32 protein-coding genes and 1 pseudogene (2 of these 33 cut by a window edge) are annotated in these 57,671 nt (G+C 49.7%); 10 read left to right on the forward strand and 23 right to left on the reverse strand.

Going from position 1 to position 57,671, the window contains the following annotated elements:
- The 3 genes from nhaC to NYE68_RS12760 form a co-directional block, all read right to left on the reverse strand.
- Window positions 1-659: the 5' portion of a Na+/H+ antiporter NhaC gene (gene nhaC / locus NYE68_RS12750; protein WP_007409401.1), read on the reverse strand. 748 nt of this gene lie to the left of the window's left edge; 659 of the gene's 1,407 nt are visible here — the first part of the coding sequence; the start codon lies at window positions 657-659; the stop codon falls past the left edge of the window.
- A 141-nt stretch (window positions 660-800) separates the two neighbouring features.
- Window positions 801-2,228 (reverse strand): aspartate ammonia-lyase, encoded by a 1,428-nt coding sequence (aspA, locus tag NYE68_RS12755; RefSeq protein ID WP_003153322.1) that lies wholly within the window; start codon window positions 2,226-2,228, stop codon window positions 801-803.
- Window positions 2,229-2,265: 37 nt separating this feature from the next.
- Window positions 2,266-3,255 (reverse strand): type I asparaginase, encoded by a 990-nt coding sequence (locus NYE68_RS12760; protein WP_003153321.1) that lies wholly within the window; start codon window positions 3,253-3,255, stop codon window positions 2,266-2,268.
- Between the two features lie 176 nt (window positions 3,256-3,431).
- Here NYE68_RS12760 and NYE68_RS12765 point away from each other — a divergent pair, with 176 nt between their 5' ends.
- Window positions 3,432-3,785, forward strand: coding sequence for a helix-turn-helix transcriptional regulator (locus tag NYE68_RS12765; RefSeq protein ID WP_007409399.1), 354 nt, complete (start codon window positions 3,432-3,434; stop codon window positions 3,783-3,785).
- Between the two features lie 10 nt (window positions 3,786-3,795).
- Here NYE68_RS12765 and NYE68_RS12770 read toward each other — a convergent pair whose 3' ends face one another.
- Window positions 3,796-4,959: a TIGR00375 family protein gene (locus NYE68_RS12770; RefSeq protein ID WP_324636744.1), complete on the reverse strand. Its 1,164-nt coding sequence runs from the start codon at window positions 4,957-4,959 to the stop codon at window positions 3,796-3,798.
- Window positions 4,959-5,513 (reverse strand): NUDIX hydrolase, encoded by a 555-nt coding sequence (locus tag NYE68_RS12775; protein ID WP_003153317.1) that lies wholly within the window; start codon window positions 5,511-5,513, stop codon window positions 4,959-4,961. Before NYE68_RS12775 ends, NYE68_RS12770 begins: the two co-directional genes overlap by 1 nt.
- Window positions 5,514-5,591: 78 nt before the next feature.
- Here NYE68_RS12775 and mciZ point away from each other — a divergent pair, with 78 nt between their 5' ends.
- Both mciZ and NYE68_RS12785 read left to right on the forward strand, forming a co-directional pair.
- Window positions 5,592-5,714 (forward strand): Z-ring formation inhibitor MciZ, encoded by a 123-nt coding sequence (gene mciZ / locus NYE68_RS12780; protein WP_003153315.1) that lies wholly within the window; start codon window positions 5,592-5,594, stop codon window positions 5,712-5,714.
- A gap of 62 nt (window positions 5,715-5,776) precedes the next feature.
- Window positions 5,777-6,697, forward strand: a complete 921-nt coding sequence (locus NYE68_RS12785; RefSeq protein WP_144664570.1) for an aldo/keto reductase — start codon at window positions 5,777-5,779, stop codon at window positions 6,695-6,697.
- A gap of 32 nt (window positions 6,698-6,729) precedes the next feature.
- On the opposite strand, the gene NYE68_RS12790 is transcribed toward NYE68_RS12785, so the two are convergent.
- Entirely contained in the window at window positions 6,730-6,954 is a 225-nt protein-coding gene (locus NYE68_RS12790; protein ID WP_007409396.1) for a YqkE family protein, read from the reverse strand.
- 122 nt (window positions 6,955-7,076) lie between these two features.
- Here NYE68_RS12790 and NYE68_RS12795 point away from each other — a divergent pair, with 122 nt between their 5' ends.
- Window positions 7,077-7,991: an alpha/beta hydrolase gene (locus tag NYE68_RS12795; protein WP_229041301.1), complete on the forward strand. Its 915-nt coding sequence runs from the start codon at window positions 7,077-7,079 to the stop codon at window positions 7,989-7,991.
- A gap of 39 nt (window positions 7,992-8,030) precedes the next feature.
- Here the strand turns inward: NYE68_RS12795 and NYE68_RS12800 are convergent, their stop codons facing one another.
- From NYE68_RS12800 to NYE68_RS12820, 5 genes and pseudogenes are all read right to left on the reverse strand, one after another.
- Window positions 8,031-8,270: a DUF2552 family protein gene (locus NYE68_RS12800; RefSeq protein WP_003153307.1), complete on the reverse strand. Its 240-nt coding sequence runs from the start codon at window positions 8,268-8,270 to the stop codon at window positions 8,031-8,033.
- Entirely contained in the window at window positions 8,245-8,607 is a 363-nt protein-coding gene (locus NYE68_RS12805) for an iron-sulfur cluster biosynthesis family protein (RefSeq protein ID WP_014305346.1), read from the reverse strand. Before NYE68_RS12805 ends, NYE68_RS12800 begins: the two co-directional genes overlap by 26 nt.
- Before the next feature lie 74 nt (window positions 8,608-8,681).
- A pseudogene (locus tag NYE68_RS12810) lies at window positions 8,682-9,647 on the reverse strand (GNAT family N-acetyltransferase); the annotation flags it as partial.
- Window positions 9,644-9,988 (reverse strand): antibiotic biosynthesis monooxygenase, encoded by a 345-nt coding sequence (locus NYE68_RS12815; RefSeq protein WP_015240143.1) that lies wholly within the window; start codon window positions 9,986-9,988, stop codon window positions 9,644-9,646. The pseudogene NYE68_RS12810 and the gene NYE68_RS12815, both read right to left, overlap by 4 nt.
- A gap of 12 nt (window positions 9,989-10,000) precedes the next feature.
- Window positions 10,001-10,471, reverse strand: coding sequence for a GNAT family N-acetyltransferase (locus NYE68_RS12820; RefSeq protein ID WP_324636742.1), 471 nt, complete (start codon window positions 10,469-10,471; stop codon window positions 10,001-10,003).
- Window positions 10,472-10,686: 215 nt separating this feature from the next.
- Between NYE68_RS12820 and NYE68_RS12825 the strand changes: the two genes are divergently transcribed.
- The 5 genes from NYE68_RS12825 to NYE68_RS12845 all read left to right on the forward strand — a co-directional run bounded on the left by NYE68_RS12825 (window position 10,687) and on the right by NYE68_RS12845 (window position 13,975).
- On the forward strand, window positions 10,687-11,913 hold the full coding sequence (locus tag NYE68_RS12825) for a DNA polymerase IV (RefSeq protein ID WP_015417758.1): 1,227 nt from the start codon (window positions 10,687-10,689) through the stop codon (window positions 11,911-11,913).
- A 15-nt stretch (window positions 11,914-11,928) separates the two neighbouring features.
- Window positions 11,929-12,273: a YolD-like family protein gene (locus NYE68_RS12830; protein WP_017418082.1), complete on the forward strand. Its 345-nt coding sequence runs from the start codon at window positions 11,929-11,931 to the stop codon at window positions 12,271-12,273.
- A 92-nt stretch (window positions 12,274-12,365) separates the two neighbouring features.
- On the forward strand, window positions 12,366-12,572 hold the full coding sequence (locus NYE68_RS12835; protein WP_003153294.1) for a YqzH family protein: 207 nt from the start codon (window positions 12,366-12,368) through the stop codon (window positions 12,570-12,572).
- A 73-nt stretch (window positions 12,573-12,645) separates the two neighbouring features.
- Window positions 12,646-13,728, forward strand: coding sequence for an AI-2E family transporter (locus NYE68_RS12840; RefSeq protein WP_015417760.1), 1,083 nt, complete (start codon window positions 12,646-12,648; stop codon window positions 13,726-13,728).
- Window positions 13,729-13,807: 79 nt separating this feature from the next.
- Entirely contained in the window at window positions 13,808-13,975 is a 168-nt protein-coding gene (locus tag NYE68_RS12845) for a DUF4083 family protein (RefSeq protein ID WP_007409388.1), read from the forward strand.
- Window position 13,976: 1 nt separating this feature from the next.
- Here NYE68_RS12845 and NYE68_RS12850 read toward each other — a convergent pair whose 3' ends face one another.
- From NYE68_RS12850 to NYE68_RS12870, 5 genes are all read right to left on the reverse strand, one after another.
- Window positions 13,977-14,366 carry a VOC family protein gene (locus NYE68_RS12850; RefSeq protein WP_324636961.1) on the reverse strand — a complete coding sequence of 130 codons (390 nt, stop codon included), beginning with the start codon at window positions 14,364-14,366 and terminating at the stop codon, window positions 13,977-13,979.
- Window positions 14,367-14,390: 24 nt separating this feature from the next.
- The gene (coaA, locus tag NYE68_RS12855) at window positions 14,391-15,350 is read right to left on the reverse strand and encodes a type I pantothenate kinase (RefSeq protein WP_003153290.1); all 960 of its coding nucleotides are present in this window, start codon (window positions 15,348-15,350) and stop codon (window positions 14,391-14,393) included.
- A 75-nt stretch (window positions 15,351-15,425) separates the two neighbouring features.
- A complete protein-coding gene (gene dsdA / locus NYE68_RS12860) occupies window positions 15,426-16,775 on the reverse strand; it encodes a D-serine ammonia-lyase (protein WP_064107540.1) in 1,350 nt (449 codons plus the stop codon).
- A gap of 16 nt (window positions 16,776-16,791) precedes the next feature.
- A complete protein-coding gene (locus tag NYE68_RS12865) occupies window positions 16,792-17,568 on the reverse strand; it encodes an SDR family oxidoreductase (protein ID WP_039063282.1) in 777 nt (258 codons plus the stop codon).
- 5 nt (window positions 17,569-17,573) lie between these two features.
- Window positions 17,574-18,533, reverse strand: coding sequence for an MBL fold metallo-hydrolase (locus tag NYE68_RS12870; RefSeq protein WP_113766708.1), 960 nt, complete (start codon window positions 18,531-18,533; stop codon window positions 17,574-17,576).
- Between the two features lie 396 nt (window positions 18,534-18,929).
- Here NYE68_RS12870 and proC point away from each other — a divergent pair, with 396 nt between their 5' ends.
- Window positions 18,930-19,769, forward strand: coding sequence for a pyrroline-5-carboxylate reductase (gene proC, locus NYE68_RS12875; RefSeq protein ID WP_007409383.1), 840 nt, complete (start codon window positions 18,930-18,932; stop codon window positions 19,767-19,769).
- A 36-nt stretch (window positions 19,770-19,805) separates the two neighbouring features.
- On the opposite strand, the gene NYE68_RS12880 is transcribed toward proC, so the two are convergent.
- The 7 genes from NYE68_RS12880 to NYE68_RS12910 form a co-directional block, all read right to left on the reverse strand.
- The gene (locus tag NYE68_RS12880) at window positions 19,806-20,552 is read right to left on the reverse strand and encodes a polyketide synthase (RefSeq protein WP_064115492.1); all 747 of its coding nucleotides are present in this window, start codon (window positions 20,550-20,552) and stop codon (window positions 19,806-19,808) included.
- Window positions 20,553-20,611: 59 nt separating this feature from the next.
- Complete coding sequence (locus tag NYE68_RS12885) at window positions 20,612-21,859, reverse strand: hydroxymethylglutaryl-CoA synthase family protein (RefSeq protein WP_007409381.1); 1,248 nt, start codon at window positions 21,857-21,859, stop codon at window positions 20,612-20,614.
- 57 nt (window positions 21,860-21,916) lie between these two features.
- Window positions 21,917-23,071, reverse strand: coding sequence for a cytochrome P450 (locus NYE68_RS12890; RefSeq protein ID WP_015417767.1), 1,155 nt, complete (start codon window positions 23,069-23,071; stop codon window positions 21,917-21,919).
- Window positions 23,072-23,152: 81 nt separating this feature from the next.
- Window positions 23,153-29,368, reverse strand: a complete 6,216-nt coding sequence (locus NYE68_RS12895) for a beta-ketoacyl synthase N-terminal-like domain-containing protein (protein ID WP_324636741.1) — start codon at window positions 29,366-29,368, stop codon at window positions 23,153-23,155.
- On the reverse strand, window positions 29,365-35,517 hold the full coding sequence (locus NYE68_RS12900) for a type I polyketide synthase (protein ID WP_324636740.1): 6,153 nt from the start codon (window positions 35,515-35,517) through the stop codon (window positions 29,365-29,367). Before NYE68_RS12900 ends, NYE68_RS12895 begins: the two co-directional genes overlap by 4 nt.
- Before the next feature lie 22 nt (window positions 35,518-35,539).
- Window positions 35,540-43,258 (reverse strand): SDR family NAD(P)-dependent oxidoreductase, encoded by a 7,719-nt coding sequence (locus NYE68_RS12905; RefSeq protein ID WP_324636738.1) that lies wholly within the window; start codon window positions 43,256-43,258, stop codon window positions 35,540-35,542.
- A 4-nt stretch (window positions 43,259-43,262) separates the two neighbouring features.
- A protein-coding gene (locus NYE68_RS12910) for an SDR family NAD(P)-dependent oxidoreductase (protein WP_342493919.1) crosses the window boundary here: on the reverse strand, window positions 43,263-57,671 show its 3' portion. The gene runs 1,206 nt beyond the window's last position; 14,409 of the gene's 15,615 nt are visible here — the last part of the coding sequence; its start codon lies off the right edge, out of view; the stop codon is at window positions 43,263-43,265.

Raw genomic sequence — 57,671 nt, forward strand, 5'->3', positions numbered from 1 at the left:
AGATCAATATTTTTTCCGCCGTATATAAATCCCGTTACGGTAAACAGAATGGCCGTAATAATATAGGACGGAATTGACAGATACATCATCGCTCTGACGTGTGACAGCACATCCACCTTAGAAAGCGTGGAGGCAAGCACCGTACTGTCAGACAGCGGTGAAAGCTTGTCTCCGAAGTAAGCGCCGGACAAAACGGCTCCCGCTACGATCGGAAGCGGTATACCCATTCCCTCTCCGATGGCAATCATGGCGATCCCCGCGGTTCCCACGGTTCCCCACGACGTTCCGGTCGCAACGGACATAACGGAACAAATCACCAGTGTAGCCAGAAGGAAAATATGAGGATTAATAAACTCTAAACCATAATAAATTAACGTCGGCACAACGCCGCCGGCAATCCATGTCCCGATGAGCGCACCGACCGAAACGAGAATCAATACCGCTTCAAGACCGTTTGATATGCCGGTGACAATCGAAGCCTGCAAGTCTTTATATGAATATCCCAGCCTGACTCCGAGAATAATAGCGAAAAACCAGGATATTAATAGAGCTAGCTGGATCGGCAGGTCTAAAAACACTGTGAACGATAAGACAAGTGCTAAAAACCCGAATAATAAGATAATAATTTCCAATAAATTTGGCAATCTGGCCTCTTTCACAAGAAAATCCCCCTAGAAGAAAAAAGCTAAAACGCTTTCATCAAATGATATAACAAATTATACTATACTGCCTCATCCCTTTGTATGGCAACCGCCTATTCACTAAAAAACGTGAAAAGGCGGCTGTTGTTGCTTTAAAATTTATTTTTCTAATAGATCTTTTCCGGCAATTCCCGGTTTTGTCATTTCATATGGATTCAAAATGATATCCAATTCTTCTTCTGTCAGTACATCATTTTGAAGGCAAAGATCTCTTACAGATTGCCCCGTCATGATTGCTTCACGGGCAATTCGCGCAGCCGCTTCATACCCGAGGTGCGGATTGACCGCTGTAATGACGCCGACGCTTTTTTCCACGTATTGCTTCAGACGTTTTTCGTTGGCTTCAATTCCCGCCAGACAATGATCGGTAAATGAACGGAACCCGTTATTCATGATGCTGATGGATTGAAGCAGGTTAAATACGAGTACCGGCTCCATTACGTTAAGCTCCAGCTGGCCCGCTTCTGAAGCGAGGCAGATCGTATTGTCATTCCCGATGACCTGGAAGGCGATTTGGTTGATCAGCTCTGCCATTACAGGGTTGACTTTCCCAGGCATAATGGATGATCCCGGCTGACGGGCGGGCAATGAAATTTCCGCAAGTCCCGCGCGCGGACCTGAAGCCATTAAGCGCAGATCGTTGGCGATTTTCGACATGTTCATCATGCATACTTTCAACGCGGCTGAAACTTCCGTATACGCATCAGTGTTTTGTGTGGCGTCAACCAAATGGCCGGCGCCGACAAGCGGCAGTCCGCTGATGTCAGCCAGGTGCTTCACAACCTGTTCTATGTAGCGCGGATCGGCGTTAAGTCCCGTACCTACGGCCGTTGCCCCCATGTTTACTTCATACAGATGCTGGCGGGATTGTTTAATTCGCTTTATGTCACGCTCAAGCACGCGGCTGTATGCTTCAAATTCCTGTCCGAGACGGATCGGCACAGCGTCCTGAAGGTGTGTGCGCCCCATTTTAATGACAGAATCAAATTGTTTCGCTTTATCTTTAAAGACACTGAGCATATGCGCCATCGTATCAAGGAGCTTATCCAAAAGTTTCAAGGTTGAAATATGGATTGCCGTCGGAAACACGTCGTTCGTCGATTGTGACATGTTGACGTGTGTGTTCGGGCTGAGGTGAATGTATTCACCTTTTTTATGGCCCATGATTTCTAGGGCCCTGTTGCCGATTACTTCGTTGGCATTCATGTTCATGGACGTTCCGGCTCCCCCTTGGATCGGATCGACGATAAATTGGTCATGCCATTTTCCCTCAAGAATTTCATCTGCGGCCTGTACAATCGCATTTCCGATTCCTTCATACAGCCGTTTTACATCCATGTTGGCAAGCGCCGCCGCTTTTTTGACGATGGCGAGCGCATTAATCATTTCTTCGTGGATGCGGTAGCCGGTAATCGGAAAGTTTTCTTTCGCGCGCAGCGTTTGTATTCCGTAATACACATCAGCTTCAATTTGTTTTTCTCCGAGGAAATCTTTTTCCTGACGATATTCTTTTTGCGCGTTTGTCATGCTAAAACCCTACTTTCTCTTTGTGGTAGTCATGTTTTTACAGTACAACGTCGTCTGCGATCGGTGTCTCCATAATGTTTTTGACTTCAGCCAAGTTGTGAGACTGGCCGAGCGCCCACATTAATTTCGGCACGATGGCTTCCGTGTTCATATTTCTGGAGCGGATAATGAGATCTTGATTGACTCTTCGGCCGACTTCATAGACGCTCATGTCCTCTCCTTCTTCAAGACATTGTGTCGTAATGACGACGACAATGCCGCTTTCAATCATTTCATTGACTTTGGCGAGAATGTCTCTTCCTTCAAACGGCACGCCGCCGCTGCCGTAGCTTTCAATGACGATTCCTTTGTACATGCCCTTTAATGCGTCAAACATTTCCGGTTTCAGCCCCGGGTGTAGCTTGAGCAGGCACACGTCCGTGCAAAGTGAAGTATTGACCGTAAAAGCATCGTCTTTTGGCATGTGCACTTGTTTGTTGTATTCAATTCCGTTTTCGGTAATAAACGCGATATACGGATAGTTAATGCTCTCAAATGCATCATAGCTTTTCGTTCTTAATTTAATGGCGCGTGTGCCTTGAATGACTCTGCCGTCAAATACGACGTATACGCCGCCCACCCCTTCACATGCGAAGCGGATCGCGTCCGTGATATTTTTTTTGGCATCGGTTTTTTGAAATGTAATCGGGATTTGCGAACCCGTAATGACGATCGGTTTATCAGCATGCTGAAGCATATAAGACAGTGCCGCTGATGTATAGGCCATTGTGTCTGTTCCGTGCGTAATGACGAACCCGTCATATGCGTCATATTTTTCTTTGACAGCATTTGCGATTTCGGCCCAGTATTCAGGCTGCATATTTGTGCTGTCGATGTTCATTAACGAATGGGTTTCCATCGTGTAATCGTTATCAAGTTTTGATACGTAGGTTAACAATTCGTCTGCTTTCACCCCGGGTGCAAGCCCGTTTTCTCCTTCGACTGAGGCGATTGTTCCTCCGGTTGTTAACAGCAATAATTTTTTCATACCCTGCACCTCTTCATCCATTTCTCAAGATGTGTTAAGCATTCGCTTTTCGCATACTTTTAATCAAATTATAGACAGACGAATGAAATTAATCAAGTGATTATTATTCAATTCGCGTACACTTTTGCATATCGATATGATATAATTTGCTCAAGTGAAAAGGAGCGGTTTTGAATATGAATTTAGATCGTTTAACTGAACTGAGAAAAAAGAAAAATTGGTCTCTTCAATATACGGCTGACCGTCTCGGCATCGCCAAAAGCACGTACGCCGGGTATGAATCAGGATACCGGCGTCCGTCATTCGAGGCGCTGGGCACGCTTGCCGATCTGTTTGACACGACGTGCGACGATTTACTGGGGCGCACTGAAAAAAAGGCGGAGCCGTTTGCCCAGACCATCGAATTAACAAACGCCGCACAAGGCCGCGGCACACTGACCGTTGACGGACAGCCGCTGAATCAGGATGAAATCATCGAATTGATTGCGTTTGTCCGCACGAAAAAGAAGGTGCAGGAGGAGCTCCGCTAAAAACCGGCTTTTACGGCTTGATTCTGCCGTACGTCCCTCCGCCCCCGGCCTCAAGGACGAGCTGCCCGGTGCGCGCTTTATGAATGACAGCCGCTATTTTAGGCTGGACGACACGCGCCAATTCCTCTTCTTGCGCCTGATGAAGAATCGCCATCTCCGTCCCGAAAGCCCGCTTCAGTTTTTCTAACGTTTTCGGCCCGACCCCGGGAATGAACTGCAGCGGGATTTGATGAATATACGGCGGCCGCGGCACGCGGCTTTTTTTCGGGCCGCTCAGTTCCTCCAGCCGTTCACTGACCCCTTTTGTCATTGTTTTCCCCCCGCACTCCGGACATGCGGTAGCTCCTTTTTCAACCGGGCTGCCGCAGCGGTCGCAAGCCGTCCGGTAATACTTCCCGAGCTTCGGGTTCAGCCCGTAATTCGCCGTGATTTTTCTTCCGTCCTTCCCTTTTAAAGCCAGCGAAAATTCCGTGAAATTCGCTTCTTTAAGAAGCATTTCATTATATTCTCTGCCGATTTTTCCTAAGGAATGCGCATCAGAATTTGTTAAAAATGTATACGGATCAAGTTCTGTTACCCGCGAAGCCATGTCGGTGTCACAGCTTAACCCGAGTTCCGCCGCGTCAATGAGCGACGGGTCGAAAACTTCTGTCAAAGAAGATATGACCCCTTTTCCGTACAGGCTTTTATGCGGGGTGAACATATGGGCGGGAATAAACAGGCCGCCCAATTCCTTTGTTTTCCTTTGAAGATTCAAACCGGTTTCATAAATGCGCTGGGAACTGAGATGGATATTTTTAAGCCTTTTTGCAAGCCACTCAGAAAACATCTTCATTTCGGCAAGAGACGGCATAAAGACGAGAACGTGAATCGGCCCGCGGCATGTGTGATCATAGATTTCAAGCTCACTGCCCAACAGAAGCGTCGTATTCCGATACCGGATGCCGCCTTCTTTCAGCTCACGGTATCTGCCTTCATCAATTCCGCGCTCGATTTCTTCTATGACTTCCGGGGAATGGCAGTCGATAATGCCCAATAGTTCAATTCCCTTCCCCTCACTGACTTCTTCTAAAATCCGGTGCAGCGTCAACGTTTTGGCCCCGGTGATTTTGACCGGTTTTCCCGTATAGGTGCGGCCGATATGAATATGCAGATCCGCATAGATGGTTTTCATCATTTTTCCTTCAGCGCTTCTTTCAGCTGGAGATACTGAATCGCGTACGCCGTTTTTGCGTCATACACCCTGCGGGATTCAATCAGCTTCACGGCCTCTTCAAGCGTGACCTGCATGACTTCGACAAATTCATCCTCATCCAGCTCTCGTTTTTCTTCCAGCGGCGAAAGCCCTTCCGCAAGAAAGAGATGCACGATTTCATCAGCAAACCCGGGTGATGTATAAAAAGCGGTGATTTTCGTCAAGGTTTCCGCCGTATATCCCGTTTCTTCCTCGAGCTCTCTTAACGCCGTATGTTCCGGCTCTTCCCCCTTTTCAAGCTTCCCGGCCGGAATTTCAACGATTGTCCGTTCCAGCGGCTTTCTGAACTGGTTCACCAAAATGATTTTTCCTTCCTCGGTCACCGCAAGTACGGCCACCGCTCCCGGATGTTTGACGATTTCCCGCTTGCTTGTTTTTCCGTTCGGAAGCTCTACGTCCTCTAAGTAAAGATCTATGACTTTCCCGTCATACAGCTTTTTTTTCGCAAGTGTTTTTTCTTCTAAATGTTTCATCATGTCATCTCCCGTTCTGTCTCTCTATTATGCCTCATATATTTTATCATACATGCATGAGAGGGAGGTGCTTTTCGATTGAAGGTGTACCGGAAGGATAAGAGTATCGTATTGGTCGGAAAGGCGTGGGAAGTGCGGGCTAAACTGAAAGAATACGGACGGACATTCCGCTATGTCGGAGATTGGATCACCGGGCCTTAACAGTTGAAAACTTCGCGCCTTTATATTACGGTCAGTAAAAGACTATAAAAAGGAGCGAAACGATGAGAAAACGCACACTGGGACATTCTGATTTAGAAATAAGCGAAATCGGGCTCGGCTGTATGTCGCTGGGCACGGATAAAGCTAAAGCGCTGTCTATTTTGGATGAAGCGATCGAGCTTGGAATCAATTATTTAGATACCGCTGATCTTTATGATTTCGGCAGAAATGAGGAAATTGTCGGGGAGGCCGTCAAAAACCGCAGGCACGACATCATTTTAGCCACGAAAGCCGGAAACCGCTGGAATGATGATAAAGACGGCTGGCATTGGGACGCTTCCAAGGGCTACATAAAAGAAGCGGTCAAAAACAGCCTGCGCCGGCTGAAAACGGACTATATCGACCTTTATCAGCTGCATGGCGGCACGATGGAAGACCATATTGACGAAACGATCGAAGCATTTGAGGACTTAAAACAGGAAGGTGTCATCCGGTATTACGGCATTTCCTCGATTCGTCCGAATGTTATTAAAGAATATGTGAAAAAATCAAATATCACCAGCGTTATGATGCAATACAGCCTGCTGGACCGGCGTCCCGAGGAGTGGCTTCCCCTTTTAGAGGAGAACGGAATCAGCGTAGTCGCAAGAGGGCCTGTCGCTAAAGGGCTTCTTACGGAAAAACCGCTTGATCAAGCGGCCGCAAGCGTAAAAGAGAACGGCTATTTAACATATTCTTTTGCAGAACTGGCAGAAACCAAAAAAGCGATCAGCGCTGCCGCACCTGACTTGAGCATGACGGAGCTTTCTCTTCAATACTTACTGTCACAGCAGGCCGTCGCTTCTGTCATCACCGGAGCCAGCTCACTTGAGCAGCTGAGAGAAAACTGTTCGGCTGCAGAGGCCCGGCGTTTAAGCAGCCAGGAAATCAAAGCCCTGCAATACCATACAAAACGGGACGTATACGAAGCCCATCGTTCTTAAATCATAAAACCGGCACCTTTTCAGATGCCGGTTTATTTATATTTGTGCCAATCGAGACTGCTTTCATTCAGCAGCTCTTCAAAGCTTTTATGTTTTTCTTTTTCTTTTCGTTTTCTGATTTGTTCCGCCTTTTGCTGCGCCTGTTTTTTCTCGTCTTCTTCCTTCAGCTCACTTTTCATTTGCAAAAGCCTGGCCTTCAGATCTTCCTCCAGATCGTCTTTTAAGCTGTGTTTTTCTTTAGGCAGCTGCTTTTTCATCATTACGCCCCCCGTATCTGAATATGGTGAAGCAAGTGTACCACGGAGCGCCGGAGGCCGGCAACGTTCACGGTCCTGAAAAGCCGGAGGAAGGATTTTTCATATGAAAGGAGGGTGCCTGTGTGAAAAAATGGCTGGCGGTGTTCGGTTCGGCTTGCGCAGTCTTTTTGGCTGCCGGATTCGCTTTTACGAATCTGATTATGTTTATGAAGAAAAAGACGGATGAAGATATCATGAAAAAAGAAACGGCGGACGGGCATGATAGATTTGATTCCTTTCAGGCCATGGAAAAAGAAGAGGCTGTCATCCTGTCACGCCACGGGTATGAGATCAAAGGCTTTTACGTCGCCCCGCATCATACGGCAAACACCATGATTATTTGTCACGGCGTTACCGTAAATTCGTTCAATTCATTGAAATACATGGATTTATTTTTAGATTTAGGATGGAATGTGCTCGTATATGACCACCGCGGGCACGGAAAAAGCGGCGGCAGAACGACGAGCTACGGCTATTTTGAAAAAGATGATTTGGAAGAAGCCGTGAATTGGGTGAGACACAAAACCGGAGACGGCGGTCAAATCGGCATCCACGGGGAATCGATGGGAGCGGTGACGGCCTTATTATACGCGGGCGGGCATCAGGATGAAAACGGCGCTGATTTTTATATTGCGGACTGTCCGTTCGCAAGCTTTCGCGATCAGCTCGCCTACAGGGTGAAGCGGGAGTTCCGGCTGCCTCCGTGGCCGCTTCTGCCTTTGGCTGATTTCTTTTTGCGGATGAGAGAAGGATACCGTATCCGTGATGTATCGCCTCTATCGGTTATCAGCCGAATCCGGCAGCCCGTGCTGTTTATTCACAGTAAGGAAGATGATTATATACCTCCCGCTTGTTCCGAATTGCTGCACCGCAAAAAACGCGGCCCTAAGATGCTCTATCTGGCCGAATCGGGCGGGCATGCCATGTCGTACACCAAAAATCCGGAGAGCTACCGTAAAGCCGTTCAAACCTTTTTAGATACCATGACGCAAACGTAAAAAAGCGAAAGAACGTATGCTGGTTCTTTCGCTTTCACGTCATAAAACGTCGGTAATCCCGTCCATATTTTCTCCGATCCAGTCAATGGCGAGGTCGATTGTCGTAAACTCCTGCGCTTTGAAGGTCATCTCATCCTGAAGCAGCCAGACATCCTTCTGAACGGATTCAGCGCCTCCGATGGACCAGTGCAGCAGACTGTACGGGTGGTTGTTGTTCAGAAAGGATACCCACGTTTTATGCTGTGCCGTCTGTTTAATGGCTTTCAGCTTTTGATTCACTTTCCGTTTCTCCCTGCTTTACTAATATGCTCATTCTCGGGCTCAGCATCTCTGCCGGGCTTTTTAAGACGAGCGTTTTTGCCTTTTCATTGTAATCGATTGTCATTTCCTCGTCAAAAAACACTTTTTGTGAGGTCTGGATGTAAAGCGGAAGTCCGTTGGTTTCAATGGCTTCGCATTGTCCCGTTAATTCGTCCGCCAGCCAGATGGTCGGCACGCCGCTCACCGCGCACCCGCAGCCTTCTGCGTCATAGCGGAGCTGCGCTTTTTTCCCCGGGTTGGCGTCCATTGCCTGCTGAAGTGTGTGTTTCGCCGCATCCGTCACATGTATTTGCATAGATGATCCTCCGTTTTTCATTTTCGCCATTGTAGCATACCGAGCCGCTGTATGCATTGTTTCTGCTTTCTTTACAGCAGCCCGCTCTCCCAGACCTTTGCCTCTTGTTCAGCCGCCTTGATCCAATCATTTTTTCCTTCACTATATTTTTCCATATCGTATGGGTACGTCTTAGCGAGGTGCCGTTTCAGTTCCATGTATTGAGCCGCTTTTTCAGGCTTTGCGGTGAGGAAATCCCGGAACAGCAGATGACGCTTCACGTCCGGATGGCCTGTTTCGTATATGTGAACGTGGTGTGTGCGCTTGCTGCCGCCTTTTTGAAAGAAACGCCGGCCCTCTAGCCCGTTTTCCCCTTTCGCCTCATAGCCGAGTGCTTCCAGCTGCGGACTGAATCGGTCAGCGTCCGAAATATCTTTAACCTCCGCCAGTATATCAATGACGGGTTTGGCGGCCATCCCCGGGATAGAGGTGCTGCCGATGTGTCTGACAGAATGAAGTGCTGGGCCGAAGATTCGGATCAAGTCCGCCTTCTCTCTTTCAAACATTTCTTTCCATTCCGGCTTGTACGGAACAACTTCCGCTTTCCTCTTCGGATAAAGATGAAAAAACGAGAGGGCCAGCCCTTCCGGCGTCTCTATCTGTCCGGCTTCTGTGAACCCGGTTTTTAAATAGAGAGAGACTGCCGGAACGTTTTGGCTGGCGGTAGCCGCCTCTATTTTTTGGGCGTCCCGGTTCTCGTCTATCACAAATTGAATAAGCGCCCGTCCGATTCCTTTTCGAAAGCCGGACGGGTGCACCGTCAGCCTGCATATGACAAGGTCATATCCCTTTTTTTCATACGAAATGACGCCTGCAAGCTGATCTTTTTCCTTGAAACCGGCAAACGTCTCCCGTGACCGCTGTATATCATCGGGTGTTTCATGCAAGGCGGGGATGCCGAAAAAGCCGATCAGCTCTGCTTCTTTTTGATAAGAGCAGCGCTGAACCGCCGCAATTTCCCGCGCGGTCTGTTCTTGTGTATGCTGTAAAAATGTAATCAATCTTCCGCCCCTTTTGACGCAAACATCCGCTGTGACTCCGTCTTCGTAATGCGGACCGCGTATGCTTCATACCAGGCGGTTTTTCCTTTTTGTTTTGCCGCCTGGTGGTCCGTATGATCTTTCCACCTTTTAATCGCCTCCAGGCTGTCCCAGTAGGAAACCGTGATGCCGCAGCCGTTTTCCTCCCGAACGCTTTCCGCGCCTAAAAAGCCCGGCTGTCCGCCTGCCAAATTCATCATGCGCTCTGCCGTATGTTCATATTCCTCATCATATTTTCCCTTTATTGATGAAAAAATGACCGCATAATAGGGCGGTTTGGGCGTGTCAGCTAAAAAACCCATATTCATCCCCCTCTACATATATTTCACAAACAGAATCCGGTCTTCTCCCGGACCGTCATAATTCGCAAAAACAGGGATTCCGTTTACGGTTTTGGTTCCTTTTTCAGCTTCAAAGCCTAATTTTCTATGATAAGCGATTGATACTTTATTGACAGGCGCCGTCACGCAATTGACTTTTGTGCAGCCCCTTTTCTTCACCGTCTCCATAAATCGGTCGTAGAGCTGTTTTCCAATTTGCATTTTTCTGAAATCCGGATGCACACCGGAAAAATGAATGTAGGCTGTCTCAGGGTCTGATTGCGACTGAAAACCGATTAAAAAACCGGTCATTCCCTCCGGCCCGTACGTGATAAAGCTTGTGTCCTGAAAATGTTCAAAAAACAAGCGCGGCAGTTTGTCTTTCATCTGCCTGCCGCCCCACCATTCATTCAAAACAGACGTAACCATTTCATAGTCTTCAGAGGTAATTGTTCGAATATCCATTATCGATTGACTCTCCTTTTCGTCCGGCAAAATGAATGTCAGCTCTTCTCATTGGAATATAAAAAATTATATGTGGGTTGTTTGCAATTGTAAATGATTTCTTTTCAAGCAAACAAATCAGCACGTCTTCCAGCCGGGGAATGATTTACCAGTATAAACGTGGTCATTGTTCGGGTACAATGAAAAACAGAACAAACGTTCCCGGAGGTTTTTTTATGGCTGATATTCTTCTTGTAGATATGCAATCGTTTTATGCGTCTGTGGAAAAAGCGGAAGCGCCTCATCTCAAAAGCCGGCCCGTGATTGTCTCGGGAGATCCCGAAAGACGCAGCGGCGTCGTGCTTGCGGCTTGTCCGCTCGCCAAACGATACGGCGTAAAAAATGCCGAACGGCTGTGGGAAGCGCAGGCCAAATGTCCCGATGCCGTTATTGTCCGTCCGCGGATGCAGCGGTATATTGATGTATCCGTCATGATTACCGAACTGTTTGAACGGTATACCGATCTTGTAGAACCCTACTCCATCGATGAGCAGTTTCTCGACGTGACCGGAAGCAGGCGGCTGTTCGGTGATCCTTTTACAATTGCCAAAAGCATTCAGCAAGCGATTATGCGTGAATTCGGAATTTATGCCCGTGTCGGCATCGGGCCGAATAAGGCGCTCGCGAAAATGGCTTGCGACCATTTTGCCAAAAAAAACGCATCCGGCATCCACAGATTGGATATGTCAAATATCAGGCAGGATCTGTGGCCGCTGCCGGTCGGAAAATTATTCGGCATCGGAAAACGGATGGAGCATCATTTAAGACGGATGGGCATCAGCACAATCGGCGGGCTTGCCGGACACCCCGCCGAATTGCTGAAAAAACGCTGGGGCATTAACGGCGAATTGCTTCAGCGGACAGCCCGCGGCATCGATCCCTCTCCGGTCACCGTCAACACGCACAGCCGGCAAAAAGCGATCGGCCATAACATGACCCTCCCGAGAGACTACAGCCGCTTTGAGGATATCAAAGTCGTGCTGCTGGAGTTAAGCGAAGAAGTGGCCCGCCGCGCCCGTTTCAAACAATACATCGGCCATACGGTTTCGGTCAGCATCAGAGGCGCTGATTTTGAATTCCCTTCAGGTTTTCACAGACAGAGAAAGCTGGTGTCTCCGACTAATTTCGGAATGGATATTTTTAAAACGGCGGTCAAGCTCTTCAAAGAGCATTGGAACGGTGAGCCCGTCCGCAGCGCCGGCGTCTCCCTTTCCCAGCTGGAGCCTTGTGATTATGTTCAGCTGAGCCTGTTCGATGCCCAGGAAAAAAAGATCAGTCTCGGCAAAGTATTGGATGATATTCATGAGCGGTACGGCCCTGCGTCGCTCCTCCATGCCGCTTCACTGACAGAGGCCGGCCAAGCCTTTCACCGGGCTGAAAAAATCGGCGGGCATTACAAATAATTTGAGGTGATATACATGAATCCGAACAAATTAACACCCGGGTATAATGTCATGTGGGAATCAAGCCGGATGATGCTGCCCGAACATCGGGAGCAGCTGCTTGCGAAAAAACGAAAAGAACGGGAATTCCGGCCTCCGGAACTGAGCGAAGAGCAACTGAACGACATGAACCGCATCATTGCGGCGTCGATTGAAGAAGACAGGGCCATTTCGGTCACCTACGCTTCCGCACACGGCCCCCGCCGCTTTTGGGGCTGGGTAAAACAAGTGATGCATGACGAAAAGCGTTTAAAAATCATAAACGATGAAGATGCGTTAACGCTGCCGTTTCATCGTATTCTCTCGGCTGAACTGGAATAAAATCGTCCTGACAGAAAATATGATAGAAGAGTGGGAGGATCACATGATATTTAGTAGAATAAAGATGAATGACAAGAATAGGAGAATATATGATGGATCAATTTATAGAAAAAATGCTGGGACAAGCCCTCCGCCAGTATGGACGGAATGTGTCGACAGATCCGCTGAGCCCCTATGAAAAACAGAGTTTAAAAAAAGCTTTAGAAGAAAGAAGGAATGAAGAACCCGATGAGGATCTCCATGCCCATGTAGAAGATATTATCTACGATTACGTCACCAATCAAGGGCAGTTTTCCTGACACGGACGTTTATGCACCGGGCGATAAGGGAAATGTCCGAGAGTAAACCCTTAAAGATTGCGTGGTGCAGGATATGCCTGTCGGGCCTTATTTCAGGATCGGCTATGCCGTTCTTCTGTTATTTCTCATCATTTATCTCGGAACATTAATAGACTTTTTGTTCCAGCCTGTTGTGATTACGGTTAAAACCTTGTTTCCGCCCATTGTATTATCGGGCGTCCTTTACTATTTGTGCCGCCCGCTCGTCAGAGTGCTGCATGCGAAATTAAAGCTGCCCGAAGGAATCGCGATTTTAGCGATTTATGCGGGAACAGCCGGCCTTTTTGTCCTCTTCCTTTATACGGCGGGCCCTGCCGTTCAAAAACAGTTTACAGCCTTCACAGATCATATTCCGGAGCTTTCCGCAAAAGCTGAAAATTGGATCGGGCATCTCCAGGACAGCAAATGGTTTTCCCGGCTTCAGCATGGGGATTCCTTTAAAAAATTAGCAGACAAAGCCGCAAATTATTCCGGTTCAATCGCTGATTCTCTCAGCAGCCTGGCCGGTACGGCTGCCAATGCCGCCATCACCGCAGCCATTATTCCGTTTGCGCTGTATTACATGTTAAAAGAAGGAAACAAAGCCCCTCGGCGACTGCTGCGGCTTCTTCCGGAAAAACATCAAAAAGAAGGAAAACAAATCCTTCGGGATATGGATGAAGCTCTCAGTTCATACATACAAGGACAGCTGCTCGTCAGTTTCTGTGTCGGCGTTCTCGTCACGATCGGCTATTTTATAATCGGGCTCGATTATCCGCTCGTTCTGGGCGCGTTCGCCATGGTGACAAACCTGATTCCGTTTATCGGGCCTTGGATCGGCACATTTCCCGGAGTCATTGTCGGATTGTTCGATTCACCGACCGAGGCGGTGCTGGTGATTACGGTCGTCGTCATTGTCCAGCAGCTTGAAAGCCAGCTGATTTCCCCGCAAATTATGGGTCGGAAGCTGGACATTCACCCGCTGACCATTATTTTTCTTCTGCTTGCCGCCGGCAAATTCTCAGGAATTGCCGGGATGCTGCTGGCCATTCCGGGATATGCGGCCGCAAAAGTGGTCATAAGCCACATGCAGAAACTATTCATTCTCAGAAAAAAAACAAAGCTAGGAGAGAAATGATTCATCCCCCATGTCTTCACATCGGTCAAATGAAAAAACGGCGGGCTGAAGAAGCCCGCCGTACACGGAGGTAAAAAAGATGAACATCGGTGATGTCATTTTTCAATTGATTTCATTTATTGCAGCCGCATTTTTCCTGTTTGCCGTGATATACGTATTCAGAAGCTTGAACAAGCGCCGCATACAATTGGACAGAATCGAAAAGAAACTCGACGCGCTGCGCGAAGAAAAAAACGAAAAGTTATAGTTCATTCAGAAGCAGGAGCAACGAGCTCCACTTTTATCCGATCCGGGTCCTCCGTGTATACGGCGTAATGCGTGCTTCCGCCTGCATATGGATGGCGGTCCCTGTAAAGCACGGGGCATCCTCTGGCAAGCAGCTTTTCTGTCATCTCGTCAACCTGCTCTCTTGATGCAGCATGAAAAGCCAGATGGTTCAGCCCGACCCGGCATCTGTGGTACTCCGGTGTTAAAAAACGCTCCTCTGACTGTACAAGCACAACATAAAATCCTGCGTTTTTCCAGCTGATGCCGGAGTCCCAATTTTGAAATTCCCTATAACCGAGCTCACCTAAAAACCATCCCCAAAACCGGGCGGAGGCTTTCAAGTCAGATACATACAACTCAATATGGTGTATCATAATATTCGCTTCCTCCTCACATCACACCCGCCTTACCAGCACCTCTTCAACTTTATGGCCGTCACCTTTTCTCAAAATCAAATCCGATCTGAATTTTGTCGGCAGAATATTTTCATACAGATTCGGACGGTTGACGCTCTCCCAAATGGAGGCGGCCATGGTATCCGCTTCTGCATCAGACAAATCCTTAAATTTATGAAAATAAGAAGCCGGATCCTGAAAAGCGGTTTCTCTTAAGAGGCGGAAACGCTCCAAATACCACGTGAAAATCCGGCTTTCTTCGGCATCCACATAGATCGAAAAATCAAAGAAATCCGATACAAAAATCCGCGGATCTTCCCTGTCGTCCTCTAAGGTCGGCGACTGCAGGACATTGATTCCTTCGATAATAACGATATCCGCACCTTCGACAACCTCGACGGCGCCCTCTTCCCTGTCATACGTAAGATGGGAATATACGGGCGCCTCCACTCTCTCTTTCCCCGACTTTATATCGTTCAGAAACTCAAGCAGCGCTTTCACGTCGTAGCTTTCCGGGAATCCCTTTCTGGACAGAAGGTTTTTCCTTTTTAATTCCGCCGTCGGATACAAAAAACCGTCGGTTGTCACCAGGCTCACCTTCGGCCTGTCTGGCAGACGGGAAAGAAGCTTTTGCAAAATTCTCGCCGTCGTGCTTTTGCCGACGGCGACACTGCCCGCGATTCCGATGATAAACGGGATTTTCGCTGAATGCGGATGCTTCAGAAACACATTGACATGCTGATTCCGTCTTGCGGCAGACGTGACATGAAGATGGAGCAGGCGCACAAGCGGAATGTAAATCGTTTCTACTTCTTCCACCGACAGGTAGTCATTCAGCCCCTCTACGGCCTTGGCTTCTTCCTCTGAAACGGCAATGGAAAGATGGCCGCCGAATCCGGCCCACGACTCGCGGCTGTGCTGCGTATACAATGTATGTAAGTTCAATTCTTTACTTTTCACAATTCACACCAATCTCTCTGTATGGCTTTCCGATAAAAAAACAAACGCTTACAAAGATTGTAACGGAAAACCGCTTCACTGTCTGCCCATTTTTTTCAAAAATGAGGAACCGATCCGGCTGTACTCTTCCATTTCCTCCTCCGGAACCATGCTTCCGCCGGTGCTCCACACAAGGTGCACGGCATTTTCCATCTCAAGCCCCCGCTCTTTTATATAACGGTTTCCGGCTTCGGTCTGAACGACCTTGACGGCTCCGGCCAGTCCGGCGAGTGCAGAGGGTTCAAGGCTCTTATTCTCGGCCGCCCTTAATTGATAAAGCAGCGAAAAAAGCGTGCCGTCATCGGCGGTATAACAGCCGCTGATTATAGGCTCCATCAGAGGGCCGGCCAGTCCGGACGGCCTTCCCACCGCGAGTCCGTCGGCGGCCGTTTGATTATCAAGACCGATATCCTGCACGCTGATTCCGTCATGCAAGCCGGAAAACAGTCCTAACAGCATACACGGTGAATGCGTCGGCTCACCGAAAAAAATATGGACATGCTCGCCATAGATCAGCTTTAGCGCAAGCGCGACGCCGCCCGGGCCTCCTCCGACCCCGCACGGCAAATAAACGAAAAGCGGTTCATCTGCATCAGGCTTTATGTTCATTTGGTCGAGCTGCTTTTTCACACGGCTTCCCGCAACGGCATACCCCAAAAACAGATCCCGGGAATGCTCATCATCAATAAAATAACAATAAGGGTCCTGCTTCGCCTGCATGCGCCCCTCTTTGACAGCCAGACTGTAGTCTGCTTCATATTCGATGACGCGAACCCCCTTTTCCCGGAGCAGCTCCTTTTTCCACTGCTTTGCGTCACTGGACATATGAACGGTCACACAAAAGCCGAGCTTCGCGCCGATTATGCCGATACTCAGACCTAAATTGCCCGTAGAGCCGACGGCTATAGAGTATTTTGAGAAAAAAGCGGTAAACCGTTCTTCAGTCAATATGCTGTAATCGTCGTCTGCTGAGAGCATTCCCGCTTTTACCGCGAGATCTTCGGCATGCTTCAGCACTTCGTAAATCCCGCCGCGCGCTTTAATGGAACCGGAAATCGGAAGTTCGTCGTCGCATTTCAAAAGCAGACGCCCGGGGAAAGCCTGAGCGGCGCTGTGTTCCAGATGCTTCTTCATTTCATTAATCAAGACAAGCGGAGATTCAATGAGGCCTCCCTCCGCTTTCGTCTCCGGAAAAGCCGACGCGATATAAGGCGCAAACCGGCGCAGCCTTTCTTCCGCTTCGGCAATCTCCTTTTTCCATTCAGCGCCATGCTTTACTGGATCATCGGTTTTATGCGGATTGATCCAAAATACTTCACGCGCCTCCGCCATTTGCCTGACTAGAGGCTCTGCCATCAATGCCTTGTGTATATCCCGGTCGGACATTCCTTTTTCCCCCTTGTTACTTTTTCTTTAATGCGCGGCCTGCCAGTTTCTCTGTAAACGATGGGAAAAGCTGATACAGCTTCGTCCCGAGGCTCATCCATCGCGGAAGATTCATTTCCCGTTTATCCGTCAGAATCACGGATGTAATACGCTCTGCCACATGGTCGGCATCAAGCATCCATCTGCCGACGCTTTTCACATAACCGCCCTCTTTATCTGCAATTGTAAAGAAGTCTGTTTTGATCGGACCGGGATTAACCGTTGTCACGGCTACACCCGTACCGGCCAGCTCAAGCCGCAGTGCGTTGGAATATCCTAACACGGCGTGCTTCGTTGCGGAATAAAGGCTTGATTTCGGCGTCGCCAATTTGCCGGCCTGTGAGGCGATATTGATAATATGGCCGCTTTTCGCATGAAGCATCACAGGAAGACAGGCCTTCGTACAGGCGATTAATCCGAAGACGTTGACTTCAAACATTGCCTTCATATCATCCAAAGATGAATCAGCGGCCGTTTCAAAAATGCCGAAGCCGGCGTTGTTGATTAATACGTCAACATGACCGATCAAACGCCTTACGTTTTCAGCCTCTTCTGCATGCCGGACGTCAAAGGGAACGACATCACACTGTCCGCCGCGCGCGGTAATCGTCTTTTTCACTTCCTGCAAGCGGTCCTCCCGCCTGGCGGATAAAAAAACATGAGCCCCTTCTGCCGCGCAGGAATATGCAAGCCGTTCTCCGAGTCCGCCGGATGCTCCGGTGATCCAAATCCGCTTATCCGTTAATCTGCCCATTTCCTTCACCCCTTCACAGCTTTAAACTTCAGAGTGTTCCCCGACTGAAAGGATACAGCCTTCCCTTCGGCGGCCAGCACGTCAAGATGGCCGATCGTTTCTGACATCGTTAAAAACAATTCATTTTCATACACAGCCGGAAACAGCCGCCGGCATACCTGGAAAGCCGTCAGCGTTTCCTCTGACAACAGGCGCAGCACATATTCCGACCGATTTCTCTGTTTTTCAAGCCGCCTGTCAAAAGCAGGTTTTACGTCTGTCAGCAGATCGCCGTGTCCCGGATATAAAAAGGACGGGTTTACGTCATACAGCCGCTTCATTGAGTTCAAGTAGTCGAGCATCGGGGCCGCGCGCACGCCCCCCTTTTCCGGAGCTTCCAGAATCGGATTGGTGGAGCTGTTGGATAAAAGCAGATCGCCGCTGAACATTTCACCGCTTTTTTCATGGTAGAGCGCAATGTGAGAAGCGGCATGACCCGGGATTTCGAGCACCGTCCAGCCGTTAAGCCCGTCAATTTTTCCGCCTTCTTCCACTGTTTTCGTTAACGGACGGTTTGCAGAAAATAAGTATGACAGCTTAACTGTTTTATGTATGTCTTCAGGCGTCAGGGGAACGTCCATTTCAGTCATAAGCGACAGAAAAAAGTCCTCCTGCCGGGCGATATACGACTGATCCTGAGTAATGTACCTGTCATTCAGCGGATGCCCTATTACTTCCGCATCGTCGGAAAAAAGGTGCAGCAGACCTGAATGATCTGCGTGATGATGAGTGAGCACCACCTGTTCTATATCCGCCGCAGAAACCCCGTGTTCCTTAAGCTGCAATGAGAGCGATTCAGCCGCTTCCTTTGTATTCGGGCCGCAATCAATAAGGGTTAAAGCCTCATCTTTTACTAAATAAACGATAACGTCGCCGACTGCAAACGGAGTCGGCACACGTATCGGAATGATCTTTCTCGCTGCCATGTTTACGCTCCTTCGTTCTTTTCATTCCTGAATAATCATATTTTAGCGTTTTCTTTTCACTGTGTCATTATTGCCGCATATCGGAAAAAAAGATTGACATCCCGCTCTTGCGCATAGCATAATGAACAACAAACTAGAAAACACGGAACGCGATGACGAGGAACTAGTATATAAACAACGGCAGCAGAGAGCAATGTCCCCGGCTGAAAGACATTGCGGCCCTCTTGTTTACAGAACCTGCCCTCAGAGCGGTTAGGAAAACCTAAACGTATCCCCTCGTTACGGGATTTGAGCTGAGCACGGCTGATTCGTGCTAATGTAAGGTGGTACCGCGAAACCTTTTCGTCCTTTTTGACGGGAAGGTTTTTTTGTGTTTTGAGAAGAAGGAGGATTTATATGAAGAAAATCGGTTTTATCGGGGCCGGATCAATGGCGGAAGCAATGGTGAACGGACTGCTGCAAAGCGGAATGACAGCCCCCGGACATATATATATGACAAACCGGTCAAATGACAGCCGGCTTGAAGAGCTCCAAAAAACGTACGGAGTAAAACCGTGCCGGGATAAAGAAGAGTTTTTCAGCAATACCGACATTCTCGTTCTCGCCTTTAAACCGAAAGATGCGGCAGAAAGCATTGAGAACATTCGCGAATACGTGAAAGATCAGCTTGTGATTTCTGTCATCGCAGGGCTGACGATTCACACGATTCAGCAATATTTCGGCAGAAAGCTCACCATCATCCGGGCGATGCCGAATACATCCGCGGCCATTCAGCAATCGGCGACCGGTTTTTCCGCAAGCTCCGAGGCGAGTGAAGCTGAAATCCGGACGGCAAAAGAGCTTCTGGAAACAATCGGAGAAGCGACGCGCTTTGAAGAAAAACACCTTGACGCCGTCACAGCCATTGCCGGAAGCGGTCCCGCCTATGTGTACCGGTATGTCGAAGCAATGGAAAAGGCCGCCCTTCAAGCCGGCCTGCCGGAAGAAACGGCAAAAGAGCTGATTTTACAAACCATGGCCGGGGCGACGGAAATGCTCAGAACAAGCAGCAAACGGCCTGAACGCCTGCGCAAGGAAATCACAAGCCCGGGCGGCACGACTGAAGCAGGCCTTCGCGCATTAGAAGAGCGCCGCTTTGAAGAAGCCATCATGCACTGCATCGCAGAAACCGCAGCCCGGAGCGCCGAAATTAAAGAACAATTCGCAGGCTCCGTTCTGCAAAAGACGGACCAGTGATAAAGCATGGGGCTTCCCATGCTTTTTTCATTCTGTTTAACTGCCGTATAAGCGGCTGATTCTCTCTTTTACTTCAGGAAGATGGAATGTGGCTTCGTGCATGTTCACCTCTTCCTCAACCGCTTTTGTCAGCTCTCTTTTGATCCGTGCGGTCACATTGGTTTTCAGCGCAACCAGTGAGGCTCTCGGTTTATCCGCCAGCAGCCGGGCTAATTCGCGGCCTCTTTGAAGGACGTCTTTTTTCGGCAGCACTTCAAACGGAACTCCCCGTTTTTCCAGAGCGGCGCCGCTGAAATTCGCGGCCGTAAACAGCATTTCTTCCCCGAGGACAATTCCCAGTTTTTCAGGCACAATATACGTCGCGCCCATTCCCGGTGTAAATCCGTACTTCATATAATTACAAGAATAAAAACTCTCTCTGCTTAAAATCACGAAATCCGAGCTCAGACCGATCGTAAAGCCGGCTCCGATCGCATGCCCCTGCATGGCAGAAATCACGGGGATCCTGCAATCCAATAAAAGACTGTGAAGCTTTAAATCTGTAAATTGGAGCTTTCCTCTCTGAATGGTCAAAAGCCCCTCCTGAGTTCCTCCCGTGCAGAAATAATTTCCGTAACCCGTCAGAAGGACGGTTTTATAGGACGGATGGGCATTGATGTCTCGGAATACCCGGTGCAGCTCTCTGACAAACTCTTCTGACAGCCCGTTTTTCCCGGCCGTATCCTGCATTGTGACCTGCACAATGCCCGGTTCTGTTTCCTGTACATCAATCATTGGATTCATGTTTATTCTCCGTTTCTTTAAAAATACTCAAGCCTTTCCGGCTCTGAGTGTTTCTGATATTAAGTCGTCCATTCATACTTTCTGTGAAACTCTTTTATTTCAGTCAGCACCAATCGCGTTTTTCCTTGATGCGCATTCGGGATGTCTGCTGCGGGCGCGGCATTTCTTGTGCCGAATTTTACGATGCCGCTGTCTTGGAGCAGCCGGTCATAATCAGCCATCGATAAACGGACGCGTTCATCCAAATGCCGGCTGATCTGAAATTGATTCTGCCGCGTCCGGCTTTGCGGCATAACGACACCGCTGTAAAATTCAGAGCAGCAGCCCGAACCGTATGAAAAACAGCCGACTCGTTTCGGCGTTTCAAAAGAGCCGTTATCAATCGTGCTGGCAAGAGATAAAAATACGGTGGCCCCCATGATGTTGCCGACGCGCTGACAGTATTGAATCCCAGGCAGCACGCGTTGCTGAAAATCCGCTTCAATGTCTTGCGGCTTAGCCTTTGCCAATTTTCTCATCATCGTCCGATGCGCTCCTTTTACCATTCCGCCAAACGGAGTATGAAAAGAAAGGTATTGAAATGTATTCTTATAATCCGCCCCGCTCACACGCTTTCGGTATTCCTGAAATGATTTTTCACAGCAGTCCAAATAAGACATGAGCGACAGATCAGCATCCCCCGCTTCACTATCCGGAATCGGGCGGCAGGTATCCATGACTTCATACCCGTAATACCCGCTTGCGCCTTGATCAAGCAAAAAGACATGAGGGGTGCTGCTGACTAAAAGCGCCACAGCTCCCGCCCCCGCACTCGGTTCGGCATAGGACCATTCCTCCGTCAACGCGTCACCGCCTTCAGCCACTAAAAAGCGGGAAATATCCGTTCCGATGATGAGCGCTTTCGCTCCCGGCGATGTTTGCGATAAGATGAAATTCACGCCCATTTGAAACCCGGCCGTTAAAGAATAGCAAGCCTGTTTCACCTCAAATAACCGGCAATTCCGCTTCAGCTGCAAATAATCATGGACGTATGTACTGATGGATTTGCCAAAATCAATCCCGGATTCCGTACAGGTGATGACCATTTCAATCTGATTCCGTTCCTCTTCTGACAGAGAGTCGATAATCGGTTTTGCGGCATTTACGGCGAACGTAATCGGATCTTCAAACGGAAGCGCCACCACTTTTTCTTTCATCAGCAGGTTCTCAAACCTTTTTTTATCCAAGTTCCGATGTTCCGCAAGCTCCATGACGTCTACATACGCGGTTCCGCCAAACACGTTCATTGCTTCGATTCCTACATTCATTTCTCCAAGCCCCCAGAGTAAAGAGGCTTCCTGTGGAAGCCTCTTTTATTTTTCCGTTCAAAACTCAACAAGCAGCCTGTCAACGCCGTGAAATACAGGGCTCGGAACCAGATTCGGCTCTTGATCCTCAGTAAAACGCCATGCGGACATCTGTTCAAAAAAGTGGGAAAGCGCGATTTTCGCTTCAAGCCGGGCCAGCGGCGCTCCTAAACAATAATGGCTGCCCTGACCGAATGACAGATGCTGATTCGGCTTTCGTCCCAAGTCAATCTGATCGGCATTTTCAAACTTCTTTTCATCTCTGTTCGCCGATCCAATCCACGCATACACTTTTTCTCCGGCCGGAATCGTTTTTCCGCCAATCTCGCTTTCAACCGCGGTGTAGCGGGTTACCCGCTGAATGGAAGGTCTGAGGCGGATGACTTCCTCAATAAAGTCAGGAAGGAGCGCCTTGTTTTCAAGCAGCCGGGGCAGAATGTGCGGGAACTCCTTGAGACTGAGAAATGAATTTCCGATCACATTTTCCGTCGTTACGTGCCCCGCGACGATCAACAAGCCGCAAAAACCGATTAATTGCTTGTCTGACAGCGGCTCTCCGTCTAAATCAGCTGAAATTAAATGGCTGATTAAATCATTTTGCGGCTGTTTTCTCCGCTGTAAAATAAACTGCATGAAATATCCGATCATCTGCTTTTGCACTTCATTCATTTTCTTTTCATCTTTTACATTCTGGCTTTGGTCGACCCAGCTTTTAAAGATATCTCTGTCTTTCGGAGGGAATCCTAAAAGCTCTGCGATCACGATAATCGGAAGCGGAAATGCGTAATCTTCAATAATGTCCATCCTGCCTTTTGAACGGACGGCCTGAAGCAGGTCATCAGCGATAGCGGCTATACGCGGTGCAAGAGACTCAACCGATTTCGGCATGAACGGCTGATTGACCAATTTTCTGAAGACGGTGTGTTCGGGCGGGTCCATTTTCAAAAGGCTGTCTTTGTTAATATGCCGGATCATTTTTTCCTGCTTGTCCGCACTTAAGTATTTATGATCGGAAGAAAAATGACTGTAGTCAGAAATCACCCGCTTCACTTCATCATAGGTGAAGATTTCCCAGCAATCTTCCTTTTCATTGTAATGAACGGGAGAGGTTTCTCTCATCGTTTGGTACCACTTGTACGGCTGCTGCTGTCTGATTTTTGTTAAACTGGTCATTTTCATTCCTCCAAGATGTGATCAAGATTTGAAATGACCCGCCAAAGCTTACGAGTAAACCCGGCGGGCGGATATGTGAATTTACGGTCTTGTTTTGGCGGGCTGCTTCAGCATCTCACCATGCACGTTCAGTATCTTTTCCTTCAGCTGCAGAAAGCTGTATTCTGTCATTCCGTCTGCCGAATATAAAACGCCGCAAAATTCAGAAATCGTTTCGGCTGCGCTGTCTTCAGCCAATAACGTCATATGGTTGGATACCGCCACATCCATGATGGCGATGTTTGTCATATGCTCTTCCCACTGGCTCCAGTAGTTGACGAAATCAGCGGATAAAATATCGGCCCTGATCGTAAAATACGGATCAAGCTCACCCAAGAAAATACCGTTTTTATTTCGGAAATAATAGCATGTCACCCCGTTCGGATCCGGAAGCGGCAGGAGTTCGTAATCAGTGATTTCGTAAGCGTCCTGAACGTTTATATTCTGCCTGATCAGATTTTTCACCAACGCGTCCGTCTTCGTTAACCCCCGCTGTTTGGCTTTTGCGATTAATTGCTCCAAAAATATGTCTTCATGAAGATCGGCATTCAGTTCATCACGATGAATCAAGGTTTCAGATATGCGTTCCGGATGTTGATAGACCGGTGCAAATAAAGCCATGTTCACCGTCTGCAGCATCATATTTTTATCAAATAATTCATCAGGAATGTTTATTTCCCGCGCACCCGCCGAGTCAAAGGAGTCGAGCATGACGATTGACTCAACGGTTTCTCCAGCCAGCTGCAATTGCCGGGTGACTTCATAAGCGAGCATGCCCCCTAATGAATAGCCGCCTACATCGTAAGGACCCCGGGGCTGCACGGTACGTATGAGCTTAACGTAATATTCGGCCATGTTTTTAATGCCGCGGATCGGTTCCCGGTCTGTCATCCACCCTCTTGCCTGAATTCCGTAAAAAGGACGCCCGGTCCGTTCGGCAACAGGCTGGTACAGCTCCACTGCCCCCAGCGCGGAATGAAACCAGAAAATCGGTCTTCCCTTTCCACCCGGGTTAAGACAGATCAGCTCGGGCGGTTCTTGATCATCTGTCTTTTCTGATATATCGTTTTGTTTCGTATGTTCCTCATGTACTTCCTCAGTGTCTTTTTGGACAGAACCGGTCAGATACCCGGCTAATGTTGCGATTGTCGGGTATTCATAGACCAGATTTGCCGTAATAGACGCTTGATAGGTTTTATTAATGGACTGAACCCATTCCACACCGATAATAGAATCCAGCCCCATCTCAATGAATGCCTCATGCTCATCAATATCTTCCGGCTTCAGAAACAGGATGTCCGCAAGGCTTTCTTTGAGCTCTTTGCGCAAAGTGCCGTCAGAGATGCCGGCAAGGGGAGTTTCTGCTTCCGGGATTTCCGGACGTACCGCGGTTTCCTCCGCTTCAGCATACTCGGGTTTCTTTATTTGTCCCGCTATATATTCCGCAAGCTCTTCAAGCGTCGGGTGTTCATACACCTTATTGGCAGTAATCTCAGTGTGGTACGTTTTATTTACTGTTTGTATCCATTCAACCCCGATAATGGAGTCAAGACCCATATCGATGAAAGGCTCATCAGCATCAATATCTTCCGGTGACAAAAATAAAATATCTGCCAGGCTTGTCCTCAATTCTTCAAGCAATGTTCTATTGTCTTCGGAAACGGCTTTTTTCGGCTGCTGGACAGAAACAGTACAATCCAAAGGCTGTAACACGATTGGCTTTTGCAATGTCTCCGGTTCAAACGCTGTCATTTCGATCTCAGTTAAAGGACTCAGAGAAATCAGCCCTTCATGTTCAGGCTGCGGCGAAGACGGGAGAACGGTTTGCGTTTCAGACTTTTTCATGGCTTGGCCTGGTAAAGAACTGTTTACATCAGCCGCCCAATACCTTTCTTTTAAAAACGGGTAGGCCGGCAGCGGCGTTTTATAATATTGTCCTCCGTCAAAAAGCCGTGTAAAAGGAAGATCATACCCTCTGCAAAAAAGGTCAGCGATATGTGCCAGGCTTTCTCTGTACTGCGCGGGCGAAGCTGCCGAGCGGCACTGTTCAATGCATTCCATTCCGAATGTTTTCATTCCGGCTTCTTCTGCCGGCTTCTGATCCTTCAAATTGGACACAAACACACCCGGAAGCTCTCTTTTTACAAGCCACTCCGATAATACCCGCTTCAGTTCGTCCGCACTGCTTACGATACAGGCAAACCGGTGATGTAAATGCTTTCTGCCGAGCAGGAGCGTATAACTTATATTTCCCAGATCGCTGTCTTTGTTCTTGCTGAGTGAATCCAGCAGGCGTTCTGCCTGAATTTCCAGCTGACGCTCCGTCCGCGCAGATAAAGGAATGAGGCAGGCCGGTTTTGCCGGCGACCGGCGCACGGTTTGCGGCGCCTCTTCAATCACAAGATGGGCATTTGTTCCGCTGAATCCGAATGAACTGATGGCGGCTCTGCGCGGTGTATCCGGATTCCGTTTCCACGGTATCAGCTTTTCATTCACAAAAAACGGGCTGTCCGCAAATTGAATATGCTGATTGGCTTGATGAAAATGCAGGGAAGCCGGAATCTGCCGATGCTTCAGCGACAGCAGGATTTTAAACAGTCCGGCCATCCCCGCGGCCGCAGCGGCATGTCCGAGATTGGTTTTCACAGAGCCGATGGCGCAATATCCTTTTTTATCCGTATAGCGGCGGAAAGCGCGCGTTAAGGCGCCGAATTCGATCGGGTCGCCCAGTGCAGTGCCCGTTCCGTGAGCTTCCACCATTTGAATGGTTTCCGGATCAATGTGAAAAGTATCATAGACATGACGTTCCAATCGTTCTTGAGAAAGCGCGCTTGGAGCGGTGATTCCGTTTGTAGCGCCGTCCTGATTCATTGCAGATCCTTTTATGACGCCGTACACATGATCTCCGTCACTAACGGCGTCGCTAAGACGTTTCAGCACCACCGCTCCCACGCCTTCACCCGGCACGAACCCGTCCGCGCTTTGATCAAACGTATGGCAGCGTCCGGTCGGTGACAGCATATTCGCCTTATTTGACGATTGATAAAAAGCGGGAGTGGATTGAATGAAAACCCCGCCCGCCACCGCCATTTCCGTTTCTTTCGTCCAGAGCCCCTGACATGCCAAATGAATGGCTGTCAGCGAACTGGAACATGCTGTATCAACAGTGATCGCCGGCCCTTGTAAATTAAGATGATAGGCGATCCTTGCCGGAGTGACGGAATTGTGATTGCCCCAAAACGCCTGCGCGGGCCCCTGCTGTTTAAAAATGGCCTGGTAATCTCCGCCGCAGGAGCCGGCATACACGCCGCATTCCCGGCCTCTTACCGAGTCTCCCGCATATCCCGCATCTTCAAGCGCTTTCCATGATTCTTCCAAAAACAGCCGCTGCTGAGGGTCCATATAGGTCGCTTCACGTCCCGATATATGAAAGAAAACGGGGTCAAAACATTCAATGTCCTCTATAAAACTGCCATACTGGCATTGGCTGTCAGAGACATCCCATCTGTCTGCTTTTTTAATCAGATCCCGCCCGGCGGCTAAGTGTTCCCAAAACTCATGGAGATTCTCCGATTCAGCAAACCGCCCGCTCATCCCGATAATCGCGATCGGTTCTTTTTCAGGTAACACAGCTGCTGATTTTACTGTTTCGGCCGGATCCTTTTGTTCGGAGCGGTACGTCATTTGATACGGTTCAGAAACGCTGATGACGATTTTCCCGATATTTCCGCGGTCATCCAGACAGTGATACGCTTCTTTTATGTCTTCAAAGGAAAAGATTTTTGAGATGACAGGCTGAATGACTCCCTCTTCTGCCAGCCGCTGCAGTTCCAATTGATAGTCCTTGACCTGGTCCGGATTTTGAAGGGACAGCTTCCGCAAATCCACGCTGTGAAACGATTGATTGTTATGAAGGACGGACAAGTCGACTGATTTAGCGGATTTCAGCGCAGTCATGGCAATTTCGATATATCTTCCGCCCGGCGCCAGGCAATTCATTCCTTTTTGCAAGGCATCACCGGCCAGGGTATTAATGACAACATCCACCCCACGGCCGCCGGTCATTCGCATGATTTCCGTTTCAAAATCTTCTTCTAAATAGCAGATGGTATTGCGGACCCCGAGCGAATGCAAATACTCAATTTTTTTCTGTGATCCGGCCGTGGCATATATTTCCGCGCCGATATGCCGGGCCATTTGCACCGCGATCAGCCCCGTTCCTCCCGTCGCGGTCTGAATTAATATTTTTTCGCCTTTTTTAAGTCCGGCTTTCCGGAAGGCGTCTATCATGGTCACCGCCACGGTGGGAAGAGCGCATGCTTCTTCAAAGGTCAGCCGGGCCGGTTTATGATAGACTTGATGTTCTTTACATGTGATGAGATTCGCCTGAGATCCAAATTCCTCTCCCATGCCGACAATCACTTCATCACCTGGAATGACGGATGTTACATGCCTTCCTGTCTTGATCACGACGCCGCTTGCTTCAAATCCCGGAGTGAACGGATAAGGCGGCATCGTCGGGTACAGCCCTCTGACACAAAGCAAGTCTCCGAAGTTTAAAGAAAAGGCGCGGACGGCTATTTGAACTTCGTCATCTTTTGTCTCGGGCACCTCACTGAGGGCAATCGTCAGATCTTCAATGCCGCCCGGACGGTCAATCACAACCCGGAACATTCCCGAGTCATCGGACTTTGCGAAAGAAGGCGGCATACGTTCTTGTTTCGGTTTCTGATAACCGTTTTCCTTTCTTTCCGTCTGCAGAGGTTTTTCAGCAGGCCGTTCTTCCTGAAGCGCCGGGCGGATTTTCGCTCTATCGGTCTTCAGAGACGAGGCTATGATGGTTTCGTATTCTTCCGAGATATAACCGGTCAGCAGTTTCACATGATAGTAATCAAATAAAATCGTTGTCTGCAGTGTAAGATTCAATCGCTTATTAATCTCGTTAATCACATTGACGGCCAGAATGGAATCAATGCCGTATTCAGAGAAATTCAGTTCTTCCTGAATATCCTCTTCTTTCATTTTTAATACATCGGCAATACTTGTTTTGATGACAGAGCGGACATGGGAAGAGACCGATTCCCCATCAGCCTTAACAGCTTGATGCTCCTCTGGCGCGCGGCTTCGGGAAACAGGCTGCGCGGGCTTTCGGAAAACTTCGGCCGGGGCGGCGTATGGCTTTCTGCCGTCTCTGATCCCTTGCATCCGGACGAGTCCGTCACTCTCAGCTGCGATAATCTGCTGGCCTAAATCATGAGCCGTTTCAGCAGGGAAACAAACCGCTCTGTATCCTTCCGAATGCAGCACACGCTCCCACGATTTTGGATATAAGCCGGGACTTCCCGGAATCCGAAGCTCAGCATCCTCATAGGACCACCAGCCGTCAAGCAGCCCGAAGGTTAAATGGGTAAAAACAGAACGATCGCTGATTTCGTTTATCAAAACCATCCCGTTGTATTTCAGGAGCGCTTTCAGACGGCGCAGTGTCAAACCGATATTTTTTGTGGCGTGAAGCACATTGGCGGCGATGACAATATCGTAAACACCCGTTTTGATATTTTGTGATTCGCAAGGCTCCTCCGCATTAAACAAGGCTGTTGTCAAATACGGCACATCAGGTCCGTATTCCTGTTCGGCATGCATTAAAAAAGCTTTAGAAACGTCCGTATAACAATATTCCGCAATCTGTTTTGCAAATGGTTTCAGTTTTGTAAACAGCATGGCGCTCGTTCCGCCCGTCCCGGCCCCTACTTCTATCAGCCTGATACGGGCATCGGGGTGTTCTGTAAGATAGGCTTTCAGGTAAGCGGCCGCGGAATCTGCTAACACTTCATTAAAATAATCCGCGACAGGATTATGCTTATAAACACCTTCAACGAGCCGCATTGATGAATCGGGAAATACGATATCCGTAGCCGGACGTTCTCCTTTTAAAATGGAAGGCATCGCTTTTATCGTCGCCTCGGCCAATTCAGCTTGCGCAAGCTCCCCATTGGGAAGCAGGCGTTTATGGGTATTCCACTCATTCCAGACTGTGCGGCCGTCCGGGCGCTGATCCGTGAGAAGAGTGACCGTGTATCCGTCATACGCGATATACCCGTTTTCTTTTAATAGATTCAGGCTTTCTTCCAGCCATCTGCCGTATGTGCCGATCACGCCGGCGCTCCGCATGGATGCTGCAGGTGTAGTGACAGGCTCGCTGAAAAAACCGATTGACTGTAATTGGTAAAAGAGCAGTTTGCAAAGAAGGCTGTTCATATGCGCAACTCCATTTCTCGTTTTAAAGTCTCAAGCCGTTCATTCCGATCCGGATTTTGCCGCTTGACGCTTTCCATAAATGAAGGCTTCGGGCCGGATACAACCGATATTGCATCTTGATCCGTCAGCGCGGCTAAGCCGTGCGGAGCAGCTTTGATGAATGCCGCTTGGCTGAACGGTTCTGATAGTAAGACTTCCAGCGCCTCCATTGCTTCATCGGGTTCAATAGAACCGATCCCTGACGCCTCCATCCGTTTTCTGTAAGACGGGTCTGATACAACACCCAGACTGCCCCAATATCCCCAATTCATGACTTTCACTTCACAATCAAGCAAGGAAGCGATATGGCGGGCAAAGGCGTCTTGAAATGTACACCCTGCCGCATAGTTGCTTTGCCCGGCATTTTTTGTGAAAGAATTAACGGATGAGAAAAACAGCACAAAATCAAGCGGTTCTTCCTTAAAAGCTTCGATCATTCGGACGCTCGTATTCACCTTAGCTGAATAAGCGTTTCTGAAAGAAGCTTCATCCATATTCGCCATACTTTTGTCGGCAAGCGTTATCGCGGAATGGATGACTCCCGTTATATTGCCGTATTGCTCTCTTACGGAACGGACGGCCGCTTTAAGCGCTGCGGCATCTTGAGCATCAGCCTGTATATAATGCGGCGCGGGGCCTGATAGCGCCAGCCTGTCTATTTTGCTCTGAATCTCCTGATCCTTCGGCCGCCTGCCGATCCATATCATCCGTGCCTTGTAACGGGTGATCATGTATTTGCTCCATGCTTCTCCGATGCCGCCCGCTCCGCCGATGACAGCATAAACGCCGCCTTCTCTGTACGACATACGCGGAGCGGAACTTGTCAGCACCCGGACTGTTTTTTGCTTGTGCCAAGCTCCGTTACGGTACGCGGCAGCATTTCCGTCCGGATCTGGAGGGAGGCGCCAGATGTCTTTCATTTCAGACGAATCACTGCCTTCTTCTGCATCAATCAGCCTGAAGTCCCAGTTTGGATATTCTTTTGCCAATGAACCGATCAAACCGTGTACGCCTGCATGCTCAGGCTGCGGCAGATCACCCGGATACACGGACTGTGTCTGCCGGGTCACCGCCGTAAAGCTGATGTTTCGGTTTCCATACCCGAGTGACAGCAGCGCTTTGATGAAACGGAAACATTGAATCACCCCATTCTCCTGCTCATCAAGCATTTCCTGACTGACGGATGCGGGTGCGAAACGATCCGGCGCAATCCATAAGAAATGGCGGATATCCTGATACCCGGCTGTCAATTCACGGAATGTTTGCTCGCTTGAATGATCCGGCGTCTCCGCCAGATGGGCGCGGGGCCACATTTTTGCCGCAGCCTTTATTGTATTTCCCGGCTTTCCGATGATCAGCAATTGTTCCTGATCAACCGCTCGATTTTCTTCCAGAGAAAAGAAAGTTTTGTCCCAAACAGGGGCAAGCATCGCCGTCTGAACTTCCTGCCGTTTGCTTTCGGTTTGGTTTGTCTGCCGGACAGCCCGGCAGGAGAATCCTGTTAACCTCATACAAACAGCGCCGTTTTCATCACATAAATCAATATCCAGCGTCAGCGCTCCGTTATCTGACCGATCGCTCTGTTTGCGGACAAGCGCCCACATCGTTTTCTGAGTCGGCTGAAATATTTCTGCCTGCCGCAGGGAAAACGGCAGCATCGGAGTGTCTCCGGCAGTATCTGAACCGGCACCCAGTGACGCCTGAAACGCGGCATCTAAAAGACTCGGATGGATGACAAACTGATCGGCGGTACTGTCTGCCGTTTCCGGCAGCGACAGCCGGGCTGCAGCACCCCTCTCTCCGATCATCAGCTGATCAATTCCTTGATGGCTCGGCCCGTATATCATACCCGCATGCCGGAAAGCCTGATAAACCTCATCAGACGTCATAACCGATTGGCTGCAGCCGGACAGCCAGCCCTCTAAGTGAACTGACGGAACCGCTGCTATCTCTCCTGATACCGCGGTGCCTTTACTGTATATAATCCGTTCTCCCCCGGGTTCTTCCGATAGGCTGTAAATCGTAAATTCAATGTCTTCATTTCCCTTAAGGATAAGGCTGATATGGACTTCTACATCCGTCCCCTTATGAACGACAGGCCTCATCCATATGAGATCTTTCAAATACATTCCTTTACGTCCGTCCGGCACAGCGTATGCGGCACGCTCAACGGCCGCCCTGGCCATTTCGATCACGGCGGCTCCCGGGAGCACCTTCTGTCCATTGACTGTGTGGTCAGTGAAAAAGAATTCCCGTCCGGTAAAAACGGATGTGAATTTCAGCTCCCACAGATCGGATGTGTTTTCATGAAGCAGCGGATGGATCACCGTTTTGCCGTCATTCCGTTTTGAAACCGCCTCGGCTTCATCTTGAATCCAGCATCTGACCTTTGCAAACGGATAGGCGGGAAGGCTGATTCTCCGGGGTTTTTGTCCCGAATATAACAAGTTCCAGTCCACATCGACTCCCTGCACCCACATGTTCAGCAAATGACCGTACTTTCTCTTTTTCAGCCATTTGACCATGGCTTCCTGCAAATCTTCATCAGATTCAAACACAGCCACTGTCTCATGATTTCGCTTCGCCCGCCCTCTGTAAAGATGGGGTGCGTTTTCATTTTCCAAGTACGATCTGAGCTTGTCCTCCAGCTCCTTAAGAGAGTCCGCAATGAAAGCCAGCCGCTCATCCATCGCTTCCCGCCCCGCTTGTAAAGTGTACGCGACATCAAATAAGTCCGGCTTATCCGTATGCTTCTTTTGAAGAAAAGCAAGAAGGCGCTCCGCATATTCTGTCAGACGCTCCCCATTTTTCGCAGACAGCAGAATGACAGCCGGCTCTTGGCTGCTGATTGCTTGTTTGACAGGAGCCTCATATTCTTCAATAATGATATGCGCGTTAGAACCGCCCGCCCCAAAGCTGCTGACCCCCGCCCTGAGCGGCTGTTCTTCCCCGTCTGCTGAAATCCGTTTCCAATCTGTTAATTCCCGGCATACGGAAAACGGCCCTTCGTCAAATTGGATATTCGGATTTAAAACATCCGCATGCAAAGATGGGGCGATTTGTTTGTGCTTCATCTGCAGCAGCACTTTTGTGACAGCGGCGATGCCCGCTGCAGATTCCCCATGTCCGATATTTGATTTGACAGACCCAATGAGACATGTTTCAGGAACATCACCGAATGCATCGGTTAAAGCCCGGATTTCAATCGGATCGCCTAATTTCGTCCCTGTTCCGTGCGCTTCCACATAGCTGATCTGGCCCGGAGATACCCCCGCCTCCTGTAAAGCTTGAGAAATGACTTCGCTTTGCGCCTTGGGGTTCGGTACGGTGTAACCGCTCGCTCTTCCGCCGTGATTAATGGCAGCTCCTTTAATGACGCCGTAAATCCGATCTCCGTCTTGTACGGCGTCTTCTAAACGTTTAAGAAGCAGCACCCCGACCCCTTCTGCCGGAATATAGCCGTCACCCCCGGCGCCGAAACTCCCGCAGTGTCCTTTAGATGAGATGAACTGCCCCTGGCTCAGCATGAGGTACTTGTTAGGATGAACGGTGAGATTCACTCCGCCGGCAAGCGCCGCGCGAATCCGATGATCCCGCAGATCCCGGCACGCCATGTACAATGAAGTCAGCGAACCCGAACACATCGTATCGACCGAAATGCTCGGCCCTTGAAAATCACAAAAATAGGAGACACGGTTAGCAATGGATGAAATCCCGCCGGGGAGCCCGATATGCCGTCCTTTCACTCCCGCTTCAGCCGTGAATAGCGGGTATTCCTGATACATGACACCGGCATACACACCTACCTGACGGCCAAGTTCAGGTGATGTCCTCGTATATCCCGCATCCTCCATGGCCATCCACGCATGCATTAAAAACAGCCGTTCCTGAGGATCAAGGTGTTCCGCTTCACGGGGGGAAATCTTAAAGAACTCAGGATCAAAATCGGCGATCCCGTCAATGAATCCGCCCCATTTGCTGTAGATCGCTCCCGGCGCCGTCCGGTCCTCGGAAAAGTAATGTTCCCAATTCCAGCGGTCTTTCGGAATTTCGGTAATACAATCCTTTCCTAGTTTGAGATTTTCCCAAAACGCATTGATATCATTGGCCTGCGGATACTTGCCGGAAATCCCGACAATGGCAATATCCAGCGGTTTTCCTTTCGTTTTTTGACGGCTTTGATTCCCGGACGGGGCAAAAGACGCATTTTCAAGCCGATTTGGCTGAAGCACTTCTTTCACAGACGCGTTTTTCAATTCCGCCAGCTGTTCCCCGGTATGACTGAGGACTGCGGCATCAAATGAGAGAAACCCGTCTTTTTTATGTTTGATTGTATTCACCACATAGGCGGTATCAGACATGACTGGTCCGTAAAGCGTCAGCCTCTCAATCATGAGCGGGACGTGAATCCGCTTTTTCAGCTGCAATTCTTCTTCACCGAGCGACATATAACAAGAATTCAATATAAGCGGGTCAAATGCAAAGTGACGCAGATCGCCTTTTTCTTTTTTTCCTGATAAGTCCAGCTGCAATAAAAAGGAGCTCTCACTCATTTTGTATCCCGCCGTTACCGTTTTCAGCATCGGGCCTATCGTGAAGTCGGCAACCGAATCGTACAGACGGGAAATGACATCCGGCGCCACCTTTTGTGCATGCGCCTTCATTTGTTCAACGTCATACGATTTTTTTACGGGTGCCTCTGTATATCTGCTTATTTCTCCTTCGGCACACGTCTTCCGGCTTTCTTTACCGGAGACAGTGCAGCTTGCGGTAAAGCGTTCGGCACTCTTTTCTGTTGCAAATGAAATGTCAATATGTGCGGCCTCTCCCGGCTCCAGCGTGACGGGCCCGCCCGTAAAGCGGATATCTTTCAGCTCGGCGGGATACGTGCCGGAATGAGACGCTCCGGATGCTTCAAGCACCAGACACGGATACACTACACCCATCAGTGCCGGTTTGCCGAAAACCAGATGATCCTGAAGGAATGCTTCATGTTCATAGAAAGTAAATGTCTGACTGACTGATTGCGTTTCAGAGACCGGTGCTGCATCCGCGACAAGGCCGGAAGATTCTTCTGTTTCTTTTGTTTTTATGTCTTCAAGCAGTTCGGATATGCTGCTGCACTCAAATAAAAGAGTCGGATTCAGCCGCAGATCAAACGCCCCTTCGATGTCTTTAATAATGGCCAGAAGCTGTGACGATTCAAGGCCTAATTCAAAAAACACGGTGTGCGCATCATTTCTTGTGACAGGACGGCCTACGTATGTTGAAAAAATGCGGTATAAGGTTTCATCCATCTGCTGAACGCCTGATATCAGCTGCCGGTCTGTCCGCACCTTTTTGGCTGTCAGGCCGAGCAGTGAAGCAATATGCGCACCGCTGGGGTTGTAAAAGTCAATATCCATTTTCACCATTTCAGAAGGCGTGCCGGATTTTTTCGAAATCACCGCGTAACAGCGCTCCGTAACGGTTTCAGCGGCACTAAACGAATCATAATAAATCGGTAAAAACAAACCGGCGCCTGCAGCTGTCTGCAATACGCCGGAGGCCATGGCGGCACCGTCCATCAGCGCGGGATGAAAGAGAGCGCCGGGGAGATTTTCCTGGCATGAATCAGACTGCCGAATATCAAGGAAACATTCCTCTTCATTTGCATAGATCTCTCCCTCCGGCTTCATCAGCCCGTCATGCGACAGTCCGCGGCTTCTCGCGGCTTCGTAAACCGTATGCAAGGAGACTGATGGAAGCGCAACTTGTTTTTTCTCTTCCGCGTCAAGGCGCTTATCTGATGAGAAAACCCCTTCATGCACCTCCGCTGATAAGAAAACCGTCCCGGAATCCGCCCCGCAAATCGAGGCAGTCCAGAACTCCTTTTCTTTACTGAATATGATACTCACATCAAGCCGCTCTGACCGTTTCACTGATAAAGGATGATAAATGGTCACCCGTTTCAGACAGATGGAACGGAATGAAAGATCAAGGCTTTGCTTTGCCAGCTGATACAGCATATCAATATAGGCCAGACCGGGCATGACAGATTCTCCGTGAACAAGATGGTGTTTCATAATGGGATGTTCTGCCGTCAGGCGCAGATTCACTGTTTTTTTCATGGTTCGTCCCCTTTTAAAAACGTCACGTTGTCACCTGCCAAAACGAGTCTGCAGGTGCAGTGCTTATCTCTGCTTTTTTCTCATATTTCTTTAAAAGATCCGCAATGTCTGTTTTTTCATTACTTGTTTTTTCCGCTTCATTCTCCGTGCTGTTCCAGCCGCCCAAAAGCGGGTAGTGTTTTTTTCTGAATTCCGGCGGCTGAGGCGCCCGGTGGTGTTCCCGCTGCCTTTCACCTCTGTATTCTTCAACGAGGATATGAGCATTTGTCCCGCCGTCAGGAAATGAACTCTGAGCTGCGACGCGGGGTTTCTTCTCTGAATGCCAATCAACGGGTTCACGATTAAAATTAATACGCGACGCTTCAAAGTCATAATGTTCAAATGGCTCACGCGCTGATAAGAAAGGCGGAATCCGCTTATGATAGACGCTCAGCACACATCGGATGAAGCCCGCAAGACCTGAAGACAGAAGCAAATGCCCCACATTCGGTTTCACCGATCCGATCCGGCAGGGCAGAAGCGTTTTCCGGTTCAGCTGATAGACATCTGAGAGTGCCTTGATTTCCACCGAATCAACGATTGGGGAACCGCCTCCGTTCACTTCTATATATCCAATGTCTTCGGGCGACTTTTCCGCCATGTCAAGCGCAGTTTGAATGGCGTCTCTCTGCGCTCTTATATTCGGTGAACCGGGACCGAGCGTCCGGCCGTCATTGTTTACCGAGACGGCTTTTATGACGCCGTAAATACGGTCTCCGTCCCGTACCGCATCGCTCAATCGCTTGATAAAAACCGCCCCCGCTCCTTCTCCGAGCACTTCTCCCGCTGATTCACGGTCGAATATATGAAACACGCCGTTCTCATTTAAAATATGGCGCGCTCCGAATAACCGGTGCGCGGACGGAGATAAGAGCAGACTCACCGAACCGACTAAGGCCGCGTCAATCCTTCCGGCCAAAAGGGCGTCTTTTGCAAAGGACAGCCCGATCAGCCCTGAGGAACATGCTGTATCCACGACAAGGCTCGGCCCTGTGACATTCAAAAATCGTGAAATGTTGGCGGCCAAATAGTTTTGTCCCGCCCCCAAAATCGGGTTAGGCGCCTGCAGGATATGTTCCATACCGGCTGAAGGCTGCGCCCTGCCGCCGATGTACACGCCGACTTTCCGGCCCGATAAATCCTTTTGGCCGTACCCGGCATCATAAACAGAATGAACCGCTTCTTCTAATATGATCCGCGCCTGCGGGTCCATAATTGCCGCGTCTTTTTCAGAGATGCCGAAAAAGCCCGCATCAAACATGTCGATATCATCAATCCACCCCGCATAATCCTTTGTATTTGCTGTTGCATGCCAGCGCGATGCGGGGACAGGCCGAATGGCGGTGTTCCCTTTCATCAGCAGCTCCCAAAAAGCATCCGTTCCGCCCGCCCCCGGAAAACGGCAGGACATGCCGACGACGGCAATATCGTCTTCGGTATCCGCTTTCGGTTTCATGGATGTTCTCTCTTCAGCGGCGGCAGTTACATCAGGCTGGACGTCCATGTCTTGAACGAAACCATTTTCTTTTGTCATAAAATCGGTTTCATGATGCGCTGCGAAATAGTCAACCATTTCTGTAATCGTTTGATATTGAAGCATTAAGGACGGTGTTAACTTTATGCTGATCCGTTTTTGCAATGATTGAACCAATTCCGCAAAGAGTATTGAGTCAATCCCGTATTCATCAAACGGCATATCATCTTTTATCTGCTCATCCGTCATTTTCAGTTCTTCGCTGAAAACGGTGCGCACCCATTGACGAATCATATCCTTCACCTTTTGGTCACCGGCAGTGCTTTTTTTCATGGGCGCTTCAGTTTTCTTCACCTTCAGAAGATCACCAAAATCAGCCTCACTGTCTTCGGGAACACACGGAATTCCGCAGCTTTGTCCGTTTAATATGATGTAATCTAAAAACTTCAGTCCGTCTTCGGCAGACAGCCTGGAAAGTCCTGATTTTTGATAAGCAGGTGTTTCCGGCAGGCCTTCAGCCATGCCGGTTTCTTTCCAGACGGGCCATTGAACGGCTTTAACAAACACGTTTCCCTTACCTGCCTGATGATTTGCAAAAGAGTCCATAAATGAATTAGCCATCGCGTAGTCACTTTGCCCCGCAGCAAGCGAAGGGATCAGACCCGAAACGGATGAGAACAAAATAAAAAACGACAGCGGCTCATTCTGAACGGCTTCATAGAGACCGCAAAGCCCAGTTACTTTCGGCGTGCAAACGCTTTCGATTTCAGTTTCGGTTTTGTTATAAAAAGCGGGGTGTTCTCCCATTGCACCCGCGCAATGAAAAACGCCGGTAATCGGTCCCATCGTGCCGCGGATGCTGTCCCTCATGTTCCGGAGCCCTTTTTGATCCGTAAGAGAAACGCTGTAATAACGGATCTCCGCGCCCCGCTCGGCTAACCTCTGCATCCGCTCGGCTTTTTCCGGGAGAATGCCGTCCTTTTTCATGTCTGCCCACTCTGAGGAATCGGGAAGCGGCTCCCGCCCCATGATGACCAGTTTCCTGCATCCGCGTGAAACGGCATGATCCGCCGCAATTGCGCCGATCCCGCGCGATCCGCCCGTTATTAACAGCACATCATCAGACGAATAGGAAAGCTCAGGCACCGCCGTAACATGCATACCCTGCTTCAGAAACGGCACATAACGGCGATTCAGCCTGTAGCAGCATTCACTGCCGCTTTTGGCCCGCGGCTGTAAAAATTCAGTCTCAATCTGTCTGCTTAATTCTTCTGTATGCTCAATCGCACAATCGCTATCTATCGTAAAAGAATGAATGTTGGCATACTCAGCGCCCAGCATCCGGTACAGCCCCGCCGTTTTCGCCCCCTGCATCAGAGGTTTACTTTCCTTGAAAGGCTGGAGGCGGTGTGTCACTTGGCTGAACACAGCGCCGCTATGACGGAATGATTCCAGAGCCTGCTGTAAAAAGGCAAGCTTTCCGTATTCTATATCTTCCCGCCGTTCATATTCCGCATCATATGCGGTTATGTCGATGACCCCGAGTATCTGTTTGTTTTTTAGAGACTCCCGCACTCTGCCGTAAAGGTTTCGCCCCGATCCGGCAGCGTAATAATCGGCGCCGTCTTTTGCCTGATGGATGAAACAGATCGTTTCAATATGGCCGTTTCCTTTAAAAAGAGCATCGGCCAATCGGCGCGTCTTATCAGTTGCAAGTATCATTACTGTTCCTGATAAGGCTTCAGACTCCGCCGGATCTTGCTGCTTCCAGTCTTTTTGAAGAATGATCTTTTGGTTTTCCGCCGGTTCGTCTGTCTGTTTCCGGATATCCGCAGGCACAGGCACCCAATACCGCTCCTTCGCGAACGGATATACAGGAAGGCTGACCCGTTTCGGCTTCTCTCCTTCGTATAACTGGTTCCAGTCAACGGCGGCTCCTTTTGCCCACTCAGTGAGCAATCTGGAATATTGCTTGTTTTTCAAAAGTTCGGCCATTCCCCTTGATGAAATGTCATCTTGAGCACGTCCGCGGAAACACCCTTCAATTTCCGTTTTTCGTTCAAGTACATCCTTCAGTTTCGCTTGAAGGCCGCAAACGGATGTAACGATCAATGCCAGCCGTTCAGGCATCGCTTCTCTGCCAGCTTGAAGCGTGTAGGCCAGGTCTTTAAGGTTGACTTCTTTTTCCCGTAAAAAGCGGTCATACCGTTTGACATATTCCAATAGCTGTTCTTCATTTTTTGCCGAAAGCAGAAACAGAACCGGCTCGTCTTCCCGTATACTCAGCGATTTCTTTTCAGCCTGCGGCGGCAGATATTCTTCTATGACAAAATGGGCATTGCTCCCGCTGGCGCCAAAAGAACTTAAACCCGCTCTTCTCGGCTGGTCAGGATGTGACGGCCGTTCCCATTCTTCCAGCCGGTCCGCCACATAAAACGGCGTATCCGGAAATGGAATATGGGGATTCAGCGTGTCCGCGTGCAATGACGGAAAGATTTCTCCATGCTTCAGCTGCAAAAGCACCTTTGTTAATCCGGCGATTCCGGCGGCTCCTTCTAAATGGCCGATATTTGATTTGGCAGAGCCGATGGCGCAAAACCGCTTCTTGTTTGTCCATTTGCGGAAAGCGCGGCTCAGCCCTTCAATTTCAATCGGATCACCCAGAGACGTACCCGTTCCGTGAGCTTCAATATAACTCAATGTCTCCGGATCAATGCCGGCACTCTGAAAGGAATCTGTAATGACTTCCGCCTGTGATGCCGGATCAGGCACGGTCAAACCGGATGTTTTTCCGACATGGTTTAAAGCAGAGCCTTTTATGACGCCATATATCGGACAGCCCATCTTTTCCGCTTCTTGAACAGTTGTCAGCAACACGGCGCCGACGCCTTCTCCCGGCACATAGCCGTCACCGCCGTCGGCGAAGCTTTTGCAGACGCCTTCTGAAGACAGAAATCCCGCATTCGCCAAAAACGCATATTTATGCGGATGTGTGACCGCATTAACACCGCCGGCAATGGCGAATTCGCACTCCCCCCTTTTAATGCTTTCACATGCCAAATGTATGGATGTGAGCGAAGAAGAGCACATCGTATCAACAGCCATTGACGGCCCTGTAAAGTTCAGGCAGTGAGACACGATATTCGGAACGGAGGCAGGCGTCACGCCCATAGACAGCGGTGTGCCCCGCTGTGTGATTTCAGCGCCGAACAGCTCATAATGGCTCCAAAACACACCTGCGAATACCCCGACGCGTTTTCTTTTTTGTGAAGATGGCCCGCGCGCCGTTCTGTCCTGATAAAAACCGGCATCTTCACAAGCTTCCCAAGCCGTCTCTAAAAACAGCCGCGCCTGCGGATCCATCATTTCAGCCTGGCGGGGAGTCAGATTGAAAAACAGCGGATCAAAGCTGTCTATGCGATCTAAAAATCCTCCGTAACGGTAGAACTGATCTGCTTCATATGAGAAAGGATAACCTTTCCATCTGTCTTTCGGCATTGTTGTGATGCAGTCTTTACCTGAGCGCAGATTTTGGTAAAATTCATCGATGCTTCCCGCCTGCGGATATCTTCCCGCCAATCCGATTACCGCAATATCGTGCTCTTCTGTGTGTCTCTCTTGTTTTCGGCTTCTTCTCTTGACAGCTGCATGGGATAATGAAGAGCGGTTCTTGTCTGCCATCGGAACCAATCGGGCCATGCTTTCAGTTACAGCAGGCTCCTTCCCGTATAAAATAACGGATTGCAGCTTGCCGAGACGCAGCATATATTCTAGTGAAGCCATCCCTTCCCCGGCCGGAAGCGGGCTGGTGCCGGTTGCATCATTCATGATCTCTTTCATCAAACTGTCAACCTGCATGCCGCCATCTTCCCAAAGAGGCCAGTTGATCGTCATAGAAGCCCCGGTCCGTTCGCCTTTTTCCGCTTTGCAATCGCGATATTTCATATATTCATCCATAAAAGCGTTCGCTGCGGCATAATCTGTCTGGCCCGCATTTCCGGTCAACGCCGAGAATGAGGAAAATGCGGCGAAAAATTCAAGCGGTTCATGCCGTGAAGCTTCATCGGCATGAATCAGGCCGCTGATTTTCGGCAGGAACACCCGCTTCAAGTCAGAACTGTCTTTTTGGATGATAAATTGGTCTTTTAAAACACCGGCGCAATGAAAAATGCCCGTCAGCCGGCCGAAAGTTTCTGTAATCTGAGCAAATGCCCGCTCTGTTTCGGCTTTGCTGCCGATGTCCGCTTGAACATAAAGAACTGCTGCTCCCAATGCTTTCAGTCTGCTGATCTTCTCAGACTGTTCCGGCGAACGGCCGATGAGTGCGAGCTTCACCTTTTCTTTTTCTGCAAGGTGACGGGCAAGCAGAAATCCAAGACCGCCGAGGCCTCCTGTAATGACATATACGCCGTTTTGTTTCCAAGGAGACTGTGTCTGTCCGTCCGGTTTCTCAATACGTTCGAACAATCTGATCTGCCGCATATTGTCTTTATATAGAATGTCTGTGCAGCCTGCATGAGAGCAGTCTGCTTCTGTTCTAATGATTGCGGCCGTCTCACTCGGCAATCTCTCATTCTTGTCACAGAAGGTGATCACCTGAGTGCGAAGAGCCGGATTTTCCAGATGTGCCGTTTTCAGCATAGCCCCGAGAGCGGAAGACAATGCCGCTCCATTCTCAACGGCGCATACAAGCTGAATCAATGTATGTTCTTTCGGATGGTCTGTCAGTTCCCGTTTGAGCATACGAAATATGCGCTCGGCATCTGCTCCAAACTGCTCATCTGCAACCTCATGCTCCCTTTTCAGTTCTATCACTTCCGCTTCCGGGCAATATGTGCCGAGTTCACCGGTGAGACGGGGTCCTGCATCGGCAGCGATAATGAGATGACGGGTGTGTTTTTGCCCGTTCTGCACCGCCGTTTCCAGCGGATGATCTTTCCAGGCGGGTTCAAAAAACAGAACCTCATCAGCAGTGTCAGCGTCTGATGTATGCCGTTCTTTTGCCGAATCTTTCAGCACACAGCCCGCTTCATTGATAAGGTAATCCGCAAGGCGGCGGACAGATGAATATTCAAAAAGCAGTGTCGGATAAAACTGCTGCTGAAAAGTCTGCTCTAATATCTTTACAAGCTTCAGCAAATGCGCCGAGTCAAGCCCCATATCATAAAAGCCTTTCCTCACATCAATATCCTGTGCCGGACGATTGACCAGCCTGGCGATTTCCGACTTTATGTAAGTCACCATGTTTTGTTCCGGCGTTTGCTGTTCAGACACGTCTTCTGCGGCCACAGAATTTTCCGACTCACCACGGCCGCTTCTGTTCTGCTGAGGCGGCTTCTCTTTGTCTATCAGATGGGTAATCATATTCGCTTGTCTGACCCTTTTTACTGTCAGTTTCTCACATTCGGCCAATACGTTCCCTGCCCTGTCGTAAATCGTGAAGTCGGCCGAATAAACATCAGGTTCGCTATCTGATACGCCGCTTTCAGTGCGGCTGTTTTTCGCAGAATAAGTGTAAATCGTTTTCGGAAACGGCTGATACATGCAAAAACGATTGATCATAAAAGGAATATAAGGTGTGTCATTCTGCTTTTGGGCCGACAATGCAAAGGAAGAGCCGGCAAGGGTGGACGCATCCAAAAAAGCCGGATGCGCCTTAAATTTCTCCCGGAATCCTTCAGCCAAATCACTCAGAGTAAGCTCCATTAATTCTTCTTTATCCTGAAGCTGATAAACGGCCCCTTCATTTTTCATAAACTCGCCATGCTCAATATGGCTTCTTCTTGCAATTCCATAAATGTCATGCATGTCCCATTTTCGGCTTGCGTTTTTCATGAACGCTTCAATATTCAGTTCTTTTGCCCGCGGCGTGTCTTCTTGCAAATAAAGCTGGCATTCCATATTCTCATCCCGGTTTCCGCCAAGCGGTGTGCCGTTTTTTGCTTTTTCGCTAGTAATCTCAACTTTCCAGCTGTCACGCGCCGGCGTAAAGGTCACATACAGGTGTTTATCAAACTCTTCAGATGTTACAACAGGCTGCTTAAAAATAATCTGTCTTAATTCTATAGGCCGTTCACCGAGATACCCGGCGGCGAGCCGATACAGCATATCTATTAAAGTCACGCCCGGGAGGACGCGGATTTGATGAACGCGATGATCCCGGACGATATAATTCGTATGGCTGATTTTCTGCAGGAACGTTTTGACTTGATCGGTGGCAACTGCCAATCTATCACACCTCGCTTATTTCAAACATTGCTTCTGTGCCCGCCTCATTTTCTTCCGCTTCGGACAACTGTGCTTTTTCAGGCCAATACCGTTGTTTTCGGTATACTGTCTGGCCGCCTTTCGGTTCCATGGCCGCTTTTCGCTCTTTCGGAATTCCTTCGTTGCTGACAATGATATGGGCGTTATTCCCGCCCAAACCGAACGCGCTGACCCCGGCCCTGAGTATCTCTTTTTTTCCGTTCCACCGCTTCAGCTCAAGCACAGGATAAAGCGGAGAATCTTTAAATTGGAAGCGGGGGTTCGGTTTATGGCAATGCAAAGTCGGCGGCAGTTCTTCATTGGCAATCGCCAGCAAAACTTTGATGATTCCCGCCGCGCCCGCCGCACTCAGCAAGTGGCCGATATTGCTTTTGACGCTTCCTACACCGCAAAATTGTTTTTCATCGGAATAAGCAGACAAGACATTGGTTAATCCCTTTAATTCAATCGGGTCGCCGATCAATGTACCGGTTCCGTGCGTCTCTACGTATGTCATGGTGTCCGGATCGATTTCCGCTGATTGAACCGCCTGCTCAATCAAGTCCTGCTGCGCCCGGGGATTCGGCGTCGTCACGCCCATTGTGCTGCCGTCATTATTTATCGCAGAGCCGTCAATAACGCCGTATATTTTATCTTCGTCTTCTATCGCTTTTTCGAGCGGCTTCAGCATCAGCACACCGCAGCCCTCTCCGATTCCTGTTCCGTCCGCATCGGCATCGAAAGATTTTGAACGGCCATTTGGCGATAAGATTCTCGCCGCGCTCATTGTGAGAAAAGGTTTTTCATCAAGCAAAATGTCAACCCCGCCCGCAAAGGCCGCTTCCGCTTCTCCATTTTGAATGGCCTGCACGGCCAAATGAATTGCCGTAAGCGAACTGGAGCAGGCCGTATCCACGACCAGGTTGGGCCCTGTAAAGTTATAAATGTGCGCCATGTGTGCGGTAATAAAATTTTGCCCCGCGCCAATAATCGCGTCTTTTTGCAAATATTGAAATTTCTGATGAAACGCACCTGCCCTTGCACCGGCAAAAACGCCGATACGGCGGCCCCAGAGATCCTCTTTTTGATAACCGGCATCGGCCAAAGCTTCCGCGCTCACTTCGAGCCACTGCCTTTGCAGCGGGTCTATCATCGGTGCCAGCGTTTCTGAAATATTGAAATACTCCGGATCAAATTGATCAATATCGTGAATAAAACCGCCCCATTTACTGATGCTTTTTCCTTCTTGATATTCACCCGGCTGATAGTGTTCCCCGGCGTTCCATCTGTCCGGCGGAACTTCAGTGACGGCATCCGTTCCGCTGCGGAGATTCTTCCAAAATTCTCTTATATCCCCCGCTTTTGGAAAATGGCAGGCCATGCCGATGATCGCAACCTTTCCCCGTTTCCCGGGGTTATCTGCCGTTTTTTTGCTCCGTTTCAGCGTCTTCTGCAAAGGGACCTTCTCCGCGGGAACTGTTGCATCTGCCGAAAAAGCTTCCGGACAATGTGCGGCTAAATAATCCGCGAGCTGTTCTATGGTAGGGTGTTCCAGAAGGACAGTCGGATCAATTGAAACGGACGGCAGTTTTTGATCGATCTTTGTCAGCACTTGCGCCAGAAAGATAGAATCCATTCCGTATTCCTGAAAAGGCACATCGATATCCATATGCGTTTCATCGATACTCAGCTCTTTTGCCAAAAGCGACCTCAGCCAAGATTGAATATCAATCCGGTTATGTTCCCGTTTTTTGGTTTCAGGGGGTTTGGAAGCTGCTTTCATTCCTTTATTGGCGGCTGGCTTGGCGTTTTCCAGCGCTTTGATGTCCCAATCATGTTTCACTTGTGCCGGCAGCACGACAGCTCCGGGTCTTTCTCTTAAAATGTAATCAAGCATCTTGAGACCTTCCGCGTCAGAGTGCCGCAGCAATCCCGTTTGCTGATACATCCCGCTTTTTGTATCCCTGCTCATGCCCGTCTCATCCCATGCCGGCCATTGTATGCTAATGATACCGCTCTCATTGTTTTCTGCAAAATAGTCCATGAAAGAATTAGCCATCGCATAATCGCTCTGACCCGTCGCAAGAATCGGGACGGCTGCCGAGACAGATGAAAACAGGACGAAAAATGCCGGCGCACCATCCTTTACACTCTCATACAGACTGTGAAGGCCGTCTGCTTTCGGGGCGAGCACCCGCGCAATACTGTCTTTGGATTTGCGGAGAAAAGCAGGGTTTTCACGGTCCGCAATTCCCGCGCAATGCAGAATGCCTCCGACAGGTCCGAGCGTTGAGGTTACCTCTTTTATAAGCCGTCCGACGGCCTGCTTATCCGTCAGATCAACTGCTGAGACGCACACTTTTACGCCTTGTGATTCCAGCTGCCGGATAAGCTGTATTTTTTCCGAAACGACAGGGTCTGTTTGCTCAAGATCCCACTCGGTTTTCGGCGGCAGCTCCTTTCTGCCTGTCAGAAGCAGTTTCTTCACACCGTATGCGGAAACGAAATGCTTGGCGCATAAAGCGCCGAGTCCGCGCGTTCCTCCGGTTATCACCAGGACGGCGTCTTTTGGAAACGCAGTCCGGTCTGTTTGCACGGCTTCTGGTTCAATCTGATCAGTCTGCCGAAGAACATAGCTGAAGCGCATGCCGTCCCTATAGCAAACAGCAGACTCCGTTAAGTCTGATTGAATTTCTTGTTTAATAAAAGCGGCTGTCTGCTCCAGCGGCCCTTCAGGATCAATATCGGCGTGACAGGTGAGAATATGGCTGTATTCATGCCGCAGCATGCGATAAAGCCCCGCTTTTTCAATACCATGCATAACGGCAGCCTTATTTTTGAAGGCTTCAAGCCCTTTTGTAAGGTAAAGCATTTTCATGTTTTCTTGTCCGCGGCCGTATTCAATCAGCTGCTGCAGCGATGCCACCCAGCTGATGTCCTGCCGCTTTTGTCGGGAGCCGCAGCCGGTGAAGTCAATAAACCCGGAATAGATGGCCGCGTTCGGACCCTGTAAGAAAGAGATGAGCTGATTTTCCTGCACAATGTCAGCATCATTCAGCTGTTTTTTCACCTCGGCGGCAAGGTCTTTTGTATCTTCAGAGACGATGAGCGCTATTTTGTTGTTGAACGGCTCGGATGAAGACACTGCCTCGCACGGTTCCCATGTTTTTTGCAATAATACTGTTTTTTGATTCGAAAGCGGCAGCTGCTCCCGTTTCGGCACCCAATAGCGGTCGGCTCTGAACGGATAGGAGGGCAGGCTGATGCGGCGCGGCTTCCTGTCCGTATACAGCTGCTCCCAATCCGTGTCAAATCCGTTTGCCCAGAGCCGCAGCACTTTCCTGTATTTCTTTTTCTCAAGCCAGGCGCTGACGAGGTCAGCAGCGTCTTTATCGTCTGAGAACATGGAGATCGTGTTATTCTCGCGTTTTTTACGGCCGCTGATGATATCTTCGCTGTTTTTTCCCATCAAAAACGAGTTCAGTTTTTCAGTCAGTTCCTCTGCGGAGCCTGCAATGATTCCCAGCCTCGCTTCCATCGCATCCCGTCCGGTCTGCAGTGTGTATGCGGCATCTGCAAGATCGATATGGCGGGATGATCCGTTTTTGATAAAGTCGCGAAGGAGACGCGCTCTTTCTTTCAGCCGCTCTTCATTTTTAGCCGACAAAACAAAAAGAGATGACGCTTTCTCACGGGTTTCCTGCTGTTCCGTCTCACTTCTGCCCATGTATTCTTCAATAACGATATGCGCATTGACACCTCCGAAACCGAATGAGCTTACACCCGCCCGGCGGGGCAGGACCCGGCCGTTTTCATCACGCAGCGCTTCCCACTCCTTTGTTTCTGTCACAATGTAAAACGGGCTGTCCTTCAATTTGATATGGGGATTGATGTTCTCGCAATGCAGACTTTTGGCGAGCGTCCGATGTTTCAGCTGCATCAATACTTTGATAACGCCCGCAATACCTGCTGCGAGCTCCAAATGTCCGATATTTGTCTTCACTGAGCCTATCCCGCAATATCCGCCCGGCGCCCCGTCTGTTTGGAAAGCTTTTTTCAATGCATTGATCTCAATCGGATCGCCGAGTGCCGTTCCGGTTCCGTGCGCTTCTATATAAGTGATGGTTGACGGGTGAATACCGGCTTTTTGATAAGCGCTTTTCAGCACATCCGTCTGAGCATGCGGATTCGGCGCGGTAAGTGACGCTGAGCGTCCGCCGTGATTTTCCGCTGTACCGCGGATGAGGCCGTAGATGTGATCCCTGTCACGCTCAGCCTCTGAAAGCTTTTTCAAGACAATCATGCCGGCACCCTCTCCTCTGACATAACCGTCAGCCTGATCGGAAAATGTTTTGCAGCGCCCGTCTTCACTGAGCATGCCTGCTTTTTGAAAACCGATATGCCCTTCAGGCGTGACGATCGTGTTGACGCCCCCTGCGACCGCCATATCACAATCTCCCGTTTCAATGGCTTTTACCGCGCGGTGAATGGCGACTAAAGAGCTTGAACAAGCGGTTTCTACCGGCTCGCTCGGCCCGTGGATATCAAGAAAATAACTCATCCGGTTCGGCCCGACGGACGGCACGATTCCGGTCATCGTATACCCCTCGAGAGGAAGACCCGCCTTATTGATTAAGGTTTGATATCCGCTTCCCAATGTGCCGGTGAAAATGCCGGTTTTTGTTCCGGCAATCCGTTTTGCTGAGTACCCCGCGTCTTCAATGGCTTTCCACACATACATCATTAATAGACGCTGCTGAGGATCCATCATTTCAGCTTCTTTCGGAGATATCCCGAAAAACAGCGGGTCAAACCCGGCGATTCCATCTATAAAACCGCCCCATTTAATTGACGTTTTATTTGCATCCGCTGCCGGATCGCCGTAATATTCGCGCCAATCCCAGCGATCTCGGGGAATTTCTGTGATGCAATGCTCCCCTTTTTGTAAACGTGTCCAGAATTCATCTATGTCTTTCGCCTGCGGAAAAATACCGCTGATTCCGATAATGGCTATCGGTTCGGTTTTTTCTTCTGATTTTCCTTTTACGGACACGGGCGTTTCCCGCTTGACATGAACGGCCGCCGGAGCTTCAGCTTTTCTTATTCCGGCTTTTGGAGCGGTTTTTAAACTCTCTCTTTCTAAGCCGCTGAATGCTTCTTTCCATTCAGATATCAAATGGCCGCTCAGTTTGCGCAATGTTGGAAATTCAAAGAAGATAGTCGGGCTGAGCTCAAGCTGATAAGACCGATTTAATAGATTTGTAAATTCAGTGAAAATGATCGAATCAAATCCGTATTCCGTCAGTTCGCTGTCAGCCTCAATATCTTTCATGCTTACCTTTAAAAGATCTGATACATGCCGCTTTAGTTTCTCTTGAACCTGATCTTTCAGATCTCTTGCATCTGCCACTGCCGGAGCTTTTCCGGCGGCGCTTTGTTCTTCGCCCAGATCGAAAATATGGCTGCGAATCCGTTTTTCGTCGCCTTCTGCCACCATGACCTGGTGTTCTCCGGAGGCAAAAGCGGCGTAAAGCGCTTGGATGCCTGAGGCCGATCGCATGGCTTTCATTCCGGTCTGTTCGTACATCAGCCGTTCGGTCTCTTTGTCCACGCGCATACCGCCCTCTTCCCAAAGCGGCCAGTTGACGGACAGGGTCTGCCCGCTCCGCTTGTTGTCCCGCACGAGACGGTTTCGGCGGGCTGCATAAACATCCATAAATGCGTTGGCTGCCGCATAACCGGCCTGTCCCGGATTTCCCATGCCTCCCGCCAAGGAAGAAAACAGGATGAAAAAGTCCAGCCGCACATCTTTCGCTGCTTCATCAAGATTGATAAGCCCTTTCACTTTCGGCGCCATGACGGCCTTCCGTTCGTTTTCTGTCTGGTTCAGAATGTAATTGTCAGCGATCACGCCGGCGCCGTGAATAATCCCGTCGAGTGTTCCATGCTCCTCCTGTATGCCGCGGACGAGGGCGATGACCGCCGCCCTGTCTGTCACATCTACCGGTTGATACAGTACGCGGGCACCCGTCGCTGCCAAGCGCCGTAAGCGGGCGGAGCGCTCTTCATCAAGCGCTTCCGCCCTCCCCGTTAAAACGAGGACGGCGTTTTTGACGCGGGAGGCTATTTCTTCAGCGAAAATCAGGCCGATGCCGCCCGCTCCCCCGGTGAGGAGGTAAACCCCTTCGTCTTTCCACGGAACGGTGCCGCTTTGAGGGGCAGGCAGATGACGCCAGTTTCTGACGAGACGTTTGCCGCCTTCATAACGGATTTCCGCTTGTTCAGGATGGGCCCGGTTTTCTTTCAGCTTGGCAAGAAGCGCTGATGCTGACTCGTCCGGATCGGCTTGGATGACTTGGCCGTACAGCTTCGGATGTTCAAGGTGAGCTGTTTTCAGAAAAGCGGCCAGCCCCGCCAATACATTGTCTTCCCCCCTGTCGGGGACAAGAAGCTGGATCAGCGTTTTTTTCTTCTGTTTTTCTTTGATAAGACGCGTGACGATCGCTGACAGCTCCGCCGCGCAGGCGTCATAACGGTCTTCAATCGGACCTTCGCCGTCCGCCGCACATACGGCGCCGCTTATGTCCTCAGCGTTCATTCCGCCATACAGCGTCACGTATCTGAAAGACTCTTCTTGTCCGCCGCCTTCATCCGGCGGTGATTCCTGCCACTTTGGCTGAAGCAAGAGCGGTTTTTCCTCCGTGTCCTCTTCCAGAAAACGGGCGGTGAGCCCCGTCAATCGGACACATACCGCGCCGTTTTCATCACACAGCTCAATATGAAAGGCGCCGTCCGCTGAGGAAAGCACCGCCCACATCGTCTCACGGCACGCAGAAAACACCTGCATATCCTGGAGGGCAAACGGCAGGAACGGCCGTCCGGATGCAGAACCGTCTGAGAGCACGAGACCGATAGAAGCCTGAAGGGCGGCGTCCAGCATGCTCGGATGCAGGATGAACGTCTCCTTTTCTTCGCGGGCGGACGGCGGGAGAATGAGCTTTGCGAGCACTTCTCCGTTTCCGGCATAGACGGCGTCAAGCGCCTGATGAGACGGTCCGTAGGTGATGCCGAGGCTGTCGAACGCTTCATAGCACTCAGCCTTTGACATGCGCCGTCCGCCGCAGCGCGCCTGAACAGCTTCCACATCGAGAACAGGAGCACGCTCCGTCTCTTCGAGCACGGCCTTTCCCTGGAAAAAGACAAGCGGCTCTTCCCCTTCGGCATACGCTTCAAAAGCGATGTCTCCGTTTTCTTCCGGCTGAAGCTTTACATGAAGCGTAACCCCTTCAGAAAGCGCCGTCACCGGTCGGAGCCAAACAATCTGTTTGAGCCGGACACCCGTTTTCCCGCCGGGCAAGTCTTCGGCGGCAAGTGTAACGGCGGCCCGGGCCATTTCTAAAGCAGCCGTGCCCGGAAGCACCGGTTTTCCATTGACGATATGATCCGCAAAAAACGGTTCATGCCCTGAGAAAACAGAAGTAAAACGCTGGGCGATAAAGGTCGATGTATTCGCATGGAGCAGCGGGTGGAGCTTTTCGCGTTCAGCTGAATTCCGGCTTTCAAGCTCTCTCTGAAGACGATCGGACGCCCAATACGTCTGCCTGGCAAACGGGTAACCCGGCAGATTGCCGATTCGCGGCAAAGGTCCGCCATAAAGCAAGTCCCCTTCGATTTCATAACCTTGACAATAAAAATCTGCCAGCACGCATAACAGCTCCTGATATTTTCTATGGTCAGAATATGAGGCGCTGCACTTGCCGAGCACTTCTATTATGTGCTCCTGAATATGCTGACGGCCTGCAAAGTGCTGCGGTACTTTTCCCGAAAACACATAAGGATGATGTTCATTAAGCTTTGCCTGCTTCCATACATACACTGCGTCATCAGCATCTTGCACTACGATGGCGGCGCGATGGTTAAAGTGATGCCGTCCTTTTAACAACGTATAGCTGAGCTGGGCTAGATCATTTTCTTTCAGTCCGCCATTTTCCGCCCAAGTGATCATATCTTCGATTTTTTCCTGAAGGGCCTCCTTTGTTTTTGCAGACAAAGTCAGTAAATATGCAGGGGCATCCGGATGAGGTGAAGCGCTGCGCTTATAGCTTTCCATAACGATATGGGCATTTGTTCCGCTCATCCCGAATGCGCTGACTGCCCCCATTCGGTTTTTACCCGGCAGAGAAGGCCACGCTTTACCCGTTTTATTCACATAAAAAGGACTCTTCTCCCAGTTGATATAGCGGTTTTCCCCGCTGCAATGCAGACTGGCGGGAATCATTTCACGGGAGAACGCCTGTAAAAGACTGATCAAACTGACAATGCCTGACGCGGCAAACGTGTGGCCGATATTGGTTTTAATTGATGTGAGCGCGCAAAAAGCTTCTTCGTTTGTATAGGCAGAAAATGCGTCATAAAGCGCGTTAATTTCCACCGGATCACCGAGTTTTGTACCTGTACCGTGTGTGACGATATATTCGATATCTTCAGGGTTGATACGCCCCCGGTCATAAACGGAAGTAAGCAGCCGGGTCTGCGCGACGCCGCTCGGAGCGGTAATTCCGTTTGTTTTCCCATCATAATTGATGCCGCTCGCCCGAATCACCCCGTAAATCGGATCACCATCTTTTTCCGCCTCTCTCAGCGGCTTAAGAACAACCGCCGCGGCCGCTTCCCCCGGAACCATGCCGTCAGCCCTTTTATCAAACGCGAAGCATGTCCCGTTTTCCGACAGCATTCCGGCTTTATCTATCGTTTCAAAAAAGTCCGGGGTATTCATGATATTCACCCCGGCCGCAACAGCTGTTGTGCACTCTTTATTCTGCAGGCTTAATACCGCCTGATGGACAGAAACGAGCCCCGAAGAACATGCTGTATTTATCGCCATCACAGGACCGGATAAATTCAAGTGATAAGCCAGCCGCGCCGCCAAAATACCGTTATGATGAGACGTGACATTGCCTTTGTCCCGTGTTAAAAGGTGATAATCTCCTTCTTCCGCCCCCACAAACATACCGATCGTCTGCTGCCTGATGTGACTGGCGCCGTAGCCGGCGTCCTCAAGGGCCCTCCACGCTTCCTGAAGAAGCAGCCGCTGTTTCGGATCCATCGTTTCAGCTTCCCTCGGCGATATTTCAAAAAATAAAGGGTCGAATTCGTCCGCCCCCGGTACAGCGCCGAGTTTCCATTTTGAACTTGTGAAGCCTTTTTTTGCGACCGGTGCGACAACGTCCTTTTCCTGAAACAGAATGTCCCACAGCTCGTCCGCCGTGCGCGCCTGAGGAAATCGGCCGCTCATGCCGATAATGGCAATGGAATCAGCTGCCTGACTGCCCTCGGTTCCGGCGTTCAGCTTATTTCTTCCCCTCTGCTTCTTTCGCTTTTCCGTTCCTGCCTTTTCAAAGACAGATTGATCTGCGGATTCAGGTTTCTTTTCTTCATAGACATGCTCCATGACGGACTGGTGTTCCGTCAGAAAATAGCGGACGACCTTCTCCAGTGTGGAATGTCCGAAAAACAGGGCCGGTGTCACTTCAATTCCGTAATGGGCGGACAAAGAAGAGGCGAATTCCGCCAAACTGATAGAATCAAAGCCGAAATCAGCCAGATTGTCAGCGTCCGTCAGTCTGTTCTTGTCTATTTTCAAAAGCCCCGCCGCCAGTTCTTTCACATCCCAGCTTACGCATTCTTCCAGTGTAAAGCCTTTCATTTCACTCCGCCTTCCTGAAAACGGGACGTTCCTGTTTACAGAACCCGAAATCGGCCGTTCGCCTTGATCTATCTGCAGGAAGCGTTTGGCCCTCGACGGAAAACCGGCCAGGACGAGATACTGGCTGGACGGCTGGACTAACAATGTTTCAAAAGCTTCGAGTCCTTCCTCAGTGTATAAATAACGCTGTCCGCTTGATTTTAAATACATATCGGTGCTTTCCGCCGTGCCGACATGCATCCCCCCTTCTTTCCAAAGCGGCCAATTGATTGCAAGTGACTTGCCGCTTCTGAGTCCGAGGCTCACAAGTTTATCCCGGTGACGGACAAAAGCCATTTGGAAGCGGTTCCCCATCGCGTAGTCACAAGAACCGAAGTCTCCTAAAATCGCTGAAGAAGAAGAGAAACAACAGAAGAAGTCAAGCGGCTCCCGTGACAGAACCTGATCTAACACCGCGGTGCCGTCCGCTTTTGGCGATAAGACTTGCTGAAAGGTTTGCAGATCTTTCTCCAGAATGCTTTCAGTGCCTTGAAGACCTGCAGCGTGAATGACACCGTGAATCGGCCCGCATCCTTTCTCTTTCACTTCTTGCAAACCTTTCTCCATCTGGGCCTGATCTGCGGCATCCGCCTGCACGTAAAACACCTTGGCGCCTGATTCTTCCAATCTCTTTATCTTGTTCAGCACCGGGCCGGCTGCCGCTGATCTCCCCGTCAAAATGAGCGTAACCGATCCTTTTTCAGTGAAATATCCGGCAAATAACAAGCCTAAACCCCCGCATCCGCCGGTAATCAAGTACGTTTTTCCGCTCTTTATCACACGCTTCTCAACAGGGGCGATATCCGTCTGCTTCATTTCCATGACGTGGCGGATTTCCCCACTGTACATGACACTGCCGAACGACTCGCTGTGAAGTTCTTCACATACGTTATGGATCAGTTTTTCAAACGGTCCTTTTTGTTCAAAATAAACCGCGGCCGTATCCGTCTCCGGCAAGATCAGTTTCAGCGACCGTTCCAGGCCGATCCATGACTCGGCGTAACTGATATCGGTATCGCTCCCGCACTGAGCGGAAAGAAGGATCCGCCTCGGTTTAGAACGCAAAGAAGCAGCTGCGCGGATCACATGATACAGAACGGAATAGTCTTTCACGGCCTTTTCATCTTCAAGCGGCCATCCATATAAAACGGCATCCGCTTTGCCTGCAGCCGTTTCAATATGCCGAAACGTTTCTTGATATGCTTGTCCGTCAGTGATTTTAATTTGATAATGCGTGTTTGAAAGCTTTTGAGTTTCCTCACCCTGTGAAATAAAAAACACGCCGGCTTCCGGATAAAGGGTTTGTAAAGACTGATAAGCATGCTTTCTGGCAGCTTCTCCCGTAAGAAAACAGATGACCGTTTTCAGCTCTTCATGAATAGATTTCTTCAGAGGCTGCTGAGTCCACATTTCTTCAAATATCATCATCTCGGATTGTTCCTCTTGCCCGTGATCCTGCTGAGACGGCTGTCTCATTCTTATCCCTTTGATTTCTGCGCAGACAGTGCCGGTTTCGTCACAAAATTGAATGTCACAGCCGGTTTGATTCTTTTTATTAATATACATCCACATGCCGGATGAGCACGGACGCATGACGCGCAGTTCTTCAACCGCTTCAGGCACGATATGGACTGACGGCTCCGTTTTTGCCAGGACATGAAAAGCTGCGTCCAGAAATTCCGGCGGCAGATGATATCCCGGATTACGGCCGCTTTCATCTGTGAGAGCAAGCTTCGCCCAAACCGCACTTTCTCCCGCATAAAGCTTTTCAACGGTGCGGAACTCCTTACTGATCGTTACACCTGATGTGCCTGGTGTTTCATAATCGAATGACAGCGGGCGGCAGTCTTTTTGTAAGGAGGCAATATCAAGCACGCGGGATGGCTGTATGTTCCCTTGTCCGATGATTCCATAATGATGCAGCTTCTCTTCGTCACTGTATATTTCATAATGGATGCCTTCCTCGTCTTCAGACAGAAGGGAGAGATTGACGCCCGCACCGTGATGTCCGCCGGTAATCGGGTCAGTCCATGCCGCCGTTCGGATCCATATCTCTTTTTCTTCAGAGCTGTCTGCCGCATGATGAAAAGCCGCAAGCGCCATTTCTAAATAAACGGCTGCCGACAGAACCCGCTCCCCGCTCACATCCTGGAAAACGTGTTCCCGGCCTGTAAAAGATGTATGATAGCTTTGCTCCGCCAAGGTTGACGTATTTTCATGCAGGAAAGGATGCACATATTCAGTTGTTCCTGTTTTTGGTTCTTCCCGCTTCATCCAGTAGCTTTCTTTTGCAAATGGATAAGACGGCAGACTGATACGATGCGGCAGCGCGCCTTTATATAAAGATGGCCAATCGACGGGCGCCCCGTGAACCCAGGCATTCAAAAGACTGTCAAATTGACGTTTTTCCATCCATTCACTGACTGTGCCTCCCGTCTCCGTGACAGCACTATCACTCCGGCCCGTAAACACCCCGCTTACAGAACCGGCATTATTCAGAAAAGCAGTCAGCTTCTGTTCCAATTCAGAAACAGAGTCCGCTGTCACCGCCAGCCGTTCTTCCATCGGGACTCTGCCGACTTGAAGGGTAAATGCCGCGTCAAGCAGATTTGCATCTGTAATTGTTCCGTTTCCGGCGGCATCCGACAGCAACAGAGCCTGCTCTCGCAAGCGGTCTTTATCCTTTGCCGATAAAACAAAAAGCGCCGGACGGCCGGAGTCCGCCGAAGTCATTTCAGCCGGTTCATACTCTTCTATAAGCAGGTGGGCATTTGCCCCGCCCGCTCCGAAAGAAGATGTACCCGCGATTCTCGGATATTCCCGTGTTGCTCCTTCAGATTCTATGACCGGCCGTCTCCATTCCGCCGTTTCCTGCTGCACGATAAAAGGAGAAGTTTCAAAATCAATTTCCGGGTTCAGCTGCTTTGAATGCAGCGACGGCACCAGATATCCGTGTTTCATCTGAAGAAGAATTTTGGTGACCGCAGCAATGCCCGCCGCACTTTCCAGGTGTCCGATATTGGATTTAACAGAACCGATGGAACAAAATTGCTTTGCATCCGTATAGCGGTGGAAAGCCTTGGTTAACCCCGCGATTTCAATCGGATCTCCCAAGGAAGTGCCGGTGCCGTGGGCTTCCAGATAGCTGATTGCTCTCGGGTCAATCCCTGCCCGCTCCATCGCCTCTGCGATCACTTCTCCTTGTGCATTCGGATTCGGAACGGTGAACCCGTTCGTTTTGCCGCCGGCGTTCAGAGCGCTTCCTTTAATGACACCGTATATATGATCATGATCTTCAACAGCCTTTTTCAACGGCTTTAACACGATACAGCCGACGCCCTCTCCGTCAACAAACCCGTCAGCCTTATCACCGAACGCTTTGCACGCGTTTGACGGTGACAGCATTCTCATAGAAGAAAGTCCGATATAATGAACCGGATCTGTAATCAGGTTTACGCCGCCGGCAATCGCACATTCAGATGCACCTGTTCTGATGCTTTCTGCGGCGAGATGAATGGCGGTTAAGGATGAGGAGCATGCGGTATCGACCGCGATGCTCGGACCGTGAAAATCAAACACATAGGATACGCGGTTCGGGATAAAGTGGTAGTGGGCCCCTGTCGGATAATTGCCGTTCATGACACCCGCAAAGACACCAACCTTTTTACCGGCGCATAGTGAATCAGGGGTATACCCGGCATCCTCAAGGGCCGCATAAGCGGTTTCCAGAAACAGTCTCTCCTGCGGGTCCATGCGCTCCGCTTCTTTCGGGGAGATTTTAAAAAACAGCGGATCAAATTTATCAATGTCTGTTAAAAAGCCGCCCCACTTTGTATACATCCGGCCTTCCTTACCTTTTGTCTCATCATAGTAGTCCCGCCAATCCCAGCGGTCTTTCGGAATTTCGGTGATTCCGTGTTCACCGGTCTTTAACCGTTCCCAGAACTCATTAACATTTTCAGCTCCGGGATACTTCCCGGCAAGACCGACAATTGCCACTTCAAGGTGTTTTGACGGCGGTTCGGAAGCGGGCGGCGCTTTTTCAGAAAAAGATGATGCTTGGCGCTTCGTCAATCCGGCACTTTTTTTGCGGCTTTGCTTTTTCTCTAAAGTGTGCTGCGCCTTTTCGGCTTCTTTATTTGTCTTGAAAATCCCAGCTATATCTTCCTGTCTTGAGCTGACGAGATATTCCGCTAATCCGCCGATTGTCGGATACTCGAAGAACAATGTGCTGCTGATATCAGGAACGTCTTCCCGCACGCGGTTGGTCAGCTGTACGATTAAGATGGAATCGATTCCGTATTCTTCAAGGGGCGTATGGGCTTGAACGTCCTCAATCGGCATCTTTAAGATGGCGCTGACGATCTGTTTCAGGTACTCTGTGCTTTTTTCAAGCAAAGAGCCGGATGATGCCGCTTCAGTATGAGGGACTTCTTCAGAAAATTGCGCATGCAGTTCGCGCTCCTTCGTTTCAGCCAAGAATGCGGCAAGCTCTCCTATCGTCCGGTATTCAAAAAACAGCGTGCTGCTGATATCAGGGACGAGATCCCGCAGCTCATTCGTCAGCTGAACGATCAGAATAGAGTCAATGCCGTATTCATCCAGAGGAGCCAGCGGATTTATCTCTTCTGCCGGCATTTTTAATACTTT

Source organism: Bacillus sp. FSL R5-0447 (assembly GCF_038606125.1).
In the GTDB taxonomy this organism is placed as follows: Bacteria; Bacillota; Bacilli; order Bacillales; family Bacillaceae; genus Bacillus; species Bacillus velezensis.

What these genes read in the sequence shown, in the direction of transcription:
- NYE68_RS12835 (WP_003153294.1), top strand. Translation starts at nt 12,366, where the DNA reads ATGGATCAATTTATAGAAAAAATGCTGGGACAAGCCCTCCGCCAGTAT.
- NYE68_RS12830 (WP_017418082.1), top strand. Translation starts at nt 11,929, where the DNA reads ATGAATCCGAACAAATTAACACCCGGGTATAATGTCATGTGGGAATCA.
- NYE68_RS12840 (WP_015417760.1), top strand. Translation starts at nt 12,646, where the DNA reads ATGCCTGTCGGGCCTTATTTCAGGATCGGCTATGCCGTTCTTCTGTTA.
- NYE68_RS12775 (WP_003153317.1), bottom strand. Translation starts at nt 5,513, where the DNA reads ATGAAACATTTAGAAGAAAAAACACTTGCGAAAAAAAAGCTGTATGAC.
- NYE68_RS12870 (WP_113766708.1), bottom strand. Translation starts at nt 18,533, where the DNA reads ATGGCAGCGAGAAAGATCATTCCGATACGTGTGCCGACTCCGTTTGCA.
- NYE68_RS12845 (WP_007409388.1), top strand. Translation starts at nt 13,808, where the DNA reads ATGAACATCGGTGATGTCATTTTTCAATTGATTTCATTTATTGCAGCC.
- NYE68_RS12820 (WP_324636742.1), bottom strand. Translation starts at nt 10,471, where the DNA reads ATGGATATTCGAACAATTACCTCTGAAGACTATGAAATGGTTACGTCT.
- NYE68_RS12885 (WP_007409381.1), bottom strand. Translation starts at nt 21,859, where the DNA reads ATGAATGTAGGAATCGAAGCAATGAACGTGTTTGGCGGAACCGCGTAT.
- NYE68_RS12865 (WP_039063282.1), bottom strand. Translation starts at nt 17,568, where the DNA reads ATGGGCAGATTAACGGATAAGCGGATTTGGATCACCGGAGCATCCGGC.
- NYE68_RS12770 (WP_324636744.1), bottom strand. Translation starts at nt 4,959, where the DNA reads ATGAAAACCATCTATGCGGATCTGCATATTCATATCGGCCGCACCTAT.
- NYE68_RS12790 (WP_007409396.1), bottom strand. Translation starts at nt 6,954, where the DNA reads ATGAAAAAGCAGCTGCCTAAAGAAAAACACAGCTTAAAAGACGATCTG.
- aspA (WP_003153322.1), bottom strand. Translation starts at nt 2,228, where the DNA reads ATGACAAACGCGCAAAAAGAATATCGTCAGGAAAAAGATTTCCTCGGA.
- dsdA (WP_064107540.1), bottom strand. Translation starts at nt 16,775, where the DNA reads ATGTCCGACCGGGATATACACAAGGCATTGATGGCAGAGCCTCTAGTC.
- NYE68_RS12785 (WP_144664570.1), top strand. Translation starts at nt 5,777, where the DNA reads ATGAGAAAACGCACACTGGGACATTCTGATTTAGAAATAAGCGAAATC.
- NYE68_RS12880 (WP_064115492.1), bottom strand. Translation starts at nt 20,552, where the DNA reads ATGAATCCAATGATTGATGTACAGGAAACAGAACCGGGCATTGTGCAG.
- NYE68_RS12805 (WP_014305346.1), bottom strand. Translation starts at nt 8,607, where the DNA reads ATGCAAATACATGTGACGGATGCGGCGAAACACACACTTCAGCAGGCA.
- NYE68_RS12895 (WP_324636741.1), bottom strand. Translation starts at nt 29,368, where the DNA reads ATGAACAGCCTTCTTTGCAAACTGCTCTTTTACCAATTACAGTCAATC.
- NYE68_RS12760 (WP_003153321.1), bottom strand. Translation starts at nt 3,255, where the DNA reads ATGAAAAAATTATTGCTGTTAACAACCGGAGGAACAATCGCCTCAGTC.
- NYE68_RS12825 (WP_015417758.1), top strand. Translation starts at nt 10,687, where the DNA reads ATGGCTGATATTCTTCTTGTAGATATGCAATCGTTTTATGCGTCTGTG.
- NYE68_RS12890 (WP_015417767.1), bottom strand. Translation starts at nt 23,071, where the DNA reads ATGACCAGTTTAACAAAAATCAGACAGCAGCAGCCGTACAAGTGGTAC.
- NYE68_RS12765 (WP_007409399.1), top strand. Translation starts at nt 3,432, where the DNA reads ATGAATTTAGATCGTTTAACTGAACTGAGAAAAAAGAAAAATTGGTCT.
- NYE68_RS12815 (WP_015240143.1), bottom strand. Translation starts at nt 9,988, where the DNA reads ATGGGTTTTTTAGCTGACACGCCCAAACCGCCCTATTATGCGGTCATT.
- NYE68_RS12900 (WP_324636740.1), bottom strand. Translation starts at nt 35,517, where the DNA reads ATGAAAAAAACAGTGAATCTGCGCCTGACGGCAGAACATCCCATTATG.
- proC (WP_007409383.1), top strand. Translation starts at nt 18,930, where the DNA reads ATGAAGAAAATCGGTTTTATCGGGGCCGGATCAATGGCGGAAGCAATG.